Below are 56,850 nucleotides of genomic sequence, written 5' to 3' on the forward strand. Positions count from 1 at the left end.
CCACAATGGGTTTATCGAAACCGGCATCTGGTGGAAAACCTCTGGGCCCGTCTGAAGGAATGGCGCGCCGTCGCAACCCGATACGAAAAGACCGCCACCTCGTTCCTCGCTATCCTTCACCTCGCAGCCGCCGCAGATTGGATCAAGATCTAACAGACCCTAGTACTTCTGCCCGATAGCAGCCATTCCGGTATCCCCGGCAGCCCGGACGTGGGGCGGTCTGGTGAGGCGATCTGATCGTCGGCTAAGGATGGTCGTGCGGCTGTAATGCTGTCTGCGATGCGGAGAGGCGTGGTGGACGCACGCCGGATTGGTTCCGGCGTGCGGTTGTGGGGGGCGTCAGTTCGGGTCTGTGCCCAGTATGCGGTGGTTCAGCATGGGGGTGATGTCGGGGTCCTTGCCGTAGAAGGCGCGGAATAGGGGGGCGTAGTCCTGCGTGTGGCCTTGGGAGAGGATCATGTCGCGGAAATGCTGGCCGTTTTCGCGGGTGAGGCCGCCATGGTCGCGGAACCAGGCGAAGGAATCGTCGGCGAGCATCTGGGTCCAGAGATAGGCGTAGTAGCCGGCGGAGTAGCCGTTGGACCAGATGTGCAGGAAGTAGCTGGAGCGGTAGCGGGTGGGGACCAGGGTGGTGTTGAGGCCGGTCTTGTCCAGGGCCGCTTTTTCGAAATTGTCGACGTCCTGCTCGGGGGCGGTGGCGGGGAGGCTGTGCCAGGCCATGTCGAGCTGGGCCGCCGCGATGATCTCGCCCATATTGTAGCCGCGATTGAAGGTGGCGGCTTTCTTGATCTTGTCGACCAGATCCTGCGGCATTGCGGCGCCCGTCTGGTAGTTGCGCGCGTAATGAGCGAAGACGGTCGGGTCGAGCGCCCAGTGCTCGTTGAACTGCGAGGGGAATTCGACGAAGTCGCGGGCGACCTGGGTGCCTGATACGAGCGGGTAGGTCTGGTCGGCGAACAGTCCGTGCAGCGCGTGACCGAATTCGTGGAACATCGTGACCACGTCTTCGAACGTGATCAGGTTGGGCTTTCCGGCCGCCGGCTTGGCGATGTTGGCGACGTTATAGACGACCGGCTTCGTGCCCAGCAGTTTGGACTGGCCGACGAAATTCGACATCCACGCGCCGCCATTCTTGTTGTCGCGCTTGAAATAATCGAAATACATGAGCCCGAGGGTGGAGCCATCCTTGTCGAGGACCTCGAACACCATCATGTCGGGGTTGTAGACGGGAATGTCCTTGCGCTGCTTGAAGGTGATGCCATAGAGCTGCGTCGCCGCGAAGAACACGCCGTCGCGCAGGACCGTGTTGAGCTCGAAATAGGGCTTCACCTGATTTTGGTCGAGCGCGTAATCCTGTTTGCGCACCTGCTCGGCGTAATGCGTCCAGTCCCAGGGCTGCAATGCGAAGGACTGGCCGTCCTTGCGGATCGTTTCCTGGATGCGGGCGGCTTCGTGATCCTGCTGCGCGCGCGTCGCCGGGGCTAGTTCGGCGATGAAACGCTGTACGGCGGCGGGGGTGTTCGCCATCTGGTCGTACAGCACGTAGGACGCGAAATCGGGGTAGCCGAACAGGGCCGCTTTCTGCGCCCGCGCGTGGGCCAGGGTGGAGATGGTGGCGCGAGTGTCGTCGGCGCCGCCCTTTTCGGCGCGGGTCCAGCTCTGTTCGAACAGGGCCTCGCGCGTGGCGCGGTCGGTCATGCTCTCCAAGTCGGGTTGCTGCGTCGTGTTCTGCAGCGGGATCAGCCATTTTCCGGACAGCTTGCGATCGCCGGCATCCTTGGCGAATGCGGTGATCGTGCCGTCATCGAGGCCGGTGAGGGCGGCCTTGCTGTCGACCGTCAACGCGCCGTCACGGGTGGCGGCCAGGAGCTTCTGCTGGAACGCTGTTTCCAGTGTGGAAATCTGCGTGTTCAGGGCACGCAGTTTCGTCTGGTCGGCGGGTGAGAGCTTCGCGCCGGCATGGACGAACTGCTGGTAGTAGAGTGCGAGCACCTGCGTCTGTTCGGGTGTGAGATTCAGGTGGGCCCGGTCATTGTACAGGGTCTCGACGCGCGTGAAGAGTTTCGCATCGAGATAGATCGAATCCTGATGTTGCGAGAGCAGCGGGGCGACGATGCTCTGTGTTTTGTCCAGCGTGTCGTTGGTATTGGCCTGATAGACGCCGTAGAAGGTCAGGCCCACGCGGTCGAGCATACGGCCCGAGCGTTCCATCGCGACGATCGTGTTGTCGAAGGTCGGCGCGGCGCGATTGTCGGCGATGCGGCGGATTTCGGCCTTCTGGATTGCCATGGCCTGGAGGAAGGCCGGCTTGTAGTCGCCGTCATGGATGATGTCGAAACGCGGCGCCTGGAGCGGAAGCGTGCTCGGGACGGCGAATGGGTTGGAGGAAGCCATTGCGCTGGCGGAAAGACTGGCGAGCGCGGTCGTGGCGATCAGCGTGCTGATGCGGAACAATCGTGTCATTCAGTGAACCCTCGGAACCCGGGCGGCATCGCGTGGCGCCGCGGGCGAAGCCGGATGATCCGGCCGATGATCTTTTATAGGCAGCCATGACCGGTGTGGGAACCGGGTCACCCTGTCCGCAGCCGATTTTGTGGGGGGCGTCGCCGGCGCGCTGATCCCGCGGGGGAGGCGGCCGGGCAGGGTGATCGGGAATGATCCGCTTGCAGGTTGGGTCTATTGGAAACGGGTGGGGGACCGGATGATCGCGATGCGCCTGGTCGGGTGCTTCAATAATTCGGCATCTCTCGATCTGTTCGCAGATATACGGAACAGGTCTGCGACGCTGTCACGCCTGTTCGTCGGTGCATGCGCGCAGGGCTTCGTCGACTTTTTTCTGCTCATGGTCGGGCAAGGGCAGCAATGGCCTGGGTGGTCTGGCCTCGGACAATCCGAGATGATGGATGGCCGCGTAGGCGACGCGGAGGCTGCCGTGGGCGCGGAAGAGTGCCCACAGCGGCTGGAGCCGGTCATTGCAGTGCCGCACGGTGGCGTCGTCACCCGTGCGGGCAGCCGTGACCAGGGTGCGGGCCAGTTTCGGCAGGAAGCTGCCAAGGACGCTGAACCAGCCGTCGCAGCCCGCCAGCAGGGCCTCGGCGGCAATCCAGTCGCCGCTATAGCCGATGGCCAGTCTGCCCACCGGACCGGCGCGGAGGCGGGCGAGTTCGTCGGCGACGGCGCTTTCGGGCGGGGGCGGCATCTTGACGGCGGCGATGTTGGGGACGTCCGCCAGCCGTTCGAGCAGTTCCGCGCCGAAGTTGAAATGGGTGGTGCCGGGATTGTTGTAGATGCACAGCGGCAATTGCGTGGCGCCGGCGACTGCCACGTAATGCTGGTATGCCTCTTCCTGTGTCAGCGGGGTGTAGGAGACCGGGGCCATGAGCAGCCCGTCTGCGCCTTCGGCTTCGGCATCGCGCGCGAGGGCCTGGGCGTCGTCCGTGCGCAGGGTTCCCACGCCGACGATCAGGGGTGTTCGGCCGCCCACGCTCTTGGCCGCGGCGCTTATGGCCCGGCGTCGTTCGGCGCGGGTGAGGTAGGCATAGGTTCCGGTGCTGCCCAGCAGGCCGATGGAATCGACGCCGGCCGCCGAGAGGTGCGCCGTCAGGCGCGTGACGCCGTCGGCATCCACGACGCCGTGTTCGTCGGCCGGGGTGATCGGGAAGGCGGACAGGCCGTGGAAGATCGACATGCTACCTCCTGGTATCAGAGCTGGGCGGTGGCGACCGAGGGGCGGTTGAGCATGGACATCAGTTCGCGCCTTGTGTCGGAATTGGTGCGGAAGATGCCCAGCATGCGGCTGGTGACCATCGATACGCCGGGGCGGTGGACGCCGCGCGTGGTCATGCACTGATGCCCGGCTTCCAGGATCACGGCGACGCCGTGGGGCTGCAGCACGTCGTTGATCGTGTTGGCGATCTGTGCCGTCAGGCGTTCCTGGATCTGCAGGCGGCGCGAAAAGGCGTCGACCACGCGGGCCAGTTTGGAAATGCCTACCACGCGTTTGCTGGGCAGGTAGGCCACATGGGCGACGCCGATGATCGGCACCATGTGATGTTCGCAATGGCTTTCGAAGCGGATGTCGCGCAGGAGCACGATCTCGTCGTAATCATCGACCTCGGAGAAGGTGCGCGACAGGATGGAGGACGGGTCTTCGCCATAGCCCGCGAAGAATTCCTCGTAGGAGCGCACGACCCGGCCGGGCGTGTCCAGCAGGCCCTCGCGCGACGGGTCCTCGCCTGCCCAGCGCAGCAGGGTGCGGATCGCGTCTTCCGCCTCCTCGCGAGAGGGGCGGAGAAGGGGGGACTGGGACATTTCGGTCATGAATCCTGTCTTCGGGGAGGAGCGTGCGCGACGGGCTAGTGGATGATGGCGGGGTGGTAGGGACAATCCAGGCTGAAGGGCGGGACCTGGACGTCGAACGGCCGGTGCGAACGGGCATCGATCATATGATAGAGGCCGCGCATGAAGCCGGTCGGTGTCTGCAACCCGGTGCCGGATGTGTATTCGAAGACCTGGCCGGGCTCCAGCACCGGCTGTTCGCCCACCACGCCGTCGCCGTGGACATGTTCGACCCGCCCGACGGCATCCATGATCTCCCACGTCCGGCGCAGGAGCTGGACCGTCTCGCGGCCCAGATTCTCGATCCGGATGCGGTAGGCCCAGGCGAAGCGGTGTTCCTCGGGCATGGACTGGTCGTCCAGCCAGAAGGTCTGCACGATCACGCGGATCGATTCCGTGGTCGCCTCGTAGCAGGGGGCGCCTTCCATGGCCTCCGCCAGAGCGGCGTCCGGGTCGGGGGGCATTCCCGGCGGCGGCGGTCTGTCAATGGCCATGGCGTGGTCCCCGTCGGCTCAGCGCGACCGCAGGGCCGCGAGGCCGCGATCCAGATCGTCTTTCAGGTCGGCGATATCTTCCAGCCCGACCGAGAAGCGGATCGCGCCGTCGCTGATGCCCAGGCGGGCCCGTTCTTCGGCGCCGATCTTCATGTGCGTGGTGGTGGCCGGGTGGGTGACCATGGAGCGCGCGTCGCCCAGATTGTTGGAGATCGCGATCAGCCGCAGCGCGTTCATGAAGGCGAACGCACCCTCCTTGCCGCCTGCGACCTCGAACGCCACCAGGGTGGAGGCGTCGCTCATCTGGCGTTTGGCCAGCTCGTATTGCGGATGGTCGGTGCGGCCGGGGTAGAAGACTCGGGTGACGCCTTCGGCGGCGGCCAGATGGTCGGCGACGGCGGCGGCGTTTTCGGTCATTGCGCGCACGCGCAGCGGCAGTGTTTCCAGCCCCTTCAGCATCACCCACGCATTGAAGGGTGACAGGGCGTTGCCGGTGTTGCGGGTGAAGGGTTGCAGCGTATCGGTGATCCAGTCGCGGCGGCCCAGCACCGCGCCGCCCAGCACGCGGCCCTGGCCGTCGATATGCTTGGTGCAGGAATAGACGACCACGTCGGCGCCCAGTTCCAGCGGCTTCTGGTACAGCGGGGTGGCGAAGACGTTGTCGACCACCACCAGCGCGCCGGCCTTATGCGCCAGTTCGGAGATCGCGCGGAGGTCCAGGATCTCGAGCATCGGGTTCGACGGGCTTTCCAGCAGCACCGCCGCCGTGGGACGGGAGAGGGCGGCGGCCCAGGCGTCCAGGTCGCGCCCGTCGACGAATTCGGTCTCGACACCGTAGCGGGGCAGCAGGTTGGCGACGATCCAGTGGCAGGACCCGAACAGCGCGCGCGACGCCACCACCCGGTCGCCGGCCTTGACGTGCGACAGCAGGGCCGAGGAGACGGCGCCCATGCCCGTGGAGGTCGCGATACAGGCCTCGGCGCCTTCCAGGTCCGCCAGGCGGGATTCCAGCGCCGCGACGGTGGGGTTGCCGAAACGGCTGTACTGGTAATGGACCACGTCGCCGGTGAAGGTGGCCTCGGCCTGTTCGGCATTGTCGTAGACGAAGCCGGAGGTGAGGAACATCGCCTCGCTCGTCTCGCCGAAGGGCGTGCGCTCGATGCCCGCATGGAGCAGGCGGGTGGCGGGGCGGTAGGTGCTGGTGGAATCGTTGCTCATCATCAGTTCCCGGAACAAAACCGTCAGGAGGCCGAGGCTGGGAGCATCCGGGTGGCGAACCGGTTCTGCGGCCCCGCGTCCTGACGCGGAAATCCGACCGTGGAAACCGTGACGCCCGCGGAGTCTGGCGGTGTCAGGCCTCTTTAGCGCGTCTGTTTAACCTCGTCGCAAGCCGGCCGATCCAAATCACGAGGGCCCCGCGGCCCCTGGGGGCCATTGGACGTCAGGGTTATTGCGGATCGCGGGGCTGCTCGTCAACCATGTGGGACGGGTGGTGGTGGATTGCATCGGGCCGGCCGGTGCGGTATAGGGCTAGCCGCGACGCGGGTGTAGTTCAATGGTAGAACGGCAGCTTCCCAAGCTGCATACGAGGGTTCGATTCCCTTCACCCGCTCCAGACTTGCTGATAAATTCCGGTTGGTGGCGATCTGACGTGCGTTTTCTGCGCCTCGGTGCCCGGAAGCATGTGACGGCGTGGCCCTGTGCGGCACTCTTGCCCATCAGACCGCATTTGTCAGTTGGCCATCTGGCCGGGTAGCGGCGGGCCGCCCAATGCCTTCTGGCGGCATTGGGACGGGAGCGGTTTCCGGGCAATCGGGCTTGAGTTTCAGTCCTTGTGAGTGGCGACAAAGAGTTCGCCATTTGCGTCGATCCAGCCGCGAAACATGCCTTCTGTGTTGAATTCCGCCGTGACCGTGCCGGCGTGGTCGATGGCGATGACGCCGCCGCCGATCCCCTGCGGCGTGAAGGTCTCCGCCAGGATCATGCGAATCGCCTCCCCGACCGAGTGCCCGGCATAGCGCACGCGTGCAGCGATCTCGTGGCCGACCACGTGGCGGATGAACTGTTCGCCCTGTCCCGTGCAGGAAACCGCGCAGATGCCGTTCCGCGCATAGGTGCCGGCACCGATGATGGCACTGTCGCCCACGCGACCCACCGCCTTGTTGGTGAAGCCCCCGGTGGAGGTGGCGGCCGCGAGGTTGCCGTCGCAATCCAGTGCCACCGCGCCGACCGTGCCGTGCTTCTCGCTCTCGCTGGCGAAGGTGCCCAGCCGGTCGTGCGCGCGCATCGCCTGCAGCGCCTCTGCCCGACGCGGGGTGGTGAAATAGGATTGCGGCATCGTCTCCAGCCCATGGGCGGCGGCGTATTCGTCGGCTGCCGGGCCGGCCAGCATCATGGGGATATTCTGTTCCATGAGCCGTCGGGCCAACCGCACCGGGTTGCGCACGGCCCGTGCGCCCGCGACGGCACCCGCCAGCGCGGTCGCGCCGTCCATGATCGAGGCGTCCAGTTCATGCCCTCCCGCGGCGTTCAGTGCGGCGCCATGCCCGGCGTTGAAATGCGGGGAATCCTCCAGGGCCATCACGCAGGCTTCGACGGCCGCGACGGCAGGGCCGCCTTCGGACAGGATCGCGTATCCGGCTTCCAGCGCCTTGCGGATGTCGGCTCGCGCGTCGGCCCATTCCTCCTCGGACAGAAGGGAACGGGACATGACACCGCAGCCGCCATGCAGGGCGATGACGGGGCGGCGGGTCGGCGCGGGGCTCATGGCGTGTCTCCCTGGGGGTGGGCCATGCACCAGGCCGCGACCTGCTCGTGTGTGGCGAACCAGACATCACCCTTCTGCCGGGCGGCTTCGAGCAGGGCGGCGATCACGCCGATCCGGCTGCGATGGCCGCTGATATGCGGATGCAGCGTCAGCAGAAACAGCCCGCCTTCGTCATGGGCGCCCTGGAATTCGGCCAGGAAGATATCCAGTACGTCGCGTGGGGGCGTGTAGGGGCGGAGCGCCGAAAAGCGGTCGAAATTGAAATAGACGGCATCGTCCCGGATCCATTCGGGCGGCAGTTCGACGATACCGGTGGGGGCCCCGTCCTGTACCAGTTCGTACGGATCATCGTCGGCCATCAGGCTGCTGTCGTATAGCAGGCCCATCTCGCGGATGATGGACAGCGTGTTGAGCGAGAAATCCCAGCTTGCCGTGCGGATGCCAACGACCGGCTTGCGGCTGATATCCTGTAGCACCTCCCGCGCGCGGGAGGTCAGGTCCCTTTCGGTTTCTGCGTCCAGATGGGTGTTGCGCTCGTGGATCCAAGAATGGATGCCGATTTCATGCCCGTCGGCGACGATGCCGCGCACTTCCTCGGGATAGAGGAGAGCGGACACGGCGGGGTAGAAGAAGGTTGCGGGCACGCCATGGCGTTGCAGCAGCGCGCGGATACGCGGCACGCCGCGACGGTTGCCGTAATGGCCTTGGCTGATCCGCATCGGGCTTTCATCGCTGTCACGCAGCGGGATCGTGTCGTGGTCGGCGTCGAACGAGATGGCGAAGGCACAGCGTGCGCCGCCCGGCCAGGCGGCGGGATGTAGCGAGCGCCCGGCCCTGGCGCGGCCGACGGCTGCGCGCCAGCGGCTCTCGGGCCATTGCCAGGGAGGGAGAGGGGTGTCGGGAGGCGTCGTCATGGCAGGGTTTCCAGGATTGGTTCGTTGGCGGCCGGCGGTGGCGGAAGCGCGCGGCGCCAGTGTGCGTCCATCTTGCGGGCGAAGGGGATGAACAGGGCGGAAGCGAGGGCAACGAATGCCGCCAGCGCGGCCAGGTTGCCGAACAGATGCGCATATCCGGCGATGGAGGCCGCGCCGAGACCTCCTGCCGGCCCGCGCGTGGCATCGGTGGCGACGAGGCTGCCGAGATAGCTGGCAAGGCCGCCGAGGACAGAGAAACACCCCATCAGGCGGCCGACGCCGTCGGGGGGTGCGTAGCGGGCGATGACGGCGAGCCCGAGGGCTGCGATCAGCAGTTCGCCCAATGAGAACAGCGCATATCCCGCGACCATCCACCAGGGCGAGACCGGCCCGGCCGCGCCAGCCAGTGCTGCCGCGCGCCACAGGACGAAGGAGCCGGTCAGCAGTACGAAGCCGGACAGGAAGCGGATTGGGACGGAAATCGGGCGCCCCTTCCGTTCGGCGCGGTAATAGAGTGCGGCGAGGCAGGGGGCGAACGCGACGATCCACAGATTGTTCAGCGACTGGAACTGGCCGGGTTGCAGCGCCCAGTCCATGCCCTCGAGGCGGATCGTGGCCGCGACGTGGTCGCGCGCGAAGCCGGTCAGTGAGGTCGCGATCTGCTGGTTGAACAGGAAGAACAGGATCGCTTCGGACTGGAGGGCGAAGGATAGTTTCAGGCCCGCGCGCCAGGCGGGTTTCGAACGCCGGTAGAGCATGATCCAGATCAGCAGGATGGCGGCGGCCGCGACCCAGATGCAGGCCCTCGCGAGCGCCGGATAGTGAAGCAGTGTAAAGGCCGCGCCGATACCGGCACCGAGCAGCAGCCACAGGCGGCGATCCGGCGCGCCGGCCGGCGGGGGCGCCGTGGCCGGCAGCGTCAGCGAGACCGCGAAACCGGCCCACAGCACGGCGGCGGCGATACCGAAGCTTGCCTGCCAGCCGATATGCACGGCGAGGAAGGGAATGGCGAGGGCCGCGATTGTCGCCCCGATATTGATGGACATGTAGTAGATGGTGAAAACGATATCGAGCCGGTCGTCGGCGCCGCTGAAGGCGTGACGCAGCAGGCTGGTGATGTTGGGCTTGAAGATGCCGCCGCCGCAGACCAGGACGGCCAGCACCAGCGAGACACCGGTCGCGCCGCCCATGCCGCTGGCCAGGCCGGTATAGCCGATGGCCAGCAGTGCGAGCGCGACGGCGACCGTCCGCCGGGCGCCCAGAATCCTGTCGCCAAGCCAGCCGCCCAGAACGGGCACGCCGAACATGAGGGCGCTGAATGCGCCCCACAGCATGATGGCGCCCTGTTCCGACAGACCCATGGTCCTGACGAAATACAGGACCGAGACGCTCTGCAGGCCGTAGAAGCCGAACCGTTCGCACAATTCGAGCGTGGCGATCCGCAGGAAGGTGCGTCGGCGGGGCTCCATCATGTCAGAACCTGGCGCTGATGGAGCCGAAGAACTGGCGGGGCGAGCCTGCCAGCAGGGACTGGCGGTCGCCCACCAGCGGGAAGCCCTGCTCGCCCACCGTCGAGATGTAGGGTGTGTTCAGCAGGTTGTAGACATCGAACGAGACCGAGAGGTCGCGGAAGATGCTCTGCTGGCCGAAGCTGTATCGCGCACCGACATTCGTCATCCAGAAGCCCGGCACGCTGGTATCGTTGGTGTAGCTGAGGTAGCGGCGTGAAATGTAGCTTGCATCGAAATGAGCCGAGAGCCCCTCGTAGCTGTAGGTCAGGCTCGTTTTGTACATGAACTGAGGGTAGGCGGGAACCTTCTTGCCCTGCAGATAATAGAGCACGCCTGCCGAGGTGATGTTGTTATCGTATGTCGAGCGATTGTAGCTGATGCTGTTGTCGATTGCGAGATGGCGGATCGGGTGGATCACGACGTCGGCATCCACGCCGTTCATGGTTACGCCGCCGAGATTGCCGACGGTCGAGGTCGGATTGACCAGCGAGCCGGAGGCCATGAGCCCGAGGCGGTTGGTGAAGTTCGAGCGGTAGGCGTCGACGGAAGCCGACACGACCTTGCCGTAATAATGATAGCCGACGACGTAGGTCCAGTTGCGTTCCGGACGCAGTGTCCGGCGCGCGATATCGAATGCCGCCTGGTTTTTGACGCCCCACAGGGACGGCACGCTACCCGACTGGTAGCCTTCGTAGGTGAAGGCGCGCATGTTCTCTGCCACGTCGAAATAAAGCTCGTGGTTTTTGAGGAAATGCCAGTCGATATTGACGTGCGGCAGGAACGCGGCCGATGAGGTGACGCTGCCGTTCGGCAACTGGTCGACATGGGTGTAGGAGACGTTATTTTCGTTCGCACCGCCGGCCGTGGTGACGACGAGGGACTTGAAACCGCCGGTGATCGCGAGGCCCGGCAGGATGTGGTACGTATCGGTCAGGTGGTATTGGACCGTGTTGGTGTTGAAGCCCATGCCCCAGACCTGGGCGAACGGGCCGCCATAGGTGTTGAACGGGCCGACTGCGCCGATCGGAGCGCCCTGCCCGAGGACGGGTTCGGAATAGTAATATTTTCCGATATCGTAACAATTATTCTCGAACCACACGCCCGTGCGCAGCACGTTGTTTTCGTAGGTGTGGGTCATCTCGGTCGTGAAGCCCAGGCGCCGGACCTGCTCGGGGATGACCATGAACGATAGCGGGGCGCCGGTCGGCGATGCGACATAGGGGTTCGCCCAGGTCGAGTATTCCTGGCTGCCATGGCCGTAGAACAACGTCTTCCAGCGGATATGGTGGCCCATGTCGAAATCGAGTGTCAGGCCGCCCAGATAATCGCGTTCGGCCTGTCCGCCATTGTAGTAGGCGGCATCGGCGGGATCGGACAGCGAGGCGAAGGACGAGGGATAAATCCCCTGCGCGGCGAGGTAGGCGGTGCGGTAGTCGGGCGCGTAGTTGTCCAGGCGCTGGCCTACCTTGTGCAGCAGCTCCAGGGACAGGTCCTGGTATTCGTACTGGGCGAGATCGCTCCAGTTGAAAAATGCCTTGATACTGCTGTTGTTTCCGATGGGCTGGACGATCTTGGCATTGACCTGCTGGGTGAACTGGTCACCATAGCCTTTCCATTTATCGGCATCGACCCGCATATAGGATACATATGCCTTCGTTCCGAAAGGCGTGAAGGTGCCGGTATCGCCCTTTATGTAGGTGCGATAGCTGTTGTAGCTGCCGAACATCTGCGAGATCATGCCGCCTGCCTTGTCGGCCGGATCGGCGGAATAGAATTCCATCGCGCCGCCCAGTTCGCTGGTCGACGGAAGCGTGACGTCGCCGCCGCCCTGGCTGAGATTCATCCGGGCGATATTGTCCTGTGTGATCGCCGAATTGACGTCGAGGCCGTTATATTTGTTGTAAGACTGGTCCCCGAGCGGAATGCCGTCGAGCGTCGCGCCGAGCTGGCTCTGGTTGAAGCCGCGCACATAGAACGATTTCGAATAGATATCGAGGCCAAGGGGATCGTTGGACACGAAGTTCGCGCCCGTCAGGCTGCCGAGGATCTTGAGCGGGCTTGTGCCTGCGACGAATTTTTCCATGTCCTTCCTGGACACGTCTGTGATGGCGCTGTGGGCGGCCCGGAGTGCCGCGGTGACCATGACGTTTTCGTTCTTCGCGCTCGATGCCGCATGTGAACGCTCCGGTTTCGCATGCTGCTTCTGATGGGGCGTGGCGTTCTGCGGTGTCGCAGCCAGGGCGGTCGAGGACAGCAGCATGAAGGCTGCGGCGCCGAAGGGGTTCATCTTTCTGGTGAACATATGCGTGCCTGCGTCTCCGTTGCGTCATGTCGGGTCGTCGGGTCCGCCGGCAGGTCATTCATCGACCGGAACGAACCGTTATCGGATTAAGCACACAAAATGTTACTCTGCAATGATACAAAATGGACGATTTGGCGAATTTTAGCATCCTTGTGTGTAACAAGTTTCCGTCCTAATATGAGCAGGCACGTTGCGCCGTTCCCGAATGTTGTCGAACAGGTCCGGCGATGGAGGAGGAGGATCTCATTCGACAGGACAGCGCCAACCCGGAGGTGGTGGAACAGGATGGGGGCGAGCGCCTGGACGTGACCCTCTTTCGGATCGACAGGACTCTGGACCTGCCGATCGGAACGCAACTCAAGGGACAGATCGAATACGGGATCGGGCTCGGCGTCATCAGGCCGGGCCAGCGGCTTCCGCCTGTTCGCGAACTGGCCGAGCGGCTGGGCATTTCCCCGGTCACGGTGGGGCAGGTCTATGCCGAACTCAAGCGCGGCGGCGTACTGCGCGGACGGACCGGGGCAGGCACGTTCGTTGCCGACCTGATGGCCGGATGGTCGGCCCGAGGCGCGCGCGGCTCGGAGATCCAATCCGCGATCGATGTGTTGGTCACCCGTGCCCGGGCGCTGGGGCTGAGCACGAGCGAGGTCCTGGGCCTGGTCAGCGCGCGGATGGAAGGTGGCGGCCTGGGTGTGCCCCCGCCATCGGTGATGGTCGTCGGCAATTTCATGCAGACCACAATTGCCTATTGTCGGCAGATGGAGCGGCTGAGCGAGGGGAAGGTACGGTTTCTGCCGACGACCATCACCCAGTTGCAGACGAATCCGTCAGAACGGCAGCGTGTTGACTTGTGTCAGATGGCTGTGACATTTGCACATCGCCGCACCGAGGTCGCGCGTATGTTGCCCGGACTGGGCGTGGCGGTCATCACCTTCATTCCGTCGATGGAGACGCGGATGAAACTGGCGCAGATCGATCCGGGAAGTCGCGTCCTGCTCGTCGTCATCAATCCGGAGTTCGCGGGGTCGATGAAAGCCGGTGTCCAGCAGTTCGCGCCGCATATCGCGGAACCTGTGGTCGTCCTGATCGACGCGCCAGAATGCGAGGTCCTGACGAGGAATGCCGATGTGATCGTCTACGCCACCGGCGCGGATGATCTCGGGCTGAAATTCCCCGACGAATCGATCCATTTTGAATATCAGCACACGCCCAATCCCCATGACGTCAGCCGCCTGATCGCCGAGCTGACCGCACGGCGGCCGTGAGGGGCGCATGTCACAGGAAACATCATGAATTTACGCGAGATGAACTGGATGCAGGTCGAGGCCTATCTGGAGGCGGATGATCGCATCGTTATCCCGCTCGGTTCGACCGAACAACATGCCTATCTGAGCCTGTTCACGGATGCGATCCTGGCCGAGCGCGTGGCGCTTGAAGCCTGCGGACCGCTGGGGATTCCGGTCTGTCCTGTTGTGCCGTTCGGCATGACGCCGCGTTTTCTTGCCTATCCCGGCACGATTTCACTGCGGACGGAAACTTATCTTGCCCTTCTTGAGGACCTCGTGACCAGCCTCCACGGCCAGGGGTTCCGTCGCTTTGTGTTTGTGAACGGGCACGGTGGAAATTGTCCGATCTGGCCGTCACTCTCATTGTGGTTCGAGAAAAATATCGATTGCAGAGGCGTATTTCATGATTGGTGGCGGGCGTCGGAAACCTGGCGTATCGTGACGGCGACCGATCCAGTGGCGATGCATGCGTCGTGGATGGAGAATTTTCCGTGGACGCGTATTGCGGGCATCGCCCAGCCGGATGAGGCGAAGCCGGCCATCATGCTGGAACAATTGCATGATGTGACGCCCGAAATGGTCAGGATTCGCCTGGGCGACGGCAATTTCGGCGGACGCTACGCACGCGCGGATGCGGAGATGCACGCCATATGGGCCATCGCGGTCGAGGAGACGCGGCGGGTCATTGCGGCGGTCTGATCACGGTCGGTACCCGACGGCGGTGCCGGCACAACCCGTTATTGCGGCGGTTGTTCCGTATGGTGTTGGGCCTGGAAGCGTTCGATCGAGCGGCGCAGGCCGGTGTCGGGGGCGGCGGGCATGGTGTCGCGGTAGGTGGTGCCGTTCCAGACCCAGCGGTCGGTGCCGTCCACGATCAGGTCGCGCATGCCGCCATGGAGGCGGTGTGAGAGGGCGATCGGTCCGCTGACGGAATCCAGCACCTTGACCCAGTCGCGCCGGCCGCGCCGCAGGTAGACCGAGGTGGCGCAGCCGGCCGAGCCGCACAGATTGGCCGATTGCAGTTGCACGAACAGGGCCGCGTCCCCGGCACGGGTCGAGAGGGGGGCGGAGCCGACCAGGACCACGGGCGTATCGCCCTTGCGCGTGGCCGCCGCCAGGTCGGCTGCATTGAGCGTGCGGGCTGCCAGGTCCAGCGCGCCGCCGGGTTGCTGGGCCAGGATGACCGGATCGCCGCTCTCGGTCGCGGGGGCTGCCGGGTGGTGGGGTGCGGCCAGGGCGAGGGCGGCGGGGGCGAGCGCCATGGCGGCGGCCAGGGTGGCGAGCAGGCTTGTATGACGGGGCGGGCGAATCATGCGATGAGGTCCGTCGGTTCGCGGGCGGTCCTGGGGGCCGCCTGGGGAAAGGCTGGCTCCGGACCGCGATCCGGAGCCCCGTGAGGGGAGTAACGCATGAACGAGACCGAAAGGACACAGCCGGGTCTGTACCGCCATTACAAGGGCGGCCTGTACACGCTGATCTGTGTCGGCCGGCATTCCGAGACCGAGGAATGGCTGGTGACCTATCGCAGCGAGGTGCGCGGCGATTACTGGGTGCGGCCGCTGGCCATGTGGATCGAGGACGTGGACGGCGTGCCCCGTTTCAGCCCCGTGCGCGAGGCGACGGGCTGATCGGGCGGCCTGTTGCCTTTTTGAATCGATCGCCGCACGATCGCGGGATGTCGCGATTCTCCGTTGTCTGTGCCCTGGCCGCCGGCCTGATCCTGCCCGGGGCGGCCCTTGCCGCGCCCCAATCCGTATCGCCCGATGCCGCGTCGCGCGCTTTCGCGCTGCTGGGCCGTGATCCGGCGCGGCTGGATATGCTGCTGCGGGCCATGCCCAAGGGCGCGGACCTGCATAATCATCTGGCCGGTGCCGTCTATGCCGAGAGCATGCTGGACTGGGCGGCGCGGGATGGGTTGTGCGTCTCGCCCGTGCAGGGGCGTATTCTGGCAGGGGGCTGCGTGGCGGGTGGTGACGGGGTTCGGGCTGCCGATCTGTCGGGGCGGCCGGATATGCGGGCGGATATGATCGATGCGTTGTCGATGCGCGATTTCGTGCCGACCGCGTCCGACCGGTCGGGGCATGACCATTTCTTTGCGACCTTTGCGCGCTTCATGCCCGCGCAGGCGGCCCATGGCGGCGACATGCTGGCCGAGGCGGCGACGCATGCGGCCGGCGATCATGTCCTGTATCTGGAATTGATGATTTCGCCCCAGCTTGGCGCGGCGGCGGGGCTGGGGGCGCGGCATCCTCTGCATGACGAGGCGTTTGCCGAGGCTGACCGGGCCATCGGCCCCGACCTGCCGGCGCTGGTTGGGGCGGCGCGGCAGGATGTCGACGCCATGGAGGCGCGGATGCGGGCCGTGCTGCGGTGCGGAACGGCGCAGGCTGCGCCGGGATGCGGGGTGACGGTGCGCTATCTGTACCAGACGATCCGCACCATGCCGCCTGCCATGGTCTTTCCGCAGCTTGATTTCGGTTATGCGCTCGTCCATGCCGATCCGCGTTTTGTCGGTGTGAATATCGTGGCACCCGAGGACGATGCGGTGGCGATGCGCGATTACGGGCTGCATATGCGCATGTTCGGCTGGCTGGCCGCGCGCGATCCGGGGGTGAAGCTGTCGCTGCATGCGGGGGAACTGGCGCCCGGCATGGTGCCGCCCGAGGGGTTGCGCGACCATATCCGGCAGGCGGTCGAGGTGGCGGGGGCGCGCCGGATCGGCCATGGGGTCGATATCCTGCATGAGGACGATCCGGACGGGCTGATGGCGGAGATGGCGCGGCGCCGGGTGATGGTGGAGATCAACCTGACCAGCAACGATGTCATTCTCGGCATTGCCGGGGCGGGGCATCCGTTCGATGCCTATCGCGCGGCGGGGGTGCCGGTGGCGCTGTCGACCGATGACGAGGGGGTGTCGCGGATCGACCTGACGCATGAATATGCGCGGGCGGCGACGGTCTATGCGCTGGATTATGCCGCCTTGCGCGATCTGTCGCGCGCCGGGCTGGAATATGCCTTTGTTCCTGGCGAGAGCCTGTGGCGCGGGGTGGCGCCGTATCGGATGGTTGCGGCCTGTGCGTCCGTGCCGACGGGGGCAATGCCGGCTAGTGGCGCCTGCCATGATTTTCTGGCCGCGAGTGCCCGGGCGCGTCTGCAATGGGCGCTGGAAGCGCGGCTGCATGATTTCGAAACCATGATGATCCGCGAAGCGGGGCAGGGTGCTGGCTCCGCGCGGCCGAAAGGATATGGACCGGCATGATGACGCACGCATCGCGCAAACGATTGGGCCGGCGGCTGGCGGGGGCCTGCCTGCTGGGCGGCATGGCTGCCTGTGGGAGTGCCGGGGCCCGTGCGGCGCAGATCCCCGTGCGCGTGGTGGTGGTGACGACATTCGAGATCGGCAAGGATACCGGTGACGTGCCGGGCGAATTCCAGACCTGGGTGGAAAAGCTGCCGCTGAAGCAGGAACTGCCGGCGCCGGGCACCTGGCATGGGGTGATGCGCTATAATCCGGACCTTCAGGTGCTGGGCATCGCCACCGGTGAAGGACCGGAACATATGGCTTCGGCCATCACCGCGCTGGTGCTGGACCCGCGTTTCGACCTGCGGCGAACCTATTTCGTGCTGGCGGGCATTGCCGGGATCGATCCCAATTTCTCGTCGATCGGCGGGGCTGCGTGGGCGCCGCGCGTCATCAATGGCGGGCTGTCGCATGCGATCGATGCGCGGGAGATTCCGTCCGACTGGCCGGATGGTTATACGCCGGTCCAGGGCAGCACGCCGACCGACAGGCCGGTGCCGCCTTTGCATTCGCTGTCGGGCGACATGGAATATACGCTCAATCCGGCGCTGGTCGGCTGGGCGTATAATCTGACGCGTTCGCTGGCACTGCCCGACACGCCGGCGCTGAAGGCGATCCGGGCACGCTATGTCGGGTATCCGCAGGCGCAGAAGCCGCCTGCCGTGCTGCTGGGCGACACGCTGTCCAGCGAGACGTTCTGGGTCGGCGAGCGGATGAACCGCTGGGCGGAGCGCTGGGTCGGCTACTGGACCGAGGGCAAGGGCACCTTCGCGACCACGGCCGAGGAGGAAATCGGCCTGATGCAGGCGCTGACGCTTCAGGCCCAAGCCGGGCGTGTGGACCCGCAGCGGGTACTGGTGCTGCGGACCGGCAGCAATTTCGACATGCCGCCGCCGGGCGAGAGTGCGGCTGAATTGCTGAAATCCGAGGCCAGCGAGGGCGGGTATTCAGGTTATCTGCCCTCGGTCGCTGCCGCCTATCAGGTCGGCAGCGTCGTGGTGCGCGAACTGGCGCTGCATTGGGATCGTTATGCCGACCATGTGCCGGGGGCACCGCCGGCGAGGGCGGGTTAATGATCTGACGCGGTGCTGTCCATCTTTCCCTGGATCGTATTGTGCGTGCGTGTCGGAAAATCGACACTGGCCGACCGCTTCGTTATAGCGGGCGACATCCATCAACGTGATTTTCAGGGAGTGGCGTGTGCAGTGCGAATGGCGTCGATCTTACGACAGGCTGGTGCCGATGCTGATCAAGGAGCATTTCGGTGATCCGGGCGGCCTGACGCGGCAGTTTCCCTATATGAAATCGACGTTCCAGTGGAAAGGTGACGGCTTCATCATCAGTGCGGAGGCCCTCGCCAACCCTCATACCGAGTATCATGGGCTCGAGCGGCTTGCTTTGAAGCATCATCGAGCCGGGTCCTATGCTCTTGCTGGGGAGCATTGGTTGATCGCGGCTGGTTGGCGTCGTGGCATGATGGATGCCAATGACGAGCGCCATGTGCAGGCGCTACAGTTCGTCTTGCGTCATGTCGAATACGACAGGGCGATGGCGGAGTGGAAAAAGAAGAAACTGGGGCGAAGCGCGATGCCTTATCCCGGTCAGTTCGGGCTTGCCGACGACTGACGGTCGGAATTTTTTGAATCCACATGGAGTGGATTGTTCCGGTTTGGCGCATGTTGAAAGTCTATGCGGCAGAAGAGCGACTTCATGAGAAGGGGGACCATTTTACGGGAGCCGGACTTGCAGGAACAGGGTGTCCGCTATCGCCTCTTCTCGGACAGCAGGGAGTAAATCCGCGCCTTCTCGAAGCGGACGTGAAACAAGGGTTGTGGACTTTTTGGTCACCGCCAGTTTCGGCGCTGTTCACTGCACTCCCAACTCATGCCACCGATCAGGCCGATCATTTTCATCACGTCGTGGCCTCCTGCATGAGGGGATAGAGCGAGGCCAGCAGCAGGAGCGCCATGCCGATATTGAACCCGCGCAGAATCGTCGGGCGTGTTAGCCATCGCCGCATTGACGCACCGAATCCGGCCCAGAGGCTGACAGTCAGCAAGCTGATTATCCCGCACATCAGGCAGGCAACGGGTAGATTGAACAGGAAATCATGGCGGGGTGTGTAGGCTGAGACAATACTGACGGCCATGACCCACGCTTTCGGATTTATCCACTGAAACCCGGCTGCCTGCAAAAAACTCAACGGCTTGGTGCTGCCAGTAGTTGATCCGCTCGCATCGGAAGTGGCGATCTTCCAGGCGAGCCATATCAGATAGAGTGCGCTGATGTATTTCAGGGCGACGTAGAGAAAGGGCAGCCTATCAAAAATGCTGCCCAGTCCAATCCCAACCAGAGCAACCATGACGACAATGCCTATACTGATGCCTAACATTTGCGGAATCGTGCGCCTGAAGCCGTGATTAAGGCCTGATGCCGCCAGCATCGTATTGTTCGGGCCAGGCGTGATCGAGGTGACGAGAACAAATACTGCCAAAGGTCCGAAACTGTCCCAAAGAGAGGGCATCGGCATACTTCCATCGGTGAAAAATTATATTCAGGAATATTATGTATCGAGTTTGATCAGAATTGATGCAGTCATGCAGACTACTTTTATACAGTTTCTTTGATGCCGATATGACAGTCAATCCTGTTCACGACGTCATGTTGTTGGTCCGTTCGTAGCCGATCCACGGCGGAAACCGAATGCTAGTCGCTCTGGACTGCTCCGGTATTGGCGGAGACGTCCGCTTTCATGCATCCGTTCTGCGAAGCGGACTGTCCGTTCCCACCCCCAAATCGGAAATTCGAACTGAGACATGACCGAATGAACGAAGAGTCGTCTCTTCTCTTTCCTTGGAAAAAGAAGAGATTGTTGATCTGGATTCAATATTTCAGATTCTGGGTGCTCGTGACGATTTGGTCGGCCAGGGCGTCCAGCGCTGACTGGGTCAGGGTGGCGACCTGATCGTCGGTTGTGGCGGGGCCTTGGCGGGTCAGGGTCGTGCGTTGGTGCAACAGAGGCTGGCGTTCGTCGTGGGGGATGATTGACCAGTCGGCTGCCAGTGAGGCGGTGCCGTCATGGGCGATGTCCAGACGGCTGATGTTGATTGCGAGTCTCCAGGTGGCGGGCAGGATTTGTGGCTGGTCGGTCACGAACAGGTCGGTGCGGCTCTGTGCCAGTCGCGCGGTGATGAGGTCGGTGGCGCCAAGGGACAGGCGGCTGGCCCAGCGGCCGGTGGCGCTGCGTTCGATCCGGTTGCCGTCGCGGGCGATCAGGTCCTGGCCATCCAGATAATCGGGCAGGGTGACGCGGGCGACCGCGACGGTCGGCGTTGCCGGGGTGACGGTGCCGACGGGCACCGCACCGGTCGCGATGGCCGGCGCGCCCAGCGTATAGAACCGCACTGGCGGCGACGCGCAGGCCGCGAGCAGGGCGGGAAGAACAAGCCCAGCCACCCACGCCGGCGTGCGGCGATTGCGGAGCGAAAAAGACCATTCTGCAAGTTGGGCTGCCGAGCGAGAGTGCCGTATGGCGGCACGGCCGGCGCGTGTTTTCGAGCATCGGAGCGGAGCGGCCTTGATGGCCGTGAGCACCGAAGCACAGAAAACGCGCGTCGGATCACCGGCAGGCCGACTTGCAGAACGGTCTTTCATGGGCGGCGTCCTGTTAGGAGAAGTTGCGGATTGCGTTCGACGTCGCTGGCGAAGCCGCGCAGGGCGGCGGCGGCGGCGGACAGGTCGCGCAGGGTGGAGTCGATGTTCGCGCGGTCGGCCGAGCGGGGCGATGTCATGTCGTGCAGGGCGGACAGGCTCTCGCGGGCCTGGATCACCGTGTCGTTGGCGTTGCGCAGCACTTCGTGCAGGTCGGCGCCGCGGGCATCGAGCTGCTGGGTGCCGGTATTGGCCAGCCGGTCGATGGCCGTCAGCGTCGTACCCAGCCGTTGCTCCAGGTCCTGGATGGCGTGTGTCGCGCTGTCGACGGCGATGCGCGAATGGTCGGAGGTTTCTTTGATGCTGTCGACCAGCGGAGGCAGGTCATGATCCAGCCGTTCGCTCAACTGCTTGATGCTGGCGAGCGCTGCCTGGGCGTTGTCGGCCAGTTCCTTCAGGGGAAGCTGGGTCAGGGTTTCCTGCACCTTCTGGATCGCGGACTGGCGGGTCGGGATCTCGACCTCCTTGCCGGATACGATGTCGGGGTGCAGGACCGCAGGGGCGGAGGGGTCGAAATCGAGGTCGATCTCGGACTGGCCGGTGACGAAGCTTTGCATGTTCAGCGAGGCGCGCAGCCCGTGATCGATCATGTTCTGCAGGCTCAGGCTACGGTGGGTGCCTGAGGTTCCGGCGATGGAGATGTTGTTGGGCTGGAGCTGGACCGTCACCGGGATATAGGCGGCGTGGGTTCGGGCATCATAGGTGATCGAAATGGAATCGACCGCGCCGACCCGTACCCCCCGGAACGTGACCGGAGCACCGATGCTCAGACCGGATGTCGAGCCCTGGAACACCACGGTGGCCTGCCTTGTGGGCGAGAAGAGATTGAAATTGCCGAAGAATATCAGGGCCCCCATGCCCAGGGCCACACCCCCGACGACAAAGGCGCCAACGATCGTTTCTCGATTTGCCATGGGTCAGTCGGTCCTCCCGGACTCGGTTTCGCGTTCGCGGTGCATGAAGGCGTGGACTTGCGGTTCGTCGCAGTGATCGTGGAGCCAGGACGGCGCACCATGGGCGATCGGGGTTTTGGTCTTGGCGTCGAGGAAGATCCCGTCATCGGCAATCTTGAACAGGCTGGGCAGTTCGTGGCTGACGATGACGATGGTGGCCCCCAGACCGTCGCGCAGGTTCAGGATCAGATCGTCCAGCCGGGCCGACGTGATCGGGTCGAGTCCGGCGGAGGGTTCGTCGAAGAACAATATGTCCGGGTCCAGCGCCATGGCGCGGGCCAGGCCGGCGCGCTTCTTCATGCCGCCGCTGAGCTCGGACGGGTATTGGTCGATGGCGTGCAGCATGTCGACCAGCCCCAGCTTGAGTTCCACCTGGCTGCGGACGGTGGCGGGGTCCATCTTCGTGAGCATCTGCATCGGCAGGGCGACATTTTCGCCGACCGTGAGCGAGCTCCATAGCGCAGTACTCTGGAACAGCACGCCGAAGCGCCGGCTGACCGTCTGGCGGTGGGCTGGATCGGCCGTCCAGTAATCCTCGCCATCGACCAGGTAATGGCCGGCGGTGGGGCGCAGCAGGCCGATCATGCTCTTGAGGACGGTGCTCTTGCCGCAGCCCGAGCCGCCCATGACGGCGAAGATGCTGCCGCGTTTGATATTGAAGGAGATGTCCTTCTGGATCACTTTCGGCCCGAACGCGAGCGTGATGCCCTGGAGGGACATCAGGGTGTCGCTTGTAGCGGTGGCGGGGGTTTGAGGCGCCATGTCAGATTCCGATCGTCGTCGCGATGATGGCGAAGATCGCGTCCAGCGCGATGACGCCCACGATCCCGACCACCACGGCGCGGGTTGCGGCCACGCCGACATCGGCGGCGCTGCGGCCGGCCTGCAGGCCGATGCGGCAACTGGTCAGCCCGATCAGGATGGCGAAGAAGATGCTCTTGATGAATCCGAACACGAACTGGTTCAGTGCCACGGCATTGAGCGTCTGGTGGAAATAGCCGGCGCCGGTGACGGACAGCATGCCGATCGCCACCGTGAAGCCGCCGAGCATCCCGACTAGGCACCCGTACAGATACAGGAAAGGCATGGTGGCGGTCAGGCTGAGGATCGACGGCAGGATGATATAGCTCGAGACCGGGATGCCGAAGACGGTCAGGGCGTCGATTTCCTCGTTGCCCTGCATGGTGGCGATGCGCGCGGCATAGGCGCCGCCGGTGCGGCCGGCCATGATGATCGCCGTCATGACCGCCGACATCTCGCGCACCATGGCGATGCCGACCAGGCTGGCGACGTAGATGTCGGCCGCGAATTTGCGCAGCTGGACCGCGCCGACGAAGGCCAGGATCGCGCCGACCAGGAAGTTCACGACGCTGACGATCAGCAGCGCCGACGGGCCGGCGTTGCGGATGTTCGACATCAGGTCGGTCAGGCGCATCCGGCCGCGCCCGGTCACGCTGGCCACGCCGCCGCGGGCGGTCTCGATGCCCAGCTCGGTCACGGTGCCGATTTCGGTCAGGCTGTCGATGGTGACGGTGCCGATGGCCGCCAGGGGGGCGAAGTGGCGGCGGGGCAAGGGCGGAGCGGGCGCGGGACGGTCGGGCAGCAGATCGAGCAGCTTGCGCGCCGCGTCCGGCAGGGTCTCGGCGCGCATGTCGAGATGGGCCTGTGCCGCGCCCTGCTTGAGGGCCCACAGGAAGCCGATCAGCCCGGTGTCCCAGCGCCCCAGCCCGTCGGTGCTGAAGGTCAGGGGCTGGTTCGGCCGGACCTGGTGCAGCCCGTCGGACGGGAAGGCGGGGACATGGCCCTGCTGCGCGATCCAGTCGCCGGACAGGACGATCACGTTGGCATTGTCGCCGGCTTGCAGGGACCATTCCGGTTGGCCGCGATCGGTACTGTTCACAGCCTCTCCATATCGCAGGACATCCCCGTGGCGGGTGGTCTGGGAAAAAGGGTGGGCGGGCGACGGGGTGCCGCGTACTGTTTCCTTATCAGATAGAGGCAGTTGGGCAAGGGGGCCGTATCAGGGATGCGGCGGCACGAGGACCCTGGCCCGCGTGGGGGGCACATCTCGACCCGTGGCGGCGGCGGCCAGGTCGTCCATCACCATGCGGGCCACGCCCTGGCGGTAATGGATCGGGTCCCAGAAATTGGCGCGGCTGTCGGCGAGGGGGCCGGGGATTTCGAAGTCGATCGCCATCGCGTGTGGCGTTGTGCGGGCGAGGGTGGCGATGGCGGTGCGGCAGGCGGCGCGCGTGGCGGCGACCTGGGTGCCCGGGGCTCCCTGCTGTTCGCGCGCCGAGGGGGGGAGCCACAGGATCTTGGTGGTTTCCGCCGGAATGGCGTCGAGCAGGCGGGCCAGGAAGGGGGTTGAAGCCGGGGGGGGCGCCGGCCCGTTGGCCGGGGCCGTATCGAACGTCCAGGTGCGGAACAATTCGTCCACCCGGTGTGGGTCGTAGAGCCTGTCGGGCGGTACGAAGCTGGCATAGCCGTCGGAGCCGAAACGCTGTTTCTTGTGCCCGATCAGCCACATGAACTGGTTGGCGGCTTCCTGCACCGCATACATGTTCATCATTTCCAGATAGCCGCGCCAGGGCGAGCCCTCGTACATCCAGTCGGGCATCGGGCGGTTGGGTCCGGATAGGCCGTGGCGGTCGGCGAAGCACCATTCGGCGTCGATATCGATCAGCACCACGCGCGGGGCGGGATGGTGGCGGAGGAACAGGCGCAGGATGCGGTCCTGTTCCCACGGCGTCGCGCTGTTCATGGCCATGTTGGCGAAATGGGCGCCGAACGGGGCGTCGAGGATGGCCGGTTGCAGCAGGCGGCCGGTCGAGGTGCCGACCATCGCGGAATCGAAGCGGGGGCTGACGGCCAGGGCCGGCATGCTGTAGCGCGCGTTGCTGGAAATCGGAATCCGGTGCCAGGGCGGCGACAGGGGCAGCATGCCCCATGGATCGACGAGGGCGACGAACAGGCAGACGAATGCCCCGACCCCGGCTGCCGTGAAGGCGAGCGCGCGGGCGAATCGGCGCCAGGCCGCGCCCTGGCCGGGATCAGAACTGGAAATAGATGAAGGCATCGGGAATCCGTCCGCCGATCAGTAGCAGCAGGAAGACGAAGGCGATCGCGGCGGGCACCGCGGCCAGCGGGCTGGGGCGCAACAGCCGCAGCATGGCCTCCTGCGAGGATGGGCCGACCAGCGCGACGGCCACGGCGATCCAGAACACCGCCGTATCGACGATTTTGGTATGGCCCGCCCCGCCCAGGCCGGCCATGCCGGCCAGCACGCGGCCGGCGGTCGGGAAATCGGGCGCGCGGAACAGGACCCAGCCGATGATGACGAACAGCATCGTCATCGCCCACCCCGCCAATGCCGGCAGGCGCAGGCCCGCGCGGGTCCAGGCATGGTTGACCGCCAGCCCCGCGCCATGCAGCGCGCCCCAGGCGACGAAGGTCCAGCCCGCGCCATGCCACAATCCGCCCAGCATCATGGTCGCCACCAGATTGACCATCTGGCGCGCCGGGCCGTGCCGGTTGCCGCCGAGCGGGATGTAGACGTAATCGCGCAGGAAGCGCGACAGCGTCATGTGCCAGCGCTGCCAGAAGGCGCGGATGCTGGTGGCGCGGTAGGGCACGTCGAAATTGAAGGGCAGGCGCAGGCCGAACATCAGCGCCATGCCGATCGCCATGTCGGAATAGCCCGAGAAATCGAAGAAAATTTCCAGCGTGTAGGTGAGGGCGGCGACCCAGGCTTCGGCGAGATTCGGCGTGGCGCCGCCTGCCGCGTGGGCGAAGAGCGGGTTGCAGGTCAGGGCCAGCGTGTCGGCCAGGCCGGCCTTCTTCGCCAGCCCCAGCAGCAGCAGCATCGCACCCCGCGACAGGTTCTCCCACATTGCGGGGCCGCGCGGATCGGCGCCGAACTGGGGCACGATTTCCGAATGGCGGACGATGGGGCCGGCGATCAACTGGGGAAAGAAGGTCACGAATTCCAGGAAATCGAGCGCGCCGCGCACGGGACGGGCGCCGCGCAGCAGGTCGGCGTGGTAGGCGATTTTCTGGAAGGTGAAGAACGAGATGCCCAGCGGCAGGAGGATGGTCCAGGCCGGCGGGGGCCGGCCAGCCGCCCAGGCCAGGCTGTCGGCGAAGAAATGCGCGTATTTGAAGAGGAAGAGGATCGTGAGGTTCAGCACGATCCCCGCGATCGGCCAGATGCGGCGCCCGGTAGCCGCCCAGGCGCGGCCCAGCGCCCAGTTGGCCAGCGTCAGCGCCACCAGTGCCGGGACGAAGTGCCAGTTCCACAGCCCGTAGAACAGCAGCGAGGCAGCGACCAGCACCGTCTGCCGCGCCGTGCGGTTGCCGGTGCACAGATAGAACAGCGCGAGCGTCGGCGGCAGGAAGCCGAGCAGGAACGCCTGGGTACTGAACAGCATGATGGTCGGGGGCGCGGCCTTACTGGTGCCGGAAGGTCACGACCAGCACGTCGCGCCAGGCGGGGCGCGCGGGGTCGAGCGGCCGGACGGCGGTGACGCCGTGATAGACGCGGTTATCGTCCACCAGGGCGGCGTCCAGCGGTTCGGTGAGGGTGAAATGCCCGACCGGGCGGCGATGGAGATCGTGGATCGTCGTCTCGCCGCTGGCCACGTTCTCGCGCTGGACCATCAGGACCAGCACCCAGTCCACGCCGTCGCGATGCAGCCCTTCGGGTGTCGGCTCGCCGGGTTCCTCGGCGCGGGCCTCGATGCGGAACTGGTGAATTTCGACATGCCAGGCGTCGGGGCGCCGGTCAGGCGGGGTGAGGTCCGTGACCAGGCGCCGCATCAGGCGCAGCACGGCGATCAGCGCCGGGTGGGTGCCGATGGCGGCCTCCACGGGGCGAAACCAGCGTTCGATGCCGCCATTCAGTTCGTTGTAATCGCGGCTCTGATAATGCGGCTGGTGCTTCTTGCGCTCGATCCCATCCGCCGCAACCGTGTAGGTGGCGTGCCGCCGCCGGCGATAGCGGCCGCCATCGGCCATGTAGCGGTCCAGCCCCAGCCGGTTCCAGCTTGCGGCGAATCCGTCCCAGTCGGCCAGGCCGTAGGGTGCGAGCAGGGCGTGGGTGGTGGGCGCATGCAGGAAGGCGAAGCCGCCCTGCGCCAGGGGGGATTCGACGTCGGCGAGATCGGCCGGCAGGAGCGTGTCAGTCATGCGACGGGTCCGGTTGGAGAGGCGCCGGCGCGGTGTTGGTATTGGCAGGCGGTGCCGGCTCGGCCTGTCCGATCATAAGGGGCGTGGTACCGAAATTGGTCATCATCGAAATGGAGGTGGGAACGGGGAACTTTACCCCTTCGGCGACCATGCGCAGGCCCAGCCGGCGATAATATTCGCGCGACACCTTCCACTTGCTGCCCGGCGTGGTGCGGAACGAGCCGATGAATTTCGCGCCGTTGCCGTCGGCATTGTCGACGCCGAGGAAGGCGAAGTCGCTCAGGATCAGCGGCGCGAACAGGTCATCGGTGCGCATGCTGGCGACGACGTCGGCCAGGATGGACGCCACGCGGTCCGGGCTTTCGCTGAGGTCGAGCATGAAGCTGACGACAACGACGTTATAGTCGCGCGAGGTGTTGGCGATGGAGGTGACGGACGAGAACGGAATGATGTGCACGTCGCCCGACGTGGTGCGCAGGCGCAGCGTGCGGATGGACAGATGTTCGACCGTGCCGGACACGCCCCCCGCCGTGACCCAGTCGCCGACCTGCATGGCGTTTTCCACCAGCATGAAGAAGCCGGTGATGAAATCCTTCACCAGGCTTTGCGAGCCGAAGGCGATCGCGGCACCCATGATGCCGGCGCCGGTGAGCAGCGGGGCGACGTTCAGCCCGATCTGCGACAGGGTGGTGACGGCGACGATGATGACGATGACCGTCAGCAGCACGGTGCGGATGATCGGCAGGACGGTGCGCAGCCGGATGGCGCGCGAGACCTGCTCGCTGGTCTCGTAGCGGTTGATCTGGTTCTGCAGGGCGGTGTTCGCGACTTCCCAGACCACGATGGCGACCGTGAAGGCGATCAGGATCGACAGGATGGCGGCGATGATCCGCGTGCCGAGTTCGCCGTGGAGGAAGAAGGAGAGGGCGGGAATACCCCATGCCTGCAGCAGGATGACGGCCGTGGCAAAGATCAGCAGTGCGGACAGGCAGCGCCGTGCATAGGGATAGTAATAATCGGCCCGGGCCCGCAGGCCCGGATAGCGGGATTCGACATCGTCATTGATATGGAACAGCCGGTTCTGGGCACCGAAGAGCAGCAGGGACAGCATGCGCGAGACGACGATGACAATGATGGTCAGGACCGTGGTGCGCCAGATCCAGGCATAGCCGCCCCGTGTATGGGTTGCCCAGACCAGCCACAGCGCCAGGTCGAACACCATGGCCGGCAGCCACCAGAGCTGCGCCAGGCGGCCGAGGAAGAGCCAGAACGAACTTTTCTGGAAACGGGCCGGCGGTTGCAGGGACGCGGCCACCTGATGGCGGATGCGCCAGATGAACACGGCGATCATGAGATGTTCGGCCAGCACCAGGGCGCGGATCAGGGCCTCGGTGCCGCGCGGGGCGAGGTGGAACAATCCGCCCAGCGTGGAGAGGCACACGACGATCGAGGGCATGGCGACCAGCACGTTCCACCAGCGCGTGATGATCCGCGCCGTGCGGTCCGACGCGCGGCACAGGCGGATGGTGGGCGATTTCGGCACCAGGACCGTTTCGACCAGCAGGTACATGCCGCGCGCCGCCACATAGGCGTTGGCCAGCGTCAGCGTGACCAGCTCCGCCTGATCGTTATCGCCGAAGAAGGTCGCCCCGGCATAGCCGACGCCCAGGAACAGCGCCACGGGCAGCAATTTGGTGAGCAGATGCAGCAGCGAGAAGGGAAACCGGCGGATGATGCGCAGGGTTTCGACCTGCTTGCGGTCGTCCTGGCGCCTGGTGTCCTCCACCGTGCGTTCGGCCTGGCTTGCGTTGGGCGGGACGGAGGCGCTGTCTTCGGCCTGGACCTGGGCCGCGCGCTGGTTCAGGCGGCGTTCGGCCTCGACCGCGCGGGCGGTGATGCTGCTCAGGGGCCGGCGCAGCGCGATCGACAGGCCGCGCTCGGCGGCCAGTGCGAGGACGATCACCAGTCCCGCGCGGCCGAACGCATCGAACAGCGTGTGTCGCGATGCCGGATCGGACAGTTCGGTGCGGAACCAGTGGCCGACGAAGGCAAGGTCGGCGAACAGGGCGGCGAATTCGCGCGCCTGGCGGACGATGCCGTTGCGCATGGTCGACAGTTCGTCCAGCACGTCGCTGCCCACGCTGTCGGGTTCCAGCGCCACATCCGACTTGTCGGACGATGCGGGAGGCGTGGCTGCGGCCGCCGGCGCGGCGGGCGCAGCCTGGGGCAGGCCGTTCGCGATTGCGGTCAGGGTGCGGGTGAACTCGGCGCGTTTCTGCGGGTCGTTCAGCACGCCCAGGACCTGCTGCGCCTGCTGGGCGGTCATGGAAGATGGCGGTGAGGATGGCGCGGCGTCGGCGGCGCGGCCGGGCATTGCAGGCAGGAGGAGCGAGCTGAGGAGCAGCGCCAGGATCGGCATCACCCGGCATGGGCGCCATCCGGCGCGGGGGAGGGAAGAACCGCGAACGGGGAGAACCGACATGCCTGGGTATGACCTCCTGGAAGATGGGCCGGGGTGGGACCGGATCGTCGATCGGAGCCTGACTGGACATGCGTGCCGGTGGGCGATCGGGCGCGCATGTCCGATCAGGCTCAGGGAGGCAGGATAGCGATCCGTGCCTGTCGCGTCACCGTATCGCGGTCCAGATGGTACAACATGTCCAGCAGCCGCATTTGCAGGCTGCCCGGTCCGGTGGCCTCGCGCGCCGCGCATTCCCCTGCCAGGCCGAGCAGGACCATGGCGTGCGCGCACGCGGCCATGGCGTCGGGTTCCACGGCCAGGCAGGCGCCGGCCAGTGCGGTGGCGGTGCAGCCCAGTGCGGTGACGCGCGTCATCATCTGGTGTCCGTTCGCCACGGTGGCGACCCGCGTGCCGTCGGTGATGTAGTCGGTGGCGCCGCTGACGGTGATGCAGGCGCCGGTTGCCTGCGCCAGCCGGCGCGCTGCCGCCAGGGCCTGTTCGGCTGTGTCCAGCGAATCCACGCCCCGTCCGGCGGCCGGTGGTTCGGCGTGACCGTCGCGCAGGTGGGCGAGCGCCATGATTTCCGAGGCGTTGCCGCGAATCGCCCGTGGGGCGTGGGCCAGGCTGTCCAGCGCGACGCGGGCGCGGAAGGGGAGGGCCCCCACCGCCACCGGATCGAGAATCCATGGTGTGCCGGCACGTTGCGCGGCGCGGGTTGCCCGCGCGATGGCGGCGGCCTGGGGAGCGGTGATGGTGCCGATATTGACCACCAGCGCGGCCGCCAGGGCGGCGAAGGCTTCGACTTCCTCTTCGGCATCGACCATGGCGGGCGAGGCGCCGAGTGCGAGCAGGGCGTTGGCCGTGCTGTTGGCCGCCACGATATTGGTGATGTTATGGACCAGCGGCGTGGCGGCCCGGACGCGTTCCAGCGTCGTGGCTACGGCGTCGGGGGTGAAGAGTGCGTTCGACATGGGCGGGGGCTCCCGCCCGCTCACGCCGGAGGGGTGAAGCTGACGAGGGCTTCTTCCTGCCGGCGGATGACGCAGGTGCCGGCCAGGAGATCGTGCAGGGTCTGCTTGCGCCGGGTCCATACCACCATCAGGAAGCCCAGGCCGAGCGTCAGGACGGACAGGAAATGGCCGAAATAGCGCAGGGTGGCGCGGCCGATGCCGATTCGCTGGCCGTGGAGATCGGCCACGCGCATGTGGCAGGCGCGCTTGCCCGGCGTGCCCTGCAGGCGCGAGGATTCGAACAGGATATAATAGAGCGCCGGCAGGAGAATTTGCAGGATCTCGTACAGCCCGTTCCCGTGCCATGTGGGATGGAAACCGCTATAGGAATAGGAATAATCGACCGGCACGTCGCGGATCACGTCGCTGATGCGGACGATGTCCGAGATCTGGTACTTGTCCGACGCCGAGCCGCCATTCGTCAGCGTGACGGTGAGGCTGGGGGAGAGCAGGAGCCGCATGATCGCGCCCAGCACGCTGAGGATGAACGCGTCGATGACCCAGGCCAGCGCCCGGAACCAGAAGCCCGCATAGACCCAGACATGGCGGGGATGGAGGCTGCCGAACGGATCGGAAAGCGGGGGCACGTCGGGCATGGAGCGGTCTCCGCGCGGGTCGGTCAGCCGGGATCTGTCAGCTGCGATAGGACCCGTTGATGTCGATATAGCCGTGGGTCAGGTCGCAGCTCCAGGCCGTGCCGGTGCCGTTGCCCAGGCCAAGGTCGATCGTGATCTCGATTTCCAGGCCCTTCATGTGGGCGACGACCGGCGTTTCGTCATAGCCCGGGACGACGGTGCCTTCGCGCGCGATCCAGACGCCGCCGATGGCGACCGACAGCGTGTCGCGGTTGGCGGGTTCGCCGCTCTTGCCCACGGCCATGACGACGCGGCCCCAATTGGCGTCCTCGCCGGCGATCGCGGTCTTGACCAGGGGGGAATTGGCCACGGCCATGGCTACCTTGCGGGCGGATTCGTCGCTGACGGCGCCCTTGACCTGGATCTCGATCAGCTTGGTCGCGCCTTCGCCGTCGCGCACCACCAGCAGGGCCAGTTCCAGCAGCAATGCGTTCAGCGCCTGGGTGAACGGCGCCAGCGCCGGGTCGGTCGGGGTGGTGACGGGCGGGTTGCCGGCCTGGCCGGTGGCGAACAGCAGCACCATGTCGGAGGTCGAGGTATCGGAATCGACCGTCGTGCGGTTGAAGCTGCGGTCGGTGCCGGCGGCCAGCAGGGGCTGCAGGACCGAGGGGGGCAGGGTGGCGTCGGTGGCCACGAAGCACAGCATGGTCGCCATGTCGGGCGCCACCATGCCGCTGCCCTTGGCGATGCCCTGGATGCGGACCGGCACGCCGCCGATCTCCGTCTCGCGCACCGCGGCCTTGGGGAAGGTGTCGGTGGTCATGATGCCGCGCGCGGCGTCTTCCCAGCCGGTTTCCGAAAGGGTGGCGTAGAGGCCCGGCAGGGAGGTGGAAATCTTCTCGAAGGGCAGGACTTCGCCGATCACGCCGGTGGAGGCCAGGAAGACCTCGCTGGCCGCGCAGCCGACCAGGCGGGCGGCATCGGCGGCATTGGCCTGGGTGGCTTCATATCCCGCGCGGCCGGTGAAGACGTTGGCATTGCCGGCATTGACCACCAGCGCGCGGGCCGAGCCGTCGGGCAGGGCGGCGCGGCACCAGTCGACGGGTGCGCCGGGGCATTTGTTGCGGGTGAAGACGCCGGCGACCGTGGTGCCGGGGACGAAATCCGCCATCACCAGATCGGTCCGCCCCACATAGCGGATGCCGGCCGCCGCCGCGCCGAAACGCACCCCGGCCACGGGCGGAAGGTCCGGTAGCGCGCGGGCGAGGGGGGATACGGGGAGGGGAGCCATCGGTCCGGTCTTCTTTTCTGGGGGCGGTATGGTCCGACCCGCCGGGGGCCGGGGAATGGATATGGGTCTTTGTAGACCGATCGCACCCCCGTTTCATGTGAAACCGGGGGTGCGTCCGGATGGGTCGTTATTTCTTGGCCGGAGCTGCCGGGGCCGCCGCCGGGGCGGGGGTGTCGGCGATCGGCTTGCCGCTGGGATCGTAGCGCACGACCTTGACGGTGGAGACCGCCTTCTCGACCGCGTCGCGGACGCCCTGCTGGATCAGCTTCTGGCGGATTTCGTCACGCACGGCGTCCAGCTTGGGCACGGCGGCGGTGCGGGTTTCCAGCACCTCGATCACGTGCCAGCCGTACTGCGTGTGCACCGGCGTCTGGCTGATCGTGTGGGGCTTCAGCGTGAAGGCGGCATCGGAGAAGGCCGGCAGCATGTCGCCCTTCTTGAACCAGCCCAGGTCGCCGCCATTCTGCTTGGCCGACGCCTTGTCGGTCGACAGCTTGGTGGCCAGGGCCGCGAAATCGGCGCCGCCCTTGAGCTGCTTGATGATGTCCTTCGCCTCGGCTTCCGTCGCCACCAGGATATGGCGGGCGTGGACTTCCTGCTCCGGCTTCTTGTTGGCGTAGTTCTGGTCGTAATAGGCCTGGATCGCGGCGTCGGTCAGCGTCGGCGTGACCTTCTGCGACAGATAGGCGTTCTGCAGCGCGTTGGCGGCGGCGGTCTGCATCTGCTGCTTGACCTCGGGCTGGCTCTCCAGCCCTTCCTTGTGCGCCGCGAGCTGGATCGCCTTCTGGTCGATCAGCTGGTTCAGCAGCATCGGGAAGATCATGTTCGGCGGCAGCTGGCGGAGCTGCTGCGGCATGCCGGCGGCGGCCTGGCGCACGTCGTCGAGATGGATGTCTTCACCATTCACGCTGGCGACGACGGGGTTCGGGTTGGCCGGGGGCGCCGGCTGGGCCGTGGCGGCGGCGGGCGCGGGCGCTGCGGCCGGGGCGGCATGGGCATGAGGAATGGAAAGCGCAGGAACGAGCAGGGCTGCCGCCAGAATGGAGGCTGCCGGGCTGGAAGGCCGCATGTGTTGAGAACCCTAAGATATAAAGCGTCCGAGGCATCATGGCCGAGGCCGCCCGGTCCTGCAAGGCTGGGCGGGATGGGTTGGACAGGAGGCTGTTTCAAAAGCGCCGAGGGTGAGCGGAAGCGTGGCGCGAGCCGCGCGTCTGGCGGTGGTTTTGAGCATCGGAGCGGAGCGGCCTTGATGGCCGAGAGCACCGAAGCGCAGGAAACCGCCGCCAGCGGGGCTTTTGAAACAGCCTCTCGGGCCGGCTTCGGTTGACCGGTGGCGGTGTGGGTCCTATCTCAGATGCCGCGCGCGAGAATGCCCTTGCTCCAGTTTCAGCCCGTCCGGGGGTCCGGCCGGGTGTGGGGCCGCGCCATTCCGGAAGGTCTACATGTTCGCCAGTCTTGCCCGTGCCCTGTTTGGAACCGCCAACGATCGCTCTCTGAAGGCATTCCAGCGCCGCGTGCCCGAGATCAACGCGCACGAACCCGCGTTGCGTGCGTTGGATGACGCGGCCCTTGCGGCCAAGACGGTGGCGTTCCGGGAGCGGATCGCGAACGGCACGTCGCTGGACGCGCTGCTGCCCGAGGCGTTCGCGGTGGCGCGCGAGGCGGCGCGGCGCGTGCTGGGGATGCGCCATTTCGACGTGCAGCTGATCGGCGGCATGGTGCTGCATGCCGGGCGTATCGCGGAGATGCGGACCGGCGAGGGCAAGACGCTGGTGGCGACGCTGGCGGTGTATCTGAGCGCGCTGGCCGGCAAAGGCGTGCATGTGGTGACGGTCAACGATTATCTGGCCCGCCGCGATGCCGAGGAAATGGGCCAGATCTACGCGTTCCTGGGGCTGACCACGGGCGTGATCGTGCCCAACATGGCCGACGAGGAACGGCGTGCGGCCTATCGGGCCGACATCACCTACGGCACCAACAACGAATTCGGCTTCGATTATCTGCGCGATAACATGAAGTACCGGATCGAGGACATGGTGCAGCGCCCTTTCCACCATGCCATCGTGGACGAGGTGGATTCGATCCTGATCGACGAGGCGCGGACGCCGCTGATCATCTCCGGCCCGGCCGATGACAGTTCGGACCTCTACCGCTCGGTCGACGAGGTGGTGCGGGAGCTGGTCAAGCTGCCGGACGCCTTCGAGAAGGACGAGAAGTTCCGCACCGTGATCCTGACCGATTCGGGGTCGGAACAGGTCGAGACCATGCTGCGCGAGGCGGGGGTGCTGTCCGAGGGCGGGCTGTACGACATCCACAACATCGCGGTGATCCACCACGTGCAGCAATCGCTGCGCGCCCAGACGCTGTTCTCGCGCGATGTGGATTACATCGTCCGTGGCGGCAAGGTGATCATCATCGACGAGTTCACCGGCCGCATGATGGATGGCCGCCGCTATTCCGACGGGCTGCACCAGGCGCTGGAAGCCAAGGAGCATGTCGAGATCCAGCAGGAAAACCAGACGCTGGCCTCGATCACCTTCCAGAATTACTTCCGCCTCTATCCCAAGCTGTCGGGCATGACCGGCACGGCGATGACCGAGGCCGACGAGTTCGCCGAGATCTACAAGCTGGACGTGGTCGAGATTCCGACCAACCTGCCAGTGTCGCGCCAGGACGGGGATGACGAGGTCTACCTGACCGCGCGCGAAAAATACGATGCCGTCAGCACGCTGATCGAGGAAATCGCCAAGACGCCGCAGCCGGTGCTGGTGGGCACGACCTCGATCGAGAAGAGCGAGTATCTGTCGGAGCTTCTGAAGAAGCGGGGCATTCGTCACAATGTGCTGAACGCGCGTTTCCACGAGATGGAGGCGACGATCGTGGCCCAGGCCGGCGCGCCGGGGGCGATCACGATCGCCACCAACATGGCCGGGCGCGGCACCGACATCAAGCTGGGCGGTAATGTGGAGATGCGCATTCGCCAGGAGCTGGCGGATGTGACCGACCCCGAGGAAAAGGCGCGGCGCGAGGCCGAGATCCGTGCCCAGGTGGCGGAATATCACGGCATCGTTCGCGCTGCGGGCGGGCTGTATGTGATCGGCACCGAGCGGCATGAAAGCCGCCGGATCGACAACCAGCTGCGCGGCCGTGCCGGGCGGCAGGGCGACCCGGGCAATTCGCGCTTCTTCATCTCGCTCGAAGACGATCTGATGCGCATCTTCGGGACCGAGCGCATGGGCGGGATGCTCCAGCGCCTGGGTCTGAAGGACGGCGAGGCGATCGTTCATCCGTGGATCAACAAGGCCCTGGAGCGCGCGCAGAAGAAGGTCGAGGCCCGCAACTTCGACATGCGCAAGAACACGCTGAAATATGACGACGTCATGAACGACCAGCGCAAGGAGGTCTACGCCCAGCGCAAGGAATACATGGCGGCCGAGGATCTGTCGGCGACGGTGCAGGAGATGCGCGCCGACGTGACCCATGACATGGTGCGCCGGCGCATCCCCGAGAAGGCCTTCGCCGAACAGTGGCAGAGCGCCGAGCTGGCCGAGGACGTGCGCGAGACACTGGGGCTGGATCTGCCGATCGTCGACTGGGCGCGTGAGGACGGGGTGGATGGCGATGTGGTGACCGAGCGGCTGGATCAGGCGGCGACGCAGGCCCAGGCCGCCAAGGCCGCCAATTTCGGCCCCTCGGTGATGCGCTATATCGAGAAGCAGGTGCTGCTGACCACGTTCGACTCGGCGTGGAAGGAGCATCTGCTGGCGCTGGACCAGATGCGCCAGGGGATCGGGCTGCGTGCCTATGGCCAGAAGGACCCGCTGAACGAGTTCAAGCACGAGGCATTCCAGCTCTTCAGCGCCATGCTCGACGATATGCGCCTGCGTGTGACCTCGACCATGGCGCGGGTGGAAGTGGCGCCGCCGGTGCTGGACAATCCGTTCTCGCACGCCGCCGAGATCCATGCCGATCCGCATGTGCCGGGCCTGACCTCGGAGCCCGGTCCGGGCGCGCTATTTGCCGAGACGGCGGGTGACGTGACGATTGCAACCCCGATCGGGGCCAGTGCGATCCTGCCTGATGACCCGTCGAGCTGGGGCGAGACGCCGCGCAATGCGGCCTGCCCTTGCGGGTCGGGGAAGAAGTACAAACACTGCCACGGCCGCCTAGCCTGAATGTTGGCCCGGAAACGCGCGCTGGTGGCGATCCGTCGCGCGTTTCCTGCGCTCCGGTGCTCGGAAGCACGCGACGGGCGCGGCCCTTCGGGCCGCTCTCGCTCACCAGCCCACGTTTCCGGGCCAACATTGAGTGGGGCGGATCGGCGGTTTTGATGAAGATCTAGAGATTAGAGAAGACGGACGATGGCGGGTCATTCGCAGTTCAAGAACATCATGCATCGCAAGGGCGCGCAGGATGCGCGTCGGGCCCGGCAGTTTGCCAAGGTGATCCGCGAGATTACCGTGGCGGCGCGGTCGGGCCTGCCTGACCCGGCGAGCAATCCGCGCCTGCGGGCCGCGATTTCGGCGGCGCGCGAGGTCAACATGCCGAAAGACACGGTCGAGCGCGCGATCAAGAAGGCGACGGGTGCCGGTGGCGGCGACGATTATGTGGAAGTACGCTACGAGGGCTATGGCCCGGCGGGCGTGGCCGTGATCGTCGAGGCCCTGACCGACAACCGCAACCGCACGGCATCCGACGTGCGGGCCGCGTTCTCGAAATATGGCGGGTCGCTGGGCGAGACCAATTCGGTGTCGTTCATGTTCACCCGGCTGGGCGTGATCACCTATCCGGCCGGCGTCGCCAGCGAGGACGAGATGCTGGAGGCGGCGATCGAGGCTGGCGCCGAGAATGTGGAAAGCACCGCCGAGGGGCATGAGGTGACCTGCCCGGTGGAATCGTTCTTTGCGGTGCGCGATGCGCTGGAGACGCGATTCGGCGAGCCGGCGAGCGCGAAGTTCGACTGGCGGCCCGGGACGGTGGTGACGCTGGACGAGGAAAAGGCGCGCACCGTGCTGAAGCTGATCGACGTGCTGGACGAAAGTGACGACGTGCAGGCCGTCTATGCTAATTTCGACCTGCCCGACGACGTGGCCGAGACATTGTCGGCCTGACCGGGTTGTCCATGGTCCGGCTGCTGGGCATCGATCCGGGCCTGCGCTTTACGGGGTGGGGGATCATCGACGTGGCGGGCAACCGGCTGTGCCATGTCGCCGATGGCGTGATCGCGACCGATGGCGACGTGGCGGTGCCCGAGCGGCTGCGTTGCCTGCATGACGGGTTGATGGAGCTGGTGCATCGGTTCGCGCCGGCCGAGGCGGCGGTGGAGGAAACCTATGTCAACCGCAACGGGGCCTCGACGCTGAAGCTGGGCTATGCGCGCGGGGTTGCGTTGCTGGTGCCGGCGCTGGCCGGAATCGCGGTTTCCGAATACGGTGCCATGGCGGTGAAGCGGGCGGTGGTCGGCACCGGTGCCGCCAGCAAGGAGCAGGTGGAGATGATGGTGCGCCGCCTTCTGCCCGCAGCGACGATCAAGCGGGCCGATGCCTCCGACGCGCTGGCGGTGGCGATCTGCCATGCGCATCATCGTGCCAGCGCCCTGCGCGTGGCGGGCGGGACGCGCATGGCATGATCGCGCAACTGACCGGACTGGTCGGGCAGGTCGAAGCCGATCGCTGCGTGGTCGATGTCCATGGCGTGGGGTATCTGGTCCATGCCTCGACCCGTACCCTTTCCGCCCTGCCCAGCCCGCCGGAAACGGCGCGGGTGCTGGTGGAGACCGTGGTGCGCGAGGATGCGTTCCTGCTCTATGGTTTTGCCGACGCGGCGGAGCGCGACTGGTTCCGGCTGCTGACGACGGTGCAGGGGGTGGGGGCCAAGCTGGCGCTGGCGATTCTCTCCGCGCTCTCGCCGGGTGAGGTGGCGGCCACCATCGCGGCGGGGGACAAGGCCGGGCTGACGCGGGTTTCGGGCGTGGGAGCACGGCTGGCCGAGCGGATTCTGACGGAACTGCGCGACAAGGCGGGCAAGCTGCCCGTCGGCCCCGGTGTGGTGCTGCCGGGCCGGCCGGCCTCGGCCGGAGTCGAGGGCGATGTGCTGCTGGCGCTGGCGGGGCTGGGCTTCCGCCGGGCCGAGGCGCAGCCGGTGGTGGTGCGGATTCTGGCGCGGCTGAAGGAGGCCGGCGCCGGGCAGGAGGCCGACCTGGACGTGGTGATCCGTGAAAGCCTGCGGGAACTGGCGCGATGAGCGAATTGCCCCCTCGCGCGGTCGATCCCTCGCGGATGGACGAGGATTCGGCCGAGGCCGGGCTGCGCCCGCAGACGCTTGAGGATTTCACCGGGCAGAAGGCCAGCCGCGAGAATCTGGCGATCTTCATCGCCGCCGCGCGTGCGCGGGGCGAGGCGATGGACCATGTGCTGCTGCATGGGCCGCCGGGCCTGGGCAAGACCACGCTGGCGCAGATCGTGGCGCGCGAGCTGGGGGTGGGTTTTCGGGCGACGTCGGGGCCGGTGATCCAGCGCGCGGGTGATCTGGCGGCGATTCTGACCAATCTGCAGCCGCGCGACGTGCTGTTCATCGACGAGATCCATCGCCTGCAGCCGGCGATCGAGGAAGTGCTCTATCCGGCGATGGAGGATTTCCAGCTCGACCTGATCATCGGCGAAGGGCCGGCCGCGCGGTCGGTGCGCATCGACCTGTCGCCCTTCACGCTGGTTGCGGCGACCACGCGGGCCGGCCTTCTGGCCACGCCGCTGCGCGACCGGTTCGGCATTCCGCTGCGGCTGGTGTTCTACACGCCTGAGGAATTGCGGCAGATCGTCTCGCGCGGGGCGCGGAAGCTGCAATTCGACCTGACGCCGGAAGGGGCGGAGGAAATCGCCCGCCGGTCACGCGGGACGCCGCGCATCGCCGGCCGCCTGTTGCGGCGGGTGCGCGACTTTGCCTCGGTCTCGCGCGCCGGCGCGGTGGATCGGGCGATGGCCGATGCCGCGCTGTCGCGGCTGGAAGTCGATTCGCTGGGGCTGGATGCGATGGACCGGCGCTATCTGCGGCGGATCGCCGAGCACCATCATGGCGGACCGGTGGGGGTGGAGACGCTGGCGGCGGCGCTGGCCGAGGCCCGCGATACGCTGGAAGATGTGGTGGAACCCTATCTGATCCAGGAAGGGCTGGTGCTGCGGACCAGCCGCGGACGGATGCTGGGCGAACGGGGATGGCGCCATCTGGGGCTGCAGCCGCCGGCCCGCCTGGCCGACCAGGGCGATCTTTTGTTGGGAGATGACGGATGAAGCACAGCATCCCGTTCCGCGTCTATTACGAGGATACCGATGCGGGGGGTGTTGTCTATCATGCCCGCTATCTGGCCTTTGCCGAACGGGCGCGGACCGAGGCGATTCGCGGGCTCGGCCGATCGGCGTTTTCGCTGCTGGAAGAATATGGGCTGGCCTTCGTCATCCATCGCGCCGCGATCGACTACAAGCGGCCGCTGCGGCTTGACGATATCGTGACCGTGACCACCCGCCTGATCGAACAGGGCCCGGCGAGCTGTCGGCTGGAGCAGGAATTCCTGCTGGGGGAGATATGCTGCGCGCGTCTGGACGTCCGGCTGGCGTGCGTGCGTGCCGCCGACGGTCGGGCTGCCCGATTTCCGCCTTTATGGCGTGATCTTCTGACCGGGTTGCTGGACTAGGGCGAGGCGTTTTTCCGCGTTTCTGTCCGGGAGAAATTTTTTCCGTGCGGCGGGTGCGTCCCGCCGTGGGGGGTGCTTCTGCTTTCTCCTGGAAGCCTATAAGGAACAGTTTGGAAAGCAGTGTGGGACTGCCCCGACTCGGCGTCGGGAGCGGGGTGCCGAAGCTGTGTGCGGAAGGTGCAGGAGGCGTTTTTGGACCAAGCGGTTAACGCGGCGAATCTGGGCGCGGCTGCGTCCGACCTGTCGCTGTGGAGTCTGTTTCTGAACGCGGCGATCATCGTCAAGCTGGTGATGATCGGCCTGGCGGTCAGCAGCGTCGTCGTATGGGGCATCATTTTCGACAAGATCGTGACCCTGCGGCGGGTGAATCGCGAGGCGTCGGCGTTCGAGGACAAATTCTGGTCGGGCGGCAGCCTGGACGATCTGTACGAATCCGATGGCGCCAAGCCGCTGCACCCGATGGCGGCCGTGTTCGGCGCCGCGATGGGCGAATGGCGCCGCTCGGCACGCATCGCCGGCATCGACCTGGCGCGCGGCGGGGTGAAGGAGCGCGTCGACCGCGCCATGAACATCACCATCACGCGCGAGATGGAGCGGCTGGGCCGCTGGATGATCTTCCTGGCCACGATCGGGCCGGTGGCGCCGTTCATCGGCCTGTTCGGCACGGTGTGGGGCATCATGCACGCGTTCGGGTCGATCGCGGCGATGCACAACACCAACCTGGCCGTGGTGGCCCCCGGTATTTCCGAAGCGCTGTTCGCCACCGCCATCGGCCTTGTGACCGCCATTCCGGCGGTGATCGCCTATAACGTCATCAGCAACAGTCTGGGACTGTTCGAGGACCGGATGGCGGCCTTCGGCACCGAATTCGCCGCGATCCTGTCCCGCCAGTCCGAAGAAAGGGGCTGAATCATGGGCGTTTCCCTCGGTGGAGGGGGCGGCCGCCGCGGGCGTCGCCGCCCCATGTCGGACATCAACGTCACCCCGCTGGTCGACGTCATGCTGGTGCTGCTGATCATCTTCATGGTGACGGCGCCGATGATGACCAGCGGCGTGAATGTGGACCTGCCGAAGACCGACGCGGCGCCGGTCAATGCCGACACCAAGCCGATCACGGTGTCCATACGCAGTGATGGCGCGCTGTATCTGGGCGACAATCCGGTGTCGTCGGACCAGCTGGTGGACCAGCTGCGTGCGGCGGCGCAGAACGACCCGTCGCACCGCATCTTCGTGCGGGGGGATTCGCATATCGATTATGGGCGCGTGATGGAGGTGATGGGCCGCATCACCGCCGGCGGCTTTACCCATGTCGCTCTTCTGGCCCAGCAGCCGCCCTCGGGCGGCGGCGCGCCCTGACGCCATCGGGTAGGAGAGCCGCAATCGTGGTTCCGCCGCGTCGTTCCGAACGTAACCTGATGCGGCGGTCGATCGTCGCATCAGGTGTCGCGCATATGGTGCTGCTGGCGGCCGTGCTGCTGGGGCTGCCGGTTTCCGTGCCGCCCGAGCCGCCGCCCCCGCCGACCATCGAGATGGAGTTCGCCCCCTCGGACAGCGGCGGTACGCCGCACAAGGCCGACAAGCCGGCGCCCAAGCCCGCCCCGGCCCCGGCCCCCGTGCCGCAGGAGGCGCCGCCGGCCCCGACGCCGCCGGTCAAGGCGCCGAACGAGGAAGCGGCCCCGCCGCCGCCTCCGCCGCCGCCCATGCCGCCACCGCCGGAGACGCCGCCGGCGAAGCTGCCCGATACCCCGGTGCCGCCCAAGGTCGAGCAGCCGTCGCCCGATGCCGTGCCGACACCGCCTTCCCTGCCGTCGCCGCCGGTGCCGTCGCATGAAGCGGCCCCGCCGTCGCCGCAGCCCGAGCCCGCGCCCCTGCCCAAGATGCAGCAATTCTCGCACATCACGCAGCCGAACGAGGCGAAGAAGGCGGTGCCGGATACCCATTCGCTGCTAGCGACGCTGGATGCGTTCCGTGCCGACCAGAAGCAGACCCATCCGCCGAAGGCGCGGGCGAACCCGGTGCAGGGCGGGGCGCCCGACGGGGGCGGCGCGCCGGATGGCGACATCACCAATGCGCTGAGCTCGGCCGAGCAGAAGGCGATCGGGAACGCCGTCCGCCGCTGCTACACCGAGGATACGGCGGCGAAGGATTATGCGCAGTTCGTGGCCCATCTGGTGGTGACAGTGGATGGCGCGGGCATGGCCCGCATCGTCCAGTTCGCGCCCGAGACCCAGGCGCGGATGGCGGGCGATTCGTCCTATCGCGCGCTGGCTGAACGGGCGCGTGCGGCGGTGCTGAGCCCGACCTGCGCGCAACTGCCCATACCCAAGGCGATGCTGGGGCAAACCCAGCAGCTCAAATTCGTTTTCCGTCCGTGAGGCAGCCCAGGCGCTGCCCCGTCGGTGCGTTCGAGGAGAAGACCATGCGTCCGAGTGACCTTCCGCTGATTTCCGATGTCGAGGCCTCGCTGCTGGCGACCCATTTCGGCCGCCGTGCCCTGCTCGGGGCCGGAGCCGTCGCCGCCGGTGTCCTGGCCATGCCGCTGTCCGCGCTGGCCCAGGCCGCGCCCGGCGCGCCGGGCGATGCCGAGATCACGGTGGACCAGGCGCGCACGGCGCCGATTCCCATCGTCATTCCGGTGCTGGGCGGCGATGCGGGGCAACTGGTCAGCAGCGTGATTTCCGGTGACCTGGGCAATTGCGGCCTGTTTGCCCCGATCAATGGTGCGCTGCCGGTCGGCGTGCCGGATTTCGGCACCTACAAATCGCTGGGCGCGCGGGCGCTGGTCAGTGGCACCGCCACCACGGGCGCCGGGGGACTGCGCGTCGAGTTCCGGCTGTGGGACGTGCTGACCGGGCAGCAGATCCAGGGCACGGCCTACACCGCCGGGGCCGGCGACGCGCGCAAGATCGCGCATATCATCGCCGATGTGATCTATGAGCGGCTGCTGGGCGAGAAGGGATATTTCAACTCGCGGATCGCCTATATCGCGCGGTCCGGCCCGCGGACGCACCAGACCACCCGGCTGGCGATCATGGACCAGGATGGCGCCAACAGCCATTATCTGTCCGGTGGCCAGTGGCTGACCCTGACCCCGCGTTTCAGCCCGGTCAGCGACCAGATTGCGTTCATGTCCTACGCCAACAACCGTCCGCGCGTGTACGTGCTGAACCTGGCGACGGGGCGGCAGCAACTGCTCGGCGATTTCGACGGGATCTCGTTCGCGCCGCGCTTCGCGCCCGACGGGCATACGGTCATCATGTCCGTCACGCGCGGCGGGGGATCGGACATCTATTCGGTCGACCTGGCCTCGCGCGGCAAGCGGCAGCTCACCAGTTCCGGCGCCATCGATACCAGCCCGTGCTACAGCCCGGACGGGTCGCAGATCGTCTTCAATTCCGATCGCGGGGGTACGCCGCAGCTTTACATCATGAGTGCCGGCGGGGGTGGGGCGAAGCGGATTTCCTACGGCAATGGCATATATGGCTCGCCAGTCTGGTCGCCGCGCGGCGACCTGATCGCCTTTACCCGCATTGCCAACGGCAGTTTCTCGCTGGGCGTGATGGTGCCCGACGGCACTGGCGAGCGCATCCTGACCCAGGGCTTTACCGTGGATACGGCGACCTTCTGCCCCAATGGCCGGGTGCTGGCCTTCTGCCGCCAGACGGCGGCGGGAGCCGGGGGGGCGGGGTTCTCGTCCTCGATCGGCACGATCGACATCACCGGCTTCCACGAGCGCTCGATCCCGGCGGCCGGCATGGCGTCCGATCCGGCCTGGTCGCCGCTGAACGGCTGAAAACACGCCGGGAAGGCGCGTTACTGTGCTTTTCAGGCCGATGTACAAAACAAGATGCCCGGCATGTGTTACGGGCATCTTGACGGTCTGTCATGTCTGGCGCTAACGGGCGAGTGGGCTCCACTGTTCGTATAGTTCTGTCGTCGGGTTGTTGACGGAACAAAACGAGTATCGGAACCAGATAAAGCTTACCGGCAACTTAATCATATGGTTCCGTGCGGGAACCGATCTCAGGATCTAAAACCAATGAGACTGAAGCTTCTTGGTGCGCTTGGCATGGCCGTTTTTCTCGCGGCGTGCTCGGACGATACGAACAAGGGCGCCACGACCGGAACCGGTGCTGCCGCCCAGAGCACCGGCGTGACGCCCGGCAGTGAAGCCGATCTGGTCGCCAATGTTGGCGATCGCGTCTTCTTCGAGCTGAACAAAAACAACCTGTCCAGCGAAGCCCAGGCGACGCTGGACCGCCAGGCTGCTTGGCTGGCGAAGTATCCGCAGGTTACCGTGCAGCTCGCCGGCAACTGTGACGATCGTGGCACCGAAGAGTACAACATCGCCCTGGGCGAGCGTCGTGCCAACGCGGCGCGCGACTACCTGGTGGCCAAGGGCGTTGCCGCCTCGCGCATCACGACGATCTCCTACGGCAAGGATCGTCCGACCGCGACGGGTGACAACGAGGAAGCCTGGGCCCAGAACCGCAACAGCATCACGTCGGTTCGCTGAGCGAACCGGCCGACGCGTTCGGCTGAAGGAAGCCGGCCAGGTGTTTTCACCTGGCCGGCTTTTTTATTTTGTCGTTGCCTCGTCTTCATGGCTGGACCGTGCGTGATCTCTTCACGCCTTCGGGGAGGGCGTGCATAAGGGGTGGCGTTTATGACCTCGTATCGTCGCGCCCGGCGATCGGCATTGGTCCGGCCGGCGGCGGTGCGTTCATGGAGACATCCGTATCATGCGGTCTGTTGCCTTCCGCCCTTTTTTGCCGTTTCGACATCGCGGGGGACTGACCCCGCGCGCAAGGGGGCTGGTGATCCTGACCCTGCTGGCCGGCCTGTCGCCGCTGGCGGTCCGGGCGCAGGATACCGAGCAGATGACGAGTCGTGAGGGGATCGCGCTGCAGAACCAGATCATGGATCTGCGCCAGCAGCTTTCGCAGATGCAGTCGGCGGCGCCCTGGGGGCAGGGGAACGGGCAGGGCAATGGCATCCTTCCGCCGCCCGCGCCCGAGGCTGGCGGCAATGGCGGCCCGCCGGCCGGTGGCGATCTGACGGCGCAATTGCTGGACCGGGTGATGACCCTGGAGCAGCAGGTGCGCGACATGCGCGGGCAGCTCGACCAGCTGACCAACCAGGTGCAGCAGCAGAATGCGACCCTGGCGAAGCAGATCGACGACATGAATTTCGCCATGCAGAATGGTGGCCACCCGGCGCCCCGGCCGGATGCACCCCCTACGGAGGCTGGACCCGCTGCTGCGGCCGGTGCCGGAGAGGCGCCAGCGGCCAAATCCACGCCCGAAACCATGCTGCGGGACGGCAATGCGGCCCTGATGCATGGGGATTATGCGGCGGCGCAGGCGGCCGCCAAGCAGGTGCTGGCCGGCCCGCGCGGCCCGTTGCAGATCGACGCGCAATTCCTGCTGGCGCAGTCGCTGGCCGGGCAGAAGCAGTATCGGCAGTCGGCCGTGGCCTATTACGATACCTATAACCGCTCGCCGCGCTCGGGCCGGGCGCCGGATGCGCTGCTGGGCGTGACGGCGTCGCTGCTGGCGATGGGGGACAAGAATTCGGCATGCCAGGCCCTGGCCAAGCTGAAGAGCGAGTTCCCGTCGCCGGCGCCGCGCGTCAAGACGGCTGAGGCGGCCTATCGCACCCGCGCCGGATGCCACTGAGAGCGTGACCGGAGATGCGCGCTGGCGGCGATCCGACGCGCGTTTCCTGTGCTCCGGTGCTCACGGCCATCAAGGCCGCTCCGCTCCGGTGCTCGGAAACGCACGCCGGGCGCGGCCCTGTGGGCCGCTCTCGCTCGCCAGCCCACATCTCCGGTCACGCTCCTGAGCTCGGCCTTGCGGGCCGCTCTCCGTTCGCCAGCCCACATCTCCGGTCACGCTCTTGAGCCCGGCCGTCGAGAGGGATTCCGAGGGTGGCTGGATTATGGATGATGGTTGGTTTGCCGCCATCATGGCGGGGTTGGGGCCCTGGGTGCCGGATGGGGCGGGCATGCCCGAGGTGGGTATTGCGGTGTCGGGCGGGGCGGACAGTCTCTGCCTGGCCTATCTGGCGGGGCGGTGGCGCCGGGCGGTGCGGGCGCTGATCGTCGATCATGGGTTGCGTCCGGCGGCTTCCGCCGAGGCGCGTCTGACCCGCGACCGTCTGGCGCGGCTGGGTATTCCTGCCGAGATCCTGGTGCTGGAGGGGGTGCGGCCCGGCCCCGGCCTGGCCGACCGGGCGCGGCGTGCGCGCTATGCGGCCCTCTCGGCCGCCTGTCGCCGGGCGGGCATCGTCGACCTGTTGCTGGGGCACCATGCCCGCGACCAGGCGGAAACCATGCTGATCCGGCGCCGTGCCGCCAGCGGGCCGGACGGTCTGGCCTGCATGGGCGCGGTGACGTTTACTCGGGACCTGCGCCTGCTACGCCCGTTGCTGGATATTGAGCCGGCGAGCTTGCGCGGCACGCTGCGGCGCGCGGGGCTGGAATGGGTGGAAGACCCGTCGAACGTCGATCAGCGGGCCGAGCGCGCCCGTCTGCGGGCCACGGTGTGCGCCGATCCGCCGGCGGTGATGCGGCTGCAGGCGGAGGCGCGGGAGGCGGGGGTTGCGCGCATGGTGCGGGATGCCGAACAGGCGCGGTGGCTGGCGCGTGGCGTGACGGCTGCCGAGGGCGGCTGGGTGGGGCTGACGGAAGACCCGGCTTGCCCGCGTGCGCTGGCCTTTCTGCTGCGTGCGGTATCGGGGCGGGATTATCTGCCGCCTGCGCGGGCGGTGGCGGCGCTGTGTGCCGATCCGCGGCCGGCCACGCTGGCCGGTGCCTCCCTGATGGCGGCGGGCGCGGCCTTGCGCCGCGCCGGGTTGCGCTGGCTGCTGCTGCGCGAGGAGGCGGCGATGCATGCCCCCATGCCGGCGGCGGAGGGATGTGTGTGGGACGGGCGCTTTGTGCTGTCCGCGCCGCATGGGGCCGACCTGCGGGGGGTGACGGTCGGGGCGGCGGGGCCGCCGGGGCGGTGGATGCCGCCCCCGGACTGGAAGACGCCGTGGCCGGCCCGCGCGCTGCGCACCCTGCCGGCCCTGTTCCGCGCCGGGCGGGTGGTCGGGGTGCCGACGATAGGGATCTGCCACGATCCGGCGCTGGCAGGGGTGCGCCTGACGCTGATGCCCGGCGCGGTGGCAGTCGAGGCGGGGCGTTTCGCGGGGGGCGATTGACCGGTTGGCAGGCGGATTTTCGCGCCGGGGGGCAATAAAGACCCTGTGTGGGGGTGTGAATGTCCCTCGAAGGGCCTATGTATGACTAAATCGAGGTAGAGAAGGCGTCTGGCTGCCGGTCAGAAGGAAGCCTTACCTGCGTGTTTCGGCACCAGGCGGAATCCGGGTGGCGTCAAGCGTATGGAACAATGGGCAAGATGAACAATTTTGGCCGGAACCTGGCCCTCTGGGTAATCATTATCGTACTGCTGCTGTTGCTGTTCAACGTCTTCCAGCCCGGAAGCACGCAGCATGCCGCGCAGCAGCTGGCATATTCCGACTTCATCGGGGACGTGAATAATGGGCGCGTGCGCTCGGTCGTCGTGCAGGACCATAATGTCTCCGGCACGCTGACGGACGGTACGTCGTTCGAGACCTATACCCCCCAGGACCCGACCCTGATCCCGCGCCTGACCGAGAAGGGCGTGGAGGTGATGGCGAAGCCGCAGGACAGCGATTCCAATCCGTTCCTGCGCTATCTGATCAACTATGCGCCTATCCTGCTGATGTTCGGCGCCTGGATCTTCATCATGCGCCAGATGCAGGCGGGTGGCGGCCGGGCGATGGGCTTTGGCAAGTCGCGCGCCAAGATGCTGACGGAAAAGCAGGGGCGCGTGACCTTTGAAGATGTCGCGGGCATCGACGAGGCCAAGGGCGAGCTGCAGGAGATCGTGGATTTTCTGCGCGATCCGCAGAAATTCACCCGGCTGGGGGGCAAGATTCCCAAGGGCGTGCTGCTGGTGGGCCCGCCGGGCACCGGCAAGACGCTGCTGGCCCGCGCCATTGCCGGCGAGGCGAACGTGCCCTTCTTCACCATCTCGGGCTCCGATTTCGTCGAGATGTTCGTCGGCGTCGGCGCGTCGCGGGTGCGCGACATGTTCGAGCAGGGCAAGAAGGCCGCGCCGTGCATCATCTTCATCGATGAGATCGACGCGGTCGGCCGTCATCGTGGCGCCGGTCTGGGCGGCGGCAATGACGAGCGCGAGCAGACGCTGAACCAGATGCTGGTCGAGATGGACGGGTTCGAGAGCAACGAGGGCGTGATCCTGATTGCCGCGACCAACCGCCCCGACGTGCTGGACCCGGCCCTGCTGCGCCCCGGCCGCTTCGATCGTCAGGTGGTGGTACCCAATCCCGACGTGATGGGGCGCGAGAAGATCCTCCGCGTGCATATGCGCAAGGTGCCTCTGGCGTCGGATGTCGATCCCAAGGTGATCGCGCGCGGCACGCCGGGCTTCTCTGGCGCCGACCTGGCCAATCTGGTGAACGAGGCCGCGCTGATGGCTGCCCGCCTGGGCAAGCGCACGGTCGCGATGCTGGAATTCGAGAACGCCAAGGACAAGGTGCTGATGGGCGCCGAGCGCCGCTCGCTGGTCATGAGCGAGGACGAGAAGCGGATGACGGCCTTCCACGAGGGTGGGCATGCGCTGGTTGCGATCCTGACGCCGGGTGCCGACCCGGTGCACAAGGCCACGATCATTCCGCGCGGCCGTGCGCTGGGTCTTGTGATGAGCCTGCCCGAGGGCGACCGCTATTCCAAGAGCCGGGCGAAATGCCTGGGCGAGCTGACGCTGGCCATGGGCGGCCGTGCTGCCGAGGAGATTATCTTCGGGGCCGACAACGTGTCGAACGGCGCCTCGGGCGATATCAAGATGGCGACCGACCTGGCGCGCCGGATGGTGTCGGAATGGGGCATGAGCGACAAGCTGGGCATGATCGCCTATGGCGATAACGGACAGGAAGTCTTCCTGGGCCACAGCGTGACCCAGAACAAGAACGTGTCCGAAGAGACGGTTCGCGAGATCGATGACGAGATCAAGAGCCTGATCGACAGCGCCTATTCACGGGCGCGGACCCTGCTGATCGAGCATGTCGAGGACCTGCACCGGCTGGCCAACGCGCTGCTGGAATATGAGACCCTGTCGGGCGAGGAAATCCGCCAGGTGCTGCGCGGCGAGGCGATCGAGCGGGTGGTGGTGGATGATCCGATGCCGGAGAATCGCCGGTCTTCGGTGCCGCCCACGCCGCCGGCGGCGCCGCTGCCCTCACCGGGTGGTGGGGCGGGCCTCGATCCGGCTCCGCTGCCGGGCTGACGCTGGCGGGCTGCATTTTGCTTGCAGGATGGGTAGGGAAAACAGGCGGGGGTGGCTCCGTCTGTTTTCGTTTCAGGACCATGCCATGATGATGGGGCGGGAGGTCGATGGACGCGTTGCGGCTGCTTGAACCGACGGGACTGGTGTTCGGGCAGGATGCCCATGGGGCGGTGGAGGCGGGGCTGGCCCATTGGCTGGCTGGTGGGCCGGCGGCCTTTACCCTGGCGCGTTTGATCGACGGCGATGCCGCGCGAATGGTCCGTGCGGCGGATGTGCCTGCTGACTGGCTGGATGTGCTGGCGCGCGTGACCGCGCCGCTGCCCTCGGCGGACCTCGCACCCGGGCCGCAGGTGATGGGAATCCTGAACGTCACCCCCGACAGTTTCAGCGATGGCGGCCGCCATTTCGGGGCCGAGGCGGCGATTCGCGCCGGCATTGCCATGATCACGGCGGGGGCGGGATTGCTGGATATCGGCGGTGAGAGCACGCGCCCCGGATCGGTTGTCGTGACGCCGGAGGAGGAATGGGCGCGCATTGCCCCCGTGCTGGCGGAATTGCGGCTTCAGTCCGACGTGGCGCTGTCGGTCGATACCCGCAATGCGGGGACCATGTCGGCTTCGCTTGGGGCGGGGGCGGCGCTTATCAACGATATCTCGGCCCTGCTGCACGATCCGTACGCGCTGGCGGTGGTGGCCGATGCCGGTTGCCCTGTCGTGCTGATGCACATGCGCGGCACGCCGCAGACCATGCAGCAATTCGCCACCTATGACGATGTGGCCGTCGACGTGACGCGTGAACTGGCCGCGCGGATCGACGAGGCGGTGGCGAACGGCATTGCCCGGGACCGGATCATCGTTGATCCGGGCATCGGGTTTGCCAAGAATGCCGCGCAGAATATCGAGATGATGCGGCGCCTGCCGATTCTGGCCAATCTGGGGTGCCGCGTCCTGCTGGGGACCTCGCGCAAGCGCGTGCTGGGGGAGATGGCGGGCGTGCCGGTGGCGTCGGACCGTGATCCGGCCACGATCGCCAGCAGCCTGCCGGGGCTGGAACTCGGCAACACCATCCTGCGCGTGCACAATGTTCCGGCCATGATGCAGGCGCTGAGGGTCTGGCAAGGATTGTGGACCTGCGATAAGCGGGGCAGGCAACAGGCGCGGTGAACCAGGGATAGCCGGAAGATGACCAAGACCAGAAAACTGTTCGGCACCGACGGTATCCGCGGCACGGCCAACCAGGACCCGATGACGGTGGAAGTTGCCCAGAAGCTGGGACAGGCCGCCGGCCTGCGCTTTACGCGCGGGACGCATCGGCACCGTGTGCTGGTGGGCAAGGACACGCGGCTGTCCGGCTACATGATCGAATGCGCGCTGGTATCGGGGTTTCTTTCCGCCGGGGTGGACGTGACGCTGGCCGGACCGATGCCGACGCCTGCGATCGCGATGCTGACGCGCTCGCTGCGCGCCGATCTGGGGGTCATGATCTCGGCCTCGCACAATCCGTTCGGCGATAATGGCATCAAGCTGTTCGGGCCGGACGGGTTCAAGCTGACCGACGAGACCGAGGCCGAGATCGAGGCGTTGATGCGCGCCGACCTGACGGACCGCCTGGCGACGCCCGAGCAGATCGGCCGTGCCTCGCGCCTGAACGATGCGGCCGGCCGGTATATCGAGAATGCCAAGGCCTCGTTCCCGCGCGGGCGGCGGCTGGACGGGCTGCGCATCGTCATCGACTGCGCCAACGGTGCCGCCTATCGTGTGGCGCCGACCGCCCTGTGGGAACTGGGGGCCGAGGTGATCCGGATCGGGTGCGAGCCGAACGGGGTCAATATCAACGAGAATTGCGGCTCGACCCGGCCCGAGGCGCTGTGCGCGGCGGTGGTGGCGCATGAGGCCGATATCGGCATTGCGCTGGATGGTGACGCCGACCGGCTGCTGATTGCCGACGAACAGGGGCGGCTGATCGATGGCGACCAGATCCTGGCCCTGATCGCCCGGTCGTGGAGCCGGCAGGGCCGGTTGAGCGCGAAGCAGGTCGTGGCGACGGTGATGTCGAACATGGGGCTGGCGCGCTGCCTGGACGGGCTGGGGCTGGAACTGGTGCGTACGGCCGTGGGCGACCGCTATGTCGTCGAGCGGATGCGCGAACTGGGCGTCAATCTGGGTGGCGAGCAGTCGGGCCACATGGTGCTGTCCGATTTCGCGACCACCGGTGACGGTCTGGTCGCGGCCTTGCAGGTTCTGGCGGTGCTGGTCGAGGAGGGGCGGCCGGCCAGCGAGGTCTGTCGCGTGTTCGCGCCCTTTCCGCAATTGCTGCGCAATGTGCGTTTCGTCGGCAAGAGCCCGTTGCACGCACCCGCGGTGCAGGAGGCGCGCCGGCAGGCCGAGGCCGAACTGGGGACGGCCGGGCGGCTGCTGTTGCGCGAAAGCGGGACCGAGCCGCTGGTCCGCGTGATGGCGGAGGCCGAGGACCCGGCGCTGGTGGAGCGTGTGGTCGCCGGGATGTGCGCGGTGATCGGTTCCGCGCAGGAAGCGGCGTAGGGGCGCCGGTCTTGGCCATCATGAAGGGTCGCGTCCTGGTCATCGCCGGCAGCGATTCCGGCGGCGGTGCGGGAATCCAGGCGGATATCAAGGCCGTGACCGCGCTGGGCGGATTTGCCATGACGGCGGTGTCGGCCCTGACGGTGCAGAACACGCTGGGGGTGAGCGGAATCCTGCCGGTGCCGCCCGATTTCGTGGCGGCCCAGATGCGTAGTGTGCTGGACGATATCGGGGTGGATGCCTTCAAGAGCGGCATGCTGGACCGGGGAGAGGTGATCCAGGCGGTGGCGGCGGAGGTGCGGGCCCGCCCGGATGTTCCGTATGTGCTGGACCCGGTGATGGTGGCCAAGGGCGGGTCGCGCCTGTTGCAGGATGATGCGGTGGAGACGCTGATGCGGCATCTGGTGCCGCTGGCGAGCCTGCTGACGCCCAACCTGCCGGAGGCGGAGGTTCTGGTCGGCCATCCGATCCGCACGGTGGACGATATGGGCCGGGCGGCCGAAACGCTGCGGCGCGCGGGTGCGCGGGCGGTGCTGCTGAAGGGGGGGCATCTGGAGGGCGATATCCTGACCGATGTGCTGTGCGAATCGTCGGGCATCTCCCTGTTCTCGGACACGCGGCTGCCGACGCGGCATACGCATGGGACCGGCTGCACGCTGGCCAGTGCGATTGCCGCCGGGCTGGCCCAGGGACTGGCCCTGCGCGCGGCGGTGGAACAGGCCCGGCGCTATCTGCGGGCCGCGATCGCGACCGCACCTGGATATGGAGCCGGCGCGGGGCCGCTGAATCATGCGGTGACGGTCGATTCGGCATGGGGTGCCCCAGGCGCCTGAGACTCTGACCGAAAATGTGTGACGGCTGTGCTTCCTCCAGGCGTCGGACAATACGGGCGGGACTCATTTCGGATGATCTTCGTTTATTATCCCCCTCAGGGCGCTCGATACGGGCGGAGAATTGATGGGGGATCGAATACACATTCCTTTGAATTCTGGCCGAATATCGCGTGATGTACGTGACGTTGGGGTCACGTTTCGTTCATGCGGGCGTGTCCGGTATGCATGCGCGATATTTGGCGGCATTGGCGTCTGATGCGCCGATATGCGGGCTTGGCGACGAGGAAGATCTTTCCGGCACGTTCGAAGTGCGTTCCGCGGCTTGATGTAACATATTCGTGATCATGGGATTTTGACGCCCGAACCCATCCTAAAAGGATTGTTTACGGAGAGTTACACACCTATAGGTAGTAACTGTAGTCATAAACAATCAATGGTTGATTAACATGCGTGTCTTGCTCGTCGAAGGGGATGGGAGTGCGGCCCGTGGTACTTCCAGCACATTGCGCTCTGTTGGCTACATGATCGACCACGCCGTGACTGGGCACGAAGGGGTCGAGATGCTCCGCCGTTACGATTATGATCTGGCATTACTTGAAATGGTACTGCCGGATATTGACGGATATGAAGTCCTGCGGGCGGCCAGGGCCGCGCGGCTGGATACACCCATCGTTGCCATGTCCAGCCTGAACGGGGCCCAGGCCAAGGTCAGGGCCTTTTCGGCCGGTGCGGACGATTACATTACCCGGCCCTACGATACGCCGGAACTGGCCGCCCGTATCCAGGCGATCGTCCGCCGTTCGAAAGGCTATAGCCAGCCGGTGCTTCAGGCCGGGCTGGTGAAGCTGTCGCTGGACAGCCGGGAAGTGACGGTGAAGGGGCGGCTGGTTCATCTGACCGGCAAGGAATACATGATCCTGGAACTGCTCATGCTCCGAAGGGGTACGGTCCTGACCAAGTTCGCCTTTCTTGATCATCTCTATGGCGGGATGGACGAGCCGGAAATGAAGATCATCGATGTCTTCATCTGCAAGCTGCGCAAGAAATTGCAGCAGGCGGGGGCGAAGAACGTGGTCACGACCGTATGGGGGCAGGGTTACATGCTCAGGGAGGATGGCGATGAGGACGCGCCGCCTTCCGGCGTGATGATGTCGCCGCCGCGATCGTCGGAGGAACTGGTCCTGTCGGTTGTCTGACGACGGGTCCTGGGGGTGGAAGCGTACGGATCGGCAAGAGCGCGAGGCATCGTGCTGCCTTGGCGTTCCGCAAAAAAAAGCAGGGTCCGAAGACCCTGCGAGTTAGCGTGATGATTGAATAATGCGATGCCCCCATCGCCCTTTCCTTATGGCACCGTCAGGGGGCATCGGCCTTGATCTGAATCAAGGACGGATGAAAAGAACGAAAGGTCTGAAAGGATTTTTCAGCAGGAGGCAGGCGCGTCCGTCTGGCGTGCGCTGTCCCCCTGCATCAGGGCCAGCCCTTCGGCGACCGACACGAACTCGCCCCCGCGATCGATCCGCTGGTTGCCGAAACGCGCCGCGAACAGGGCGCGCACCGCCGGGACGAACGAGGTGCCGCCGGTCAGGAATACCCGGTCGATATCGGATTCGGTCAGGCCCGCGCGTTCCAGCGCCGAGGTCACCGCGCCGTCGAACTGCACCAGATCGGGGGCGATCCAGTCTTCGAATGCCGCCCGGGTGATCGTGCGCTCGATATGGATATCCTTGTGGTGGAAGCGCAGAATTGTGCTGTCGGCGTGCGACAGTTCGGCCTTGGCGGCGCCGACCGCGCGATACAGGGCCTGGCCCTGCTGGTCGGCGACCAGGGTGGCCAGCGCGTGCAGGCGGCCGGGTTCGGAGGCGGTGCGCGCGACATCGTCGATCGCGCGCAGCGTGGCCGGCGTGCGCATCAGCGACAGGCGGTGCCAGCGCGCCAGGCTGGCGTACCATTCGATCGGCACCGGCAGCGGTGCGCCGCCCATGATGCGATAGGTGCCGTCGCGCCCCAGTTCGGGCGAGACGACATTGTCGATGATCCGGTAATCGAACTGGTCGCCCGCGATGCCCACGCCCGCATGGCCCAGCGGAATGGCCCGGCCGATGGCGGGATCGAAGCGCAGGACCGAGAAATCGCTGGTGCCGCCGCCGAAATCGCCGACCAGGATCGTGGCCGGCGCATCCAGTCGCCGGGCGAAGCGCCAGCCGGCGGCTTCGGGCTCCAGCGCCACCGCGATGCTGCGGAAGCCGGCCTCGGCAAAGCCGTCGCGCAGGCGCTGCTCGCCGAATGCATCATCCGGCAGTTCGCCGGCGAAGCGCACCGGGCGGCCGACCGTTGCGTCCACGTCGGCCGGGTCGATCCCGACGGCGCGCATCAGTTCGGCGACGAAGAAGCCGACCAGGTTTTCCAGCGTCAGGCGCCGGCCCACCAGGCGCGTTTCGCGGAACGATGTCTGCGCCAGATAGGATTTCATCGACATGATCAGGCGGCTCTCGGCCGGATCGTCCAGATAGGCGTCGATGGCGGCGGCGCCGATGGCCTGCTGAACGGCCAGGCGCCCGCGTTCTTCCTCCTGCCACAGGCACAGCAAAGTGCGGCAGGTCTCGGTTTCGGGATGGCCGGGGAAGGCGAAGCGCGTGGTGTGGGTGTTGCCATCCGGGGTCGCGATGACGACGACGCTGTTGGTCGTGCCGAAATCGATGCCGACACGGGGGCGTGGCGTGGGGGCAGAGGATATCATCGCGGGTGAATAGGTGTTGCGGATCGGGATGTCCATCCGTGTCGTATAGCCCTACCCGGCGCGGCGGAAGGTCAGATTCAGGCGCGCGCGGCCGGTCAGCGCGTGGGTGCCCTCGGCCAGCGGGTGGATGCCATGATGGGCCAGGCGGGCCGGGCCACCCCAGACCACGATATCGCCATGGTCCAGCGGCACGCGCTGCACCCGGTCCGAACGGGCGGGCCCGCCCCAGAGGAACACCGCCGGCAGACCCAGCGAGACCGAGACGATCGGCTGGCCGAAATCGCGTTCATTGCGGTCCTGGTGCAGGGTCAGTCTGGTGCCGGGTTCGTAGCGGTTGATCAGGCAGGCGTCGGGGGTGAAACCGGGATATCCGGCCTCGGCGGCGGCTTCTGTCGCCAGGGCGATGAAAATGTCGGGCAGGGCGGGCCAGGGCAGGCCCGTCAGCGGGTCGTGCGTGGTGTAGCGATAGCCCCTGCTGTCCGAGATCCAGCCCAGTGTGCCGCAATTGGTCATGGCGACCGACATGGTCCGGCCGCCCTGGGTGGTCATGCGGCGGAAGGGCGCCGCGTGGGCGATGGCCTGGATCTGGGCGATCAGTCCGGGAGCGGTGGCGCGGGCGCGTCCGGCCAGCAGCAGGACGCCCGGCCCCAGCACGCGATCCCGCGCGCCCGATTCCAGGTCCAGGCCGGGCAGGGTGCCGGTTGCTGGTGGACGGGGCGGGGATGGCGGCATGTCCGGTCCCGCCTTTCAGGGGCGGTTGGGAGGGGTGCGGTCGCCACTGCCCAGTTCGCATTGCAGCAGCACGACATCCAGCCAGCGTCCGAACTTGTAGCCGACCGATTGCAGGGTGCCGACCGTGCGGAAGCCGTGGCGTTCGTGCAGGCGGATGGAGGGCAGATTCGCGCTGTTGCCGACCAGGGCCATCATCTGCCGGAAGCCTCGGGCCACGCACTCCGCGATCAGCGCGCCCAGCAGCGTCGTGCCGATCCCGCGTCCGGCGGCGTCGGGGGACAGGTAGATGGAGTCCTCCACCGTGTCGCGATAGGCGATCCGTGGGTGATAGGGGCCGGCATAGGCGTAGCCGATCACCGAGCCATCCTGTTCGGCCACCAGATAGGGAAAATCCCTGGCGCGCAGTGTCTCCATGCGTCGTGTCATCTCTCCGACGGTAGGGGCCTCGATCTCGAACGACGCACAGCCATGCAGCACATGATGGGCGTAGATCGCCGTGATTTCGGGCAGGTCCGTGGTGTGCGCGGCGCGGATTGTGACGATGGGAGAGGCGGGTGGCATGCTGGTGGTCCGGCTGGCTTGGGGGGTGGGATATCTATGCTTATATCGGCGGGATGAAAGATACGGACGAAATCTGCGGCAGCACGGCCCCGATGTCGATGACGACATTGTCTGTCCGTCCGGTCGGTCGGGGCGATGCGAGGGAACTGATCCACGCCAATCTGGAGAGTCGGGCCTATCACGCACCATGGGCCCGGCCGTTTACCAGTCAGGACGGCTTCGAAAGCTGGTTCGCCCGGCTGGTGACCGGGCCGGATGTGGGGCTGGTGGCGTGGCATGGTGCCGCTGATCCAGTGGGCGTGTTCACGCTCAGCCAGATCG

General features: G+C 66.3%; 52 protein-coding genes, 1 tRNA gene and 1 riboswitch (1 of these 54 only partly in view). Of the genes, 27 read left to right on the forward strand and 26 right to left on the reverse strand.

Features of this window, described 5'->3' with window-relative positions:
- Nucleotides 1–153: transposase (locus HLH29_RS13410; RefSeq protein ID WP_182967643.1), on the forward strand; the 153-nt coding region annotated here is incomplete at its 5' end.
- Nucleotides 154–339: 186 nt separating this feature from the next.
- Here the strand turns inward: HLH29_RS13410 and HLH29_RS13415 are convergent.
- From HLH29_RS13415 to metZ, 5 genes are all read right to left on the reverse strand, one after another.
- Nucleotides 340–2,463, reverse strand: coding sequence for a M3 family metallopeptidase (locus tag HLH29_RS13415; RefSeq protein ID WP_182967645.1), 2,124 nt, complete (start codon nt 2,461–2,463; stop codon nt 340–342).
- A 325-nt stretch (nt 2,464–2,788) separates the two neighbouring features.
- A complete protein-coding gene (locus HLH29_RS13420) occupies nt 2,789–3,688 on the reverse strand; it encodes a dihydrodipicolinate synthase family protein (protein WP_182967647.1) in 900 nt (299 codons plus the stop codon).
- A 14-nt stretch (nt 3,689–3,702) separates the two neighbouring features.
- On the reverse strand, nt 3,703–4,311 hold the full coding sequence (gene folE / locus HLH29_RS13425) for a GTP cyclohydrolase I FolE (RefSeq protein ID WP_182967649.1): 609 nt from the start codon (nt 4,309–4,311) through the stop codon (nt 3,703–3,705).
- A gap of 44 nt (nt 4,312–4,355) precedes the next feature.
- Nucleotides 4,356–4,832, reverse strand: a complete 477-nt coding sequence (apaG, locus tag HLH29_RS13430) for a Co2+/Mg2+ efflux protein ApaG (protein ID WP_182967652.1) — start codon at nt 4,830–4,832, stop codon at nt 4,356–4,358.
- An 18-nt stretch (nt 4,833–4,850) separates the two neighbouring features.
- Nucleotides 4,851–6,050, reverse strand: coding sequence for an O-succinylhomoserine sulfhydrylase (gene metZ / locus HLH29_RS13435; protein ID WP_182967754.1), 1,200 nt, complete (start codon nt 6,048–6,050; stop codon nt 4,851–4,853).
- A gap of 122 nt (nt 6,051–6,172) precedes the next feature.
- Nucleotides 6,173–6,253, reverse strand: a riboswitch (SAM riboswitch).
- Nucleotides 6,254–6,373: 120 nt separating this feature from the next.
- Between metZ and HLH29_RS13440 the strand changes: the two genes are divergently transcribed.
- A tRNA-Gly gene (locus HLH29_RS13440) sits at nt 6,374–6,447 on the forward strand.
- 210 nt (nt 6,448–6,657) lie between these two features.
- Here HLH29_RS13440 and HLH29_RS13445 read toward each other — a convergent pair.
- From HLH29_RS13445 to HLH29_RS13460, 4 genes are read right to left on the reverse strand one after another with little or no spacing between them, the layout of a single operon-like run.
- Nucleotides 6,658–7,599: an isoaspartyl peptidase/L-asparaginase family protein gene (locus HLH29_RS13445; RefSeq protein WP_182967654.1), complete on the reverse strand. Its 942-nt coding sequence runs from the start codon at nt 7,597–7,599 to the stop codon at nt 6,658–6,660.
- A complete protein-coding gene (locus HLH29_RS13450) occupies nt 7,596–8,513 on the reverse strand; it encodes a polysaccharide deacetylase family protein (RefSeq protein ID WP_182967656.1) in 918 nt (305 codons plus the stop codon). Before HLH29_RS13450 ends, HLH29_RS13445 begins: the two co-directional genes overlap by 4 nt.
- Complete coding sequence (locus tag HLH29_RS13455) at nt 8,510–9,985, reverse strand: peptide MFS transporter (protein WP_182967658.1); 1,476 nt, start codon at nt 9,983–9,985, stop codon at nt 8,510–8,512. The genes HLH29_RS13450 and HLH29_RS13455 overlap by 4 nt, the downstream gene beginning before the upstream one ends.
- A 1-nt stretch (nt 9,986) precedes the next feature.
- Nucleotides 9,987–12,326, reverse strand: coding sequence for a TonB-dependent receptor domain-containing protein (locus HLH29_RS13460; RefSeq protein WP_246374247.1), 2,340 nt, complete (start codon nt 12,324–12,326; stop codon nt 9,987–9,989).
- A gap of 227 nt (nt 12,327–12,553) precedes the next feature.
- Here HLH29_RS13460 and HLH29_RS13465 point away from each other — a divergent pair, with 227 nt between their 5' ends.
- Nucleotides 12,554–13,591, forward strand: a complete 1,038-nt coding sequence (locus tag HLH29_RS13465; RefSeq protein WP_182967660.1) for a GntR family transcriptional regulator — start codon at nt 12,554–12,556, stop codon at nt 13,589–13,591.
- A gap of 24 nt (nt 13,592–13,615) precedes the next feature.
- Complete coding sequence (locus HLH29_RS13470; protein WP_182967662.1) at nt 13,616–14,311, forward strand: creatininase family protein; 696 nt, start codon at nt 13,616–13,618, stop codon at nt 14,309–14,311.
- A gap of 38 nt (nt 14,312–14,349) precedes the next feature.
- Here HLH29_RS13470 and HLH29_RS13475 read toward each other — a convergent pair whose 3' ends face one another.
- On the reverse strand, nt 14,350–14,874 hold the full coding sequence (locus HLH29_RS13475) for a hypothetical protein (RefSeq protein ID WP_408871974.1): 525 nt from the start codon (nt 14,872–14,874) through the stop codon (nt 14,350–14,352).
- A gap of 147 nt (nt 14,875–15,021) precedes the next feature.
- On the opposite strand from HLH29_RS13475, the gene HLH29_RS13480 reads away from it, so the two are divergent.
- The 4 genes from HLH29_RS13480 (at nt 15,022) to HLH29_RS13495 (ending at nt 18,539) form a co-directional block, all read left to right on the forward strand.
- Complete coding sequence (locus tag HLH29_RS13480; protein WP_182967666.1) at nt 15,022–15,240, forward strand: DUF1653 domain-containing protein; 219 nt, start codon at nt 15,022–15,024, stop codon at nt 15,238–15,240.
- A 47-nt stretch (nt 15,241–15,287) separates the two neighbouring features.
- Nucleotides 15,288–16,871 carry an adenosine deaminase family protein gene (locus HLH29_RS13485; RefSeq protein ID WP_182967668.1) on the forward strand — a complete coding sequence of 528 codons (1,584 nt, stop codon included), beginning with the start codon at nt 15,288–15,290 and terminating at the stop codon, nt 16,869–16,871.
- Nucleotides 16,872–16,933: 62 nt separating this feature from the next.
- The gene (locus HLH29_RS13490) at nt 16,934–17,986 is read left to right on the forward strand and encodes a purine nucleoside permease (RefSeq protein WP_246374249.1); all 1,053 of its coding nucleotides are present in this window, start codon (nt 16,934–16,936) and stop codon (nt 17,984–17,986) included.
- 169 nt (nt 17,987–18,155) lie between these two features.
- On the forward strand, nt 18,156–18,539 hold the full coding sequence (locus HLH29_RS13495; protein ID WP_182967670.1) for a hypothetical protein: 384 nt from the start codon (nt 18,156–18,158) through the stop codon (nt 18,537–18,539).
- A 286-nt stretch (nt 18,540–18,825) separates the two neighbouring features.
- Here HLH29_RS13495 and HLH29_RS13500 read toward each other — a convergent pair whose 3' ends face one another.
- From HLH29_RS13500 to HLH29_RS13560, 13 genes are all read right to left on the reverse strand, one after another.
- A complete protein-coding gene (locus HLH29_RS13500) occupies nt 18,826–19,437 on the reverse strand; it encodes a LysE family translocator (protein WP_182967672.1) in 612 nt (203 codons plus the stop codon).
- Between the two features lie 359 nt (nt 19,438–19,796).
- On the reverse strand, nt 19,797–20,369 hold the full coding sequence (locus tag HLH29_RS13505) for a PqiC family protein (protein ID WP_338030247.1): 573 nt from the start codon (nt 20,367–20,369) through the stop codon (nt 19,797–19,799).
- Between the two features lie 194 nt (nt 20,370–20,563).
- On the reverse strand, nt 20,564–21,538 hold the full coding sequence (locus tag HLH29_RS13510; RefSeq protein ID WP_182967676.1) for an MlaD family protein: 975 nt from the start codon (nt 21,536–21,538) through the stop codon (nt 20,564–20,566).
- A 3-nt stretch (nt 21,539–21,541) separates the two neighbouring features.
- On the reverse strand, nt 21,542–22,339 hold the full coding sequence (locus HLH29_RS13515; RefSeq protein ID WP_182967678.1) for an ABC transporter ATP-binding protein: 798 nt from the start codon (nt 22,337–22,339) through the stop codon (nt 21,542–21,544).
- A 1-nt stretch (nt 22,340) separates the two neighbouring features.
- On the reverse strand, nt 22,341–23,477 hold the full coding sequence (locus HLH29_RS13520) for an ABC transporter permease (RefSeq protein ID WP_182967680.1): 1,137 nt from the start codon (nt 23,475–23,477) through the stop codon (nt 22,341–22,343).
- 120 nt (nt 23,478–23,597) lie between these two features.
- Complete coding sequence (locus tag HLH29_RS13525; protein ID WP_182967682.1) at nt 23,598–24,656, reverse strand: hypothetical protein; 1,059 nt, start codon at nt 24,654–24,656, stop codon at nt 23,598–23,600.
- Nucleotides 24,631–26,007, reverse strand: a complete 1,377-nt coding sequence (locus tag HLH29_RS13530; protein WP_182967684.1) for an MBOAT family O-acyltransferase — start codon at nt 26,005–26,007, stop codon at nt 24,631–24,633. Before HLH29_RS13530 ends, HLH29_RS13525 begins: the two co-directional genes overlap by 26 nt.
- Before the next feature lie 19 nt (nt 26,008–26,026).
- A complete protein-coding gene (locus HLH29_RS13535) occupies nt 26,027–26,764 on the reverse strand; it encodes a 2OG-Fe dioxygenase family protein (RefSeq protein ID WP_182967686.1) in 738 nt (245 codons plus the stop codon).
- Nucleotides 26,757–29,246 carry a mechanosensitive ion channel family protein gene (locus HLH29_RS13540; RefSeq protein WP_182967688.1) on the reverse strand — a complete coding sequence of 830 codons (2,490 nt, stop codon included), beginning with the start codon at nt 29,244–29,246 and terminating at the stop codon, nt 26,757–26,759. Before HLH29_RS13540 ends, HLH29_RS13535 begins: the two co-directional genes overlap by 8 nt.
- A 110-nt stretch (nt 29,247–29,356) precedes the next feature.
- Nucleotides 29,357–30,196 carry a hydroxyethylthiazole kinase gene (thiM, locus tag HLH29_RS13545; RefSeq protein ID WP_182967690.1) on the reverse strand — a complete coding sequence of 280 codons (840 nt, stop codon included), beginning with the start codon at nt 30,194–30,196 and terminating at the stop codon, nt 29,357–29,359.
- A gap of 20 nt (nt 30,197–30,216) precedes the next feature.
- Nucleotides 30,217–30,831, reverse strand: coding sequence for an RDD family protein (locus tag HLH29_RS13550; RefSeq protein WP_182967692.1), 615 nt, complete (start codon nt 30,829–30,831; stop codon nt 30,217–30,219).
- Nucleotides 30,832–30,868: 37 nt separating this feature from the next.
- On the reverse strand, nt 30,869–32,101 hold the full coding sequence (argJ, locus tag HLH29_RS13555; RefSeq protein WP_182967694.1) for a bifunctional glutamate N-acetyltransferase/amino-acid acetyltransferase ArgJ: 1,233 nt from the start codon (nt 32,099–32,101) through the stop codon (nt 30,869–30,871).
- 127 nt (nt 32,102–32,228) lie between these two features.
- The gene (locus HLH29_RS13560) at nt 32,229–33,170 is read right to left on the reverse strand and encodes a peptidylprolyl isomerase (RefSeq protein ID WP_182967696.1); all 942 of its coding nucleotides are present in this window, start codon (nt 33,168–33,170) and stop codon (nt 32,229–32,231) included.
- A gap of 373 nt (nt 33,171–33,543) precedes the next feature.
- Between HLH29_RS13560 and secA the strand changes: the two genes are divergently transcribed.
- From secA to HLH29_RS13650, 18 genes are all read left to right on the forward strand, one after another.
- A complete protein-coding gene (gene secA / locus HLH29_RS13565) occupies nt 33,544–36,276 on the forward strand; it encodes a preprotein translocase subunit SecA (protein ID WP_182967698.1) in 2,733 nt (910 codons plus the stop codon).
- A 186-nt stretch (nt 36,277–36,462) separates the two neighbouring features.
- A complete protein-coding gene (locus HLH29_RS13570) occupies nt 36,463–37,212 on the forward strand; it encodes a YebC/PmpR family DNA-binding transcriptional regulator (RefSeq protein ID WP_182967700.1) in 750 nt (249 codons plus the stop codon).
- Between the two features lie 11 nt (nt 37,213–37,223).
- Complete coding sequence (gene ruvC, locus HLH29_RS13575) at nt 37,224–37,730, forward strand: crossover junction endodeoxyribonuclease RuvC (protein WP_182967702.1); 507 nt, start codon at nt 37,224–37,226, stop codon at nt 37,728–37,730.
- Nucleotides 37,727–38,344: a Holliday junction branch migration protein RuvA gene (gene ruvA, locus HLH29_RS13580; protein ID WP_182967704.1), complete on the forward strand. Its 618-nt coding sequence runs from the start codon at nt 37,727–37,729 to the stop codon at nt 38,342–38,344. Before ruvC ends, ruvA begins: the two co-directional genes overlap by 4 nt.
- Nucleotides 38,341–39,387 (forward strand): Holliday junction branch migration DNA helicase RuvB, encoded by a 1,047-nt coding sequence (gene ruvB / locus HLH29_RS13585; protein ID WP_182967706.1) that lies wholly within the window; start codon nt 38,341–38,343, stop codon nt 39,385–39,387. Before ruvA ends, ruvB begins: the two co-directional genes overlap by 4 nt.
- Nucleotides 39,384–39,788, forward strand: coding sequence for a tol-pal system-associated acyl-CoA thioesterase (ybgC, locus tag HLH29_RS13590; protein ID WP_220791518.1), 405 nt, complete (start codon nt 39,384–39,386; stop codon nt 39,786–39,788). The genes ruvB and ybgC overlap by 4 nt, the downstream gene beginning before the upstream one ends.
- 192 nt (nt 39,789–39,980) lie before the next feature.
- Complete coding sequence (gene tolQ / locus HLH29_RS13595; protein ID WP_182967708.1) at nt 39,981–40,697, forward strand: protein TolQ; 717 nt, start codon at nt 39,981–39,983, stop codon at nt 40,695–40,697.
- Nucleotides 40,698–40,700: 3 nt separating this feature from the next.
- Nucleotides 40,701–41,144, forward strand: a complete 444-nt coding sequence (tolR, locus tag HLH29_RS13600; protein ID WP_182967710.1) for a protein TolR — start codon at nt 40,701–40,703, stop codon at nt 41,142–41,144.
- A 26-nt stretch (nt 41,145–41,170) separates the two neighbouring features.
- Entirely contained in the window at nt 41,171–42,163 is a 993-nt protein-coding gene (locus HLH29_RS13605) for an energy transducer TonB (protein WP_182967712.1), read from the forward strand.
- Between the two features lie 44 nt (nt 42,164–42,207).
- Nucleotides 42,208–43,581 carry a Tol-Pal system beta propeller repeat protein TolB gene (tolB, locus tag HLH29_RS13610; RefSeq protein ID WP_182967714.1) on the forward strand — a complete coding sequence of 458 codons (1,374 nt, stop codon included), beginning with the start codon at nt 42,208–42,210 and terminating at the stop codon, nt 43,579–43,581.
- A 246-nt stretch (nt 43,582–43,827) separates the two neighbouring features.
- Complete coding sequence (gene pal / locus HLH29_RS13615; protein WP_182967716.1) at nt 43,828–44,304, forward strand: peptidoglycan-associated lipoprotein Pal; 477 nt, start codon at nt 43,828–43,830, stop codon at nt 44,302–44,304.
- Between the two features lie 226 nt (nt 44,305–44,530).
- A complete protein-coding gene (locus tag HLH29_RS13620) occupies nt 44,531–45,466 on the forward strand; it encodes a tetratricopeptide repeat protein (RefSeq protein WP_246374248.1) in 936 nt (311 codons plus the stop codon).
- Between the two features lie 262 nt (nt 45,467–45,728).
- Nucleotides 45,729–46,994, forward strand: coding sequence for a tRNA lysidine(34) synthetase TilS (tilS, locus tag HLH29_RS13625; protein WP_182967718.1), 1,266 nt, complete (start codon nt 45,729–45,731; stop codon nt 46,992–46,994).
- A 197-nt stretch (nt 46,995–47,191) separates the two neighbouring features.
- Complete coding sequence (gene ftsH, locus HLH29_RS13630; protein WP_275944186.1) at nt 47,192–49,126, forward strand: ATP-dependent zinc metalloprotease FtsH; 1,935 nt, start codon at nt 47,192–47,194, stop codon at nt 49,124–49,126.
- A gap of 107 nt (nt 49,127–49,233) precedes the next feature.
- Nucleotides 49,234–50,289 (forward strand): dihydropteroate synthase, encoded by a 1,056-nt coding sequence (folP, locus tag HLH29_RS13635; RefSeq protein WP_182967722.1) that lies wholly within the window; start codon nt 49,234–49,236, stop codon nt 50,287–50,289.
- 18 nt (nt 50,290–50,307) lie between these two features.
- Nucleotides 50,308–51,666: a phosphoglucosamine mutase gene (gene glmM, locus HLH29_RS13640; protein WP_182967724.1), complete on the forward strand. Its 1,359-nt coding sequence runs from the start codon at nt 50,308–50,310 to the stop codon at nt 51,664–51,666.
- A 20-nt stretch (nt 51,667–51,686) separates the two neighbouring features.
- Entirely contained in the window at nt 51,687–52,499 is an 813-nt protein-coding gene (thiD, locus tag HLH29_RS13645) for a bifunctional hydroxymethylpyrimidine kinase/phosphomethylpyrimidine kinase (protein ID WP_182967726.1), read from the forward strand.
- 446 nt (nt 52,500–52,945) lie between these two features.
- Nucleotides 52,946–53,695: a response regulator transcription factor gene (locus HLH29_RS13650; RefSeq protein WP_182967728.1), complete on the forward strand. Its 750-nt coding sequence runs from the start codon at nt 52,946–52,948 to the stop codon at nt 53,693–53,695.
- A 224-nt stretch (nt 53,696–53,919) separates the two neighbouring features.
- On the opposite strand, the gene HLH29_RS13655 is transcribed toward HLH29_RS13650, so the two are convergent.
- Genes HLH29_RS13655 through HLH29_RS13665 form a run of 3 tightly spaced genes read right to left on the reverse strand, consistent with a single transcriptional unit; the run spans nt 53,920 to nt 56,529 of the window.
- The gene (locus HLH29_RS13655) at nt 53,920–55,236 is read right to left on the reverse strand and encodes an Hsp70 family protein (RefSeq protein WP_182967764.1); all 1,317 of its coding nucleotides are present in this window, start codon (nt 55,234–55,236) and stop codon (nt 53,920–53,922) included.
- Between the two features lie 51 nt (nt 55,237–55,287).
- Nucleotides 55,288–55,968, reverse strand: coding sequence for a DNA oxidative demethylase AlkB (gene alkB / locus HLH29_RS13660; RefSeq protein ID WP_182967730.1), 681 nt, complete (start codon nt 55,966–55,968; stop codon nt 55,288–55,290).
- Nucleotides 55,969–55,983: 15 nt separating this feature from the next.
- Nucleotides 55,984–56,529 (reverse strand): GNAT family N-acetyltransferase, encoded by a 546-nt coding sequence (locus HLH29_RS13665; RefSeq protein WP_182967732.1) that lies wholly within the window; start codon nt 56,527–56,529, stop codon nt 55,984–55,986.
- On the opposite strand from HLH29_RS13665, the gene HLH29_RS13670 reads away from it, so the two are divergent.
- Nucleotides 56,523–56,850 carry the 5' portion of a GNAT family N-acetyltransferase gene (locus tag HLH29_RS13670; RefSeq protein ID WP_338030248.1) on the forward strand. Its footprint extends 293 nt past the window's final position, so the window shows 328 of its 621 coding nt (coding positions 1–328); its start codon is at nt 56,523–56,525; its stop codon lies off the right edge, out of view. The genes HLH29_RS13665 and HLH29_RS13670 overlap by 7 nt on opposite strands.

It is taken from the genome of Gluconacetobacter tumulicola (assembly GCF_014174215.1).
GTDB lineage: Bacteria > Pseudomonadota > Alphaproteobacteria > Acetobacterales > Acetobacteraceae > Gluconacetobacter > Gluconacetobacter tumulicola.

Coding starts and splice junctions, on each gene's coding strand:
- HLH29_RS13415 (WP_182967645.1), bottom strand. CDS start 2,463: ATGACACGATTGTTCCGCATCAGCACGCTGATCGCCACGACCGCGCTC.
- HLH29_RS13420 (WP_182967647.1), bottom strand. CDS start 3,688: ATGTCGATCTTCCACGGCCTGTCCGCCTTCCCGATCACCCCGGCCGAC.
- folE (WP_182967649.1), bottom strand. CDS start 4,311: ATGTCCCAGTCCCCCCTTCTCCGCCCCTCTCGCGAGGAGGCGGAAGAC.
- apaG (WP_182967652.1), bottom strand. CDS start 4,832: ATGGCCATTGACAGACCGCCGCCGCCGGGAATGCCCCCCGACCCGGAC.
- metZ (WP_182967754.1), bottom strand. CDS start 6,050: ATGAGCAACGATTCCACCAGCACCTACCGCCCCGCCACCCGCCTGCTC.
- HLH29_RS13445 (WP_182967654.1), bottom strand. CDS start 7,599: ATGAGCCCCGCGCCGACCCGCCGCCCCGTCATCGCCCTGCATGGCGGC.
- HLH29_RS13450 (WP_182967656.1), bottom strand. CDS start 8,513: ATGACGACGCCTCCCGACACCCCTCTCCCTCCCTGGCAATGGCCCGAG.
- HLH29_RS13455 (WP_182967658.1), bottom strand. CDS start 9,985: ATGATGGAGCCCCGCCGACGCACCTTCCTGCGGATCGCCACGCTCGAA.
- HLH29_RS13460 (WP_246374247.1), bottom strand. CDS start 12,326: ATGTTCACCAGAAAGATGAACCCCTTCGGCGCCGCAGCCTTCATGCTG.
- HLH29_RS13465 (WP_182967660.1), top strand. CDS start 12,554: ATGGAGGAGGAGGATCTCATTCGACAGGACAGCGCCAACCCGGAGGTG.
- HLH29_RS13470 (WP_182967662.1), top strand. CDS start 13,616: ATGAATTTACGCGAGATGAACTGGATGCAGGTCGAGGCCTATCTGGAG.
- HLH29_RS13475 (WP_408871974.1), bottom strand. CDS start 14,874: ATGGCGCTCGCCCCCGCCGCCCTCGCCCTGGCCGCACCCCACCACCCG.
- HLH29_RS13480 (WP_182967666.1), top strand. CDS start 15,022: ATGAACGAGACCGAAAGGACACAGCCGGGTCTGTACCGCCATTACAAG.
- HLH29_RS13485 (WP_182967668.1), top strand. CDS start 15,288: ATGTCGCGATTCTCCGTTGTCTGTGCCCTGGCCGCCGGCCTGATCCTG.
- HLH29_RS13490 (WP_246374249.1), top strand. CDS start 16,934: ATGGCTGCCTGTGGGAGTGCCGGGGCCCGTGCGGCGCAGATCCCCGTG.
- HLH29_RS13495 (WP_182967670.1), top strand. CDS start 18,156: ATGCTGATCAAGGAGCATTTCGGTGATCCGGGCGGCCTGACGCGGCAG.
- HLH29_RS13500 (WP_182967672.1), bottom strand. CDS start 19,437: ATGCCCTCTCTTTGGGACAGTTTCGGACCTTTGGCAGTATTTGTTCTC.
- HLH29_RS13510 (WP_182967676.1), bottom strand. CDS start 21,538: ATGGCAAATCGAGAAACGATCGTTGGCGCCTTTGTCGTCGGGGGTGTG.
- HLH29_RS13515 (WP_182967678.1), bottom strand. CDS start 22,339: ATGGCGCCTCAAACCCCCGCCACCGCTACAAGCGACACCCTGATGTCC.
- HLH29_RS13525 (WP_182967682.1), bottom strand. CDS start 24,656: ATGCCTTCATCTATTTCCAGTTCTGATCCCGGCCAGGGCGCGGCCTGG.
- HLH29_RS13530 (WP_182967684.1), bottom strand. CDS start 26,007: ATGCTGTTCAGTACCCAGGCGTTCCTGCTCGGCTTCCTGCCGCCGACG.
- HLH29_RS13535 (WP_182967686.1), bottom strand. CDS start 26,764: ATGACTGACACGCTCCTGCCGGCCGATCTCGCCGACGTCGAATCCCCC.
- HLH29_RS13540 (WP_182967688.1), bottom strand. CDS start 29,246: ATGTCGGTTCTCCCCGTTCGCGGTTCTTCCCTCCCCCGCGCCGGATGG.
- thiM (WP_182967690.1), bottom strand. CDS start 30,196: ATGTCGAACGCACTCTTCACCCCCGACGCCGTAGCCACGACGCTGGAA.
- HLH29_RS13550 (WP_182967692.1), bottom strand. CDS start 30,831: ATGCCCGACGTGCCCCCGCTTTCCGATCCGTTCGGCAGCCTCCATCCC.
- argJ (WP_182967694.1), bottom strand. CDS start 32,101: ATGGCTCCCCTCCCCGTATCCCCCCTCGCCCGCGCGCTACCGGACCTT.
- HLH29_RS13560 (WP_182967696.1), bottom strand. CDS start 33,170: ATGCGGCCTTCCAGCCCGGCAGCCTCCATTCTGGCGGCAGCCCTGCTC.
- secA (WP_182967698.1), top strand. CDS start 33,544: ATGTTCGCCAGTCTTGCCCGTGCCCTGTTTGGAACCGCCAACGATCGC.
- HLH29_RS13570 (WP_182967700.1), top strand. CDS start 36,463: ATGGCGGGTCATTCGCAGTTCAAGAACATCATGCATCGCAAGGGCGCG.
- ruvC (WP_182967702.1), top strand. CDS start 37,224: ATGGTCCGGCTGCTGGGCATCGATCCGGGCCTGCGCTTTACGGGGTGG.
- ruvA (WP_182967704.1), top strand. CDS start 37,727: ATGATCGCGCAACTGACCGGACTGGTCGGGCAGGTCGAAGCCGATCGC.
- ruvB (WP_182967706.1), top strand. CDS start 38,341: ATGAGCGAATTGCCCCCTCGCGCGGTCGATCCCTCGCGGATGGACGAG.
- ybgC (WP_220791518.1), top strand. CDS start 39,384: ATGAAGCACAGCATCCCGTTCCGCGTCTATTACGAGGATACCGATGCG.
- tolR (WP_182967710.1), top strand. CDS start 40,701: ATGGGCGTTTCCCTCGGTGGAGGGGGCGGCCGCCGCGGGCGTCGCCGC.
- tolB (WP_182967714.1), top strand. CDS start 42,208: ATGCGTCCGAGTGACCTTCCGCTGATTTCCGATGTCGAGGCCTCGCTG.
- pal (WP_182967716.1), top strand. CDS start 43,828: ATGAGACTGAAGCTTCTTGGTGCGCTTGGCATGGCCGTTTTTCTCGCG.
- HLH29_RS13620 (WP_246374248.1), top strand. CDS start 44,531: ATGCGGTCTGTTGCCTTCCGCCCTTTTTTGCCGTTTCGACATCGCGGG.
- tilS (WP_182967718.1), top strand. CDS start 45,729: ATGGATGATGGTTGGTTTGCCGCCATCATGGCGGGGTTGGGGCCCTGG.
- ftsH (WP_275944186.1), top strand. CDS start 47,192: ATGAACAATTTTGGCCGGAACCTGGCCCTCTGGGTAATCATTATCGTA.
- folP (WP_182967722.1), top strand. CDS start 49,234: ATGGACGCGTTGCGGCTGCTTGAACCGACGGGACTGGTGTTCGGGCAG.
- glmM (WP_182967724.1), top strand. CDS start 50,308: ATGACCAAGACCAGAAAACTGTTCGGCACCGACGGTATCCGCGGCACG.
- thiD (WP_182967726.1), top strand. CDS start 51,687: ATGAAGGGTCGCGTCCTGGTCATCGCCGGCAGCGATTCCGGCGGCGGT.
- HLH29_RS13650 (WP_182967728.1), top strand. CDS start 52,946: ATGCGTGTCTTGCTCGTCGAAGGGGATGGGAGTGCGGCCCGTGGTACT.
- HLH29_RS13655 (WP_182967764.1), bottom strand. CDS start 55,236: ATGATATCCTCTGCCCCCACGCCACGCCCCCGTGTCGGCATCGATTTC.
- alkB (WP_182967730.1), bottom strand. CDS start 55,968: ATGCCGCCATCCCCGCCCCGTCCACCAGCAACCGGCACCCTGCCCGGC.
- HLH29_RS13665 (WP_182967732.1), bottom strand. CDS start 56,529: ATGCCACCCGCCTCTCCCATCGTCACAATCCGCGCCGCGCACACCACG.